Source organism: Lentzea aerocolonigenes (genome assembly GCF_000974445.1).
Taxonomy (GTDB): domain Bacteria; phylum Actinomycetota; class Actinomycetes; order Mycobacteriales; family Pseudonocardiaceae; genus Lentzea; species Lentzea aerocolonigenes.
On sequence record NZ_BBOJ01000019.1, the window covers coordinates 112611 to 170281 of the forward strand.

47 protein-coding genes and 1 tRNA gene (2 of these 48 cut by a window edge) are annotated in these 57671 nt (G+C 68.5%); 27 read left to right on the forward strand and 21 right to left on the reverse strand.

What is annotated here, in order from left to right:
• The 6 genes in view from AOM45_RS33650 to AOM45_RS33675 are tightly spaced (at most 14 nt apart) and all read right to left on the reverse strand, a layout consistent with a single transcriptional unit that may run on beyond the window.
• A protein-coding gene (locus AOM45_RS33650; protein WP_030470961.1) for an ABC transporter permease crosses the window boundary here: on the reverse strand, nt 1–177 show its 5' end (the start). 840 nt of this gene lie to the left of the window's left edge; the window shows 177 of its 1017 coding nt (coding positions 1–177); it begins with the start codon at nt 175–177; its stop codon lies off the left edge, out of view.
• Nucleotides 174–1661 carry a sugar ABC transporter ATP-binding protein gene (locus AOM45_RS33655; protein ID WP_030470962.1) on the reverse strand — a complete coding sequence of 496 codons (1488 nt, stop codon included), beginning with the start codon at nt 1659–1661 and terminating at the stop codon, nt 174–176. The genes AOM45_RS33650 and AOM45_RS33655 overlap by 4 nt, the downstream gene beginning before the upstream one ends.
• Nucleotides 1661–2695: a sugar ABC transporter substrate-binding protein gene (locus AOM45_RS33660; protein ID WP_030470963.1), complete on the reverse strand. Its 1035-nt coding sequence runs from the start codon at nt 2693–2695 to the stop codon at nt 1661–1663. Before AOM45_RS33660 ends, AOM45_RS33655 begins: the two co-directional genes overlap by 1 nt.
• Nucleotides 2696–2709: 14 nt before the next feature.
• The gene (locus AOM45_RS33665) at nt 2710–3462 is read right to left on the reverse strand and encodes an SDR family NAD(P)-dependent oxidoreductase (RefSeq protein ID WP_030470964.1); all 753 of its coding nucleotides are present in this window, start codon (nt 3460–3462) and stop codon (nt 2710–2712) included.
• The gene (locus AOM45_RS33670) at nt 3455–4765 is read right to left on the reverse strand and encodes an enolase C-terminal domain-like protein (RefSeq protein ID WP_030470965.1); all 1311 of its coding nucleotides are present in this window, start codon (nt 4763–4765) and stop codon (nt 3455–3457) included. Before AOM45_RS33670 ends, AOM45_RS33665 begins: the two co-directional genes overlap by 8 nt.
• A 2-nt stretch (nt 4766–4767) precedes the next feature.
• Nucleotides 4768–5622, reverse strand: coding sequence for a fumarylacetoacetate hydrolase family protein (locus AOM45_RS33675; RefSeq protein WP_030470966.1), 855 nt, complete (start codon nt 5620–5622; stop codon nt 4768–4770).
• 411 nt (nt 5623–6033) lie between these two features.
• On the opposite strand from AOM45_RS33675, the gene AOM45_RS33680 reads away from it, so the two are divergent.
• The 3 genes from AOM45_RS33680 to AOM45_RS33690 all read left to right on the forward strand — a co-directional run bounded on the left by AOM45_RS33680 (nt 6034) and on the right by AOM45_RS33690 (nt 9868).
• Nucleotides 6034–8553: a S8 family peptidase gene (locus AOM45_RS33680; RefSeq protein ID WP_051784275.1), complete on the forward strand. Its 2520-nt coding sequence runs from the start codon at nt 6034–6036 to the stop codon at nt 8551–8553.
• A 51-nt stretch (nt 8554–8604) separates the two neighbouring features.
• Nucleotides 8605–9522: an N-acetylglucosamine kinase gene (locus AOM45_RS33685; RefSeq protein WP_030470968.1), complete on the forward strand. Its 918-nt coding sequence runs from the start codon at nt 8605–8607 to the stop codon at nt 9520–9522.
• Between the two features lie 67 nt (nt 9523–9589).
• A complete protein-coding gene (locus AOM45_RS33690; RefSeq protein WP_030470969.1) occupies nt 9590–9868 on the forward strand; it encodes a hypothetical protein in 279 nt (92 codons plus the stop codon).
• 10 nt (nt 9869–9878) lie between these two features.
• Here the strand turns inward: AOM45_RS33690 and AOM45_RS33695 are convergent, their stop codons facing one another.
• Nucleotides 9879–10787: a LysR family transcriptional regulator gene (locus AOM45_RS33695; protein ID WP_059362837.1), complete on the reverse strand. Its 909-nt coding sequence runs from the start codon at nt 10785–10787 to the stop codon at nt 9879–9881.
• Between the two features lie 206 nt (nt 10788–10993).
• Here AOM45_RS33695 and AOM45_RS33700 point away from each other — a divergent pair, with 206 nt between their 5' ends.
• From AOM45_RS33700 to AOM45_RS33710, 3 genes are read left to right on the forward strand one after another with little or no spacing between them, the layout of a single operon-like run.
• Nucleotides 10994–11788, forward strand: a complete 795-nt coding sequence (locus AOM45_RS33700; RefSeq protein WP_051784276.1) for a 2-amino-3,7-dideoxy-D-threo-hept-6-ulosonate synthase — start codon at nt 10994–10996, stop codon at nt 11786–11788.
• A complete protein-coding gene (locus tag AOM45_RS33705; RefSeq protein ID WP_030470972.1) occupies nt 11785–12858 on the forward strand; it encodes a 3-dehydroquinate synthase II family protein in 1074 nt (357 codons plus the stop codon). The genes AOM45_RS33700 and AOM45_RS33705 overlap by 4 nt, the downstream gene beginning before the upstream one ends.
• Before the next feature lies 1 nt (nt 12859).
• Complete coding sequence (locus AOM45_RS33710; RefSeq protein ID WP_030470973.1) at nt 12860–14212, forward strand: class I adenylate-forming enzyme family protein; 1353 nt, start codon at nt 12860–12862, stop codon at nt 14210–14212.
• 6 nt (nt 14213–14218) lie between these two features.
• On the opposite strand, the gene AOM45_RS33715 is transcribed toward AOM45_RS33710, so the two are convergent.
• Genes AOM45_RS33715 through AOM45_RS33725 form a run of 3 tightly spaced genes read right to left on the reverse strand, consistent with a single transcriptional unit; the run spans nt 14219 to nt 19493 of the window.
• Nucleotides 14219–14905, reverse strand: coding sequence for an HNH endonuclease (locus AOM45_RS33715; RefSeq protein ID WP_156094174.1), 687 nt, complete (start codon nt 14903–14905; stop codon nt 14219–14221).
• 44 nt (nt 14906–14949) lie between these two features.
• A complete protein-coding gene (locus AOM45_RS33720) occupies nt 14950–16221 on the reverse strand; it encodes an AAA family ATPase (protein WP_030470975.1) in 1272 nt (423 codons plus the stop codon).
• A gap of 53 nt (nt 16222–16274) precedes the next feature.
• Nucleotides 16275–19493 carry a DEAD/DEAH box helicase gene (locus AOM45_RS33725; protein WP_030470976.1) on the reverse strand — a complete coding sequence of 1073 codons (3219 nt, stop codon included), beginning with the start codon at nt 19491–19493 and terminating at the stop codon, nt 16275–16277.
• A 61-nt stretch (nt 19494–19554) separates the two neighbouring features.
• Between AOM45_RS33725 and AOM45_RS33730 the strand changes: the two genes are divergently transcribed.
• The 4 genes from AOM45_RS33730 to AOM45_RS33745 are packed head-to-tail and all read left to right on the forward strand — an operon-like array spanning nt 19555 to nt 22402.
• Nucleotides 19555–20793: a hypothetical protein gene (locus AOM45_RS33730; protein ID WP_030470977.1), complete on the forward strand. Its 1239-nt coding sequence runs from the start codon at nt 19555–19557 to the stop codon at nt 20791–20793.
• Nucleotides 20794–20796: 3 nt separating this feature from the next.
• On the forward strand, nt 20797–21720 hold the full coding sequence (locus AOM45_RS33735) for a helix-turn-helix domain-containing protein (RefSeq protein WP_156094175.1): 924 nt from the start codon (nt 20797–20799) through the stop codon (nt 21718–21720).
• Complete coding sequence (locus tag AOM45_RS33740) at nt 21717–21908, forward strand: DUF397 domain-containing protein (RefSeq protein WP_030470979.1); 192 nt, start codon at nt 21717–21719, stop codon at nt 21906–21908. The genes AOM45_RS33735 and AOM45_RS33740 overlap by 4 nt, the downstream gene beginning before the upstream one ends.
• Nucleotides 21905–22402 carry a DUF3558 domain-containing protein gene (locus tag AOM45_RS33745; RefSeq protein ID WP_030470980.1) on the forward strand — a complete coding sequence of 166 codons (498 nt, stop codon included), beginning with the start codon at nt 21905–21907 and terminating at the stop codon, nt 22400–22402. Before AOM45_RS33740 ends, AOM45_RS33745 begins: the two co-directional genes overlap by 4 nt.
• On the opposite strand, the gene AOM45_RS33750 is transcribed toward AOM45_RS33745, so the two are convergent.
• Nucleotides 22399–23043, reverse strand: coding sequence for a DUF3159 domain-containing protein (locus AOM45_RS33750; protein WP_030470981.1), 645 nt, complete (start codon nt 23041–23043; stop codon nt 22399–22401). The two genes, AOM45_RS33745 and AOM45_RS33750, sit on opposite strands and share 4 nt — an antisense overlap.
• A 126-nt stretch (nt 23044–23169) precedes the next feature.
• Here AOM45_RS33750 and AOM45_RS33755 point away from each other — a divergent pair, with 126 nt between their 5' ends.
• From AOM45_RS33755 to AOM45_RS33790, 8 genes are all read left to right on the forward strand, one after another.
• A complete protein-coding gene (locus AOM45_RS33755) occupies nt 23170–24396 on the forward strand; it encodes an ROK family transcriptional regulator (RefSeq protein ID WP_051784277.1) in 1227 nt (408 codons plus the stop codon).
• Between the two features lie 16 nt (nt 24397–24412).
• On the forward strand, nt 24413–25738 hold the full coding sequence (locus AOM45_RS33760; RefSeq protein WP_030470983.1) for an ABC transporter substrate-binding protein: 1326 nt from the start codon (nt 24413–24415) through the stop codon (nt 25736–25738).
• 12 nt (nt 25739–25750) lie between these two features.
• Nucleotides 25751–26725, forward strand: a complete 975-nt coding sequence (locus AOM45_RS33765) for a carbohydrate ABC transporter permease (RefSeq protein WP_030470984.1) — start codon at nt 25751–25753, stop codon at nt 26723–26725.
• Nucleotides 26722–27615: a carbohydrate ABC transporter permease gene (locus AOM45_RS33770; protein ID WP_030470985.1), complete on the forward strand. Its 894-nt coding sequence runs from the start codon at nt 26722–26724 to the stop codon at nt 27613–27615. Before AOM45_RS33765 ends, AOM45_RS33770 begins: the two co-directional genes overlap by 4 nt.
• Nucleotides 27612–28880, forward strand: a complete 1269-nt coding sequence (locus tag AOM45_RS33775) for a 6-phospho-beta-glucosidase (RefSeq protein WP_030470986.1) — start codon at nt 27612–27614, stop codon at nt 28878–28880. Before AOM45_RS33770 ends, AOM45_RS33775 begins: the two co-directional genes overlap by 4 nt.
• Nucleotides 28881–28885: 5 nt before the next feature.
• Complete coding sequence (locus AOM45_RS33780; RefSeq protein ID WP_035912281.1) at nt 28886–29899, forward strand: N-acetylglucosamine kinase; 1014 nt, start codon at nt 28886–28888, stop codon at nt 29897–29899.
• A 340-nt stretch (nt 29900–30239) separates the two neighbouring features.
• Nucleotides 30240–34229: a DUF4082 domain-containing protein gene (locus AOM45_RS33785; RefSeq protein ID WP_236703918.1), complete on the forward strand. Its 3990-nt coding sequence runs from the start codon at nt 30240–30242 to the stop codon at nt 34227–34229.
• A 99-nt stretch (nt 34230–34328) separates the two neighbouring features.
• On the forward strand, nt 34329–35159 hold the full coding sequence (locus AOM45_RS33790; RefSeq protein WP_030470989.1) for an SDR family NAD(P)-dependent oxidoreductase: 831 nt from the start codon (nt 34329–34331) through the stop codon (nt 35157–35159).
• Here AOM45_RS33790 and AOM45_RS33795 read toward each other — a convergent pair.
• Nucleotides 35156–35470, reverse strand: a complete 315-nt coding sequence (locus AOM45_RS33795; protein ID WP_156249753.1) for a hypothetical protein — start codon at nt 35468–35470, stop codon at nt 35156–35158. The genes AOM45_RS33790 and AOM45_RS33795 overlap by 4 nt on opposite strands.
• A 305-nt stretch (nt 35471–35775) precedes the next feature.
• Here AOM45_RS33795 and AOM45_RS33800 point away from each other — a divergent pair, with 305 nt between their 5' ends.
• On the forward strand, nt 35776–36540 hold the full coding sequence (locus AOM45_RS33800) for an SGNH/GDSL hydrolase family protein (protein WP_308202640.1): 765 nt from the start codon (nt 35776–35778) through the stop codon (nt 36538–36540).
• Between the two features lie 141 nt (nt 36541–36681).
• On the opposite strand, the gene AOM45_RS33805 is transcribed toward AOM45_RS33800, so the two are convergent.
• Entirely contained in the window at nt 36682–39447 is a 2766-nt protein-coding gene (locus tag AOM45_RS33805) for an AfsR/SARP family transcriptional regulator (protein WP_030470992.1), read from the reverse strand.
• Nucleotides 39448–39549: 102 nt separating this feature from the next.
• Here AOM45_RS33805 and AOM45_RS33810 point away from each other — a divergent pair, with 102 nt between their 5' ends.
• Complete coding sequence (locus AOM45_RS33810; RefSeq protein ID WP_030470993.1) at nt 39550–40584, forward strand: ADP-ribosylglycohydrolase family protein; 1035 nt, start codon at nt 39550–39552, stop codon at nt 40582–40584.
• A 183-nt stretch (nt 40585–40767) separates the two neighbouring features.
• Complete coding sequence (locus AOM45_RS33815) at nt 40768–42279, forward strand: purine-cytosine permease family protein (RefSeq protein ID WP_030470994.1); 1512 nt, start codon at nt 40768–40770, stop codon at nt 42277–42279.
• Between the two features lie 170 nt (nt 42280–42449).
• Here the strand turns inward: AOM45_RS33815 and AOM45_RS33820 are convergent, their stop codons facing one another.
• The 3 genes from AOM45_RS33820 to AOM45_RS33830 are packed head-to-tail and all read right to left on the reverse strand — an operon-like array spanning nt 42450 to nt 45052.
• The gene (locus AOM45_RS33820) at nt 42450–43190 is read right to left on the reverse strand and encodes an FAD:protein FMN transferase (protein WP_236703919.1); all 741 of its coding nucleotides are present in this window, start codon (nt 43188–43190) and stop codon (nt 42450–42452) included.
• A gap of 2 nt (nt 43191–43192) precedes the next feature.
• Nucleotides 43193–43681 (reverse strand): FMN-binding protein, encoded by a 489-nt coding sequence (locus AOM45_RS33825; protein WP_030470996.1) that lies wholly within the window; start codon nt 43679–43681, stop codon nt 43193–43195.
• A 12-nt stretch (nt 43682–43693) separates the two neighbouring features.
• A complete protein-coding gene (locus tag AOM45_RS33830) occupies nt 43694–45052 on the reverse strand; it encodes a ferredoxin reductase family protein (RefSeq protein WP_030470997.1) in 1359 nt (452 codons plus the stop codon).
• A 133-nt stretch (nt 45053–45185) separates the two neighbouring features.
• Between AOM45_RS33830 and AOM45_RS33835 the strand changes: the two genes are divergently transcribed.
• Nucleotides 45186–45884 carry a response regulator transcription factor gene (locus AOM45_RS33835; protein ID WP_030470998.1) on the forward strand — a complete coding sequence of 233 codons (699 nt, stop codon included), beginning with the start codon at nt 45186–45188 and terminating at the stop codon, nt 45882–45884.
• Nucleotides 45881–47278 carry a sensor histidine kinase gene (locus tag AOM45_RS33840; protein ID WP_030470999.1) on the forward strand — a complete coding sequence of 466 codons (1398 nt, stop codon included), beginning with the start codon at nt 45881–45883 and terminating at the stop codon, nt 47276–47278. Before AOM45_RS33835 ends, AOM45_RS33840 begins: the two co-directional genes overlap by 4 nt.
• Nucleotides 47279–47406: 128 nt before the next feature.
• On the opposite strand, the gene mgrA is transcribed toward AOM45_RS33840, so the two are convergent.
• Entirely contained in the window at nt 47407–48435 is a 1029-nt protein-coding gene (mgrA, locus tag AOM45_RS33845; RefSeq protein ID WP_030471000.1) for an L-glyceraldehyde 3-phosphate reductase, read from the reverse strand.
• Nucleotides 48436–48475: 40 nt separating this feature from the next.
• Between mgrA and AOM45_RS33850 the strand changes: the two genes are divergently transcribed.
• Nucleotides 48476–50152 (forward strand): hypothetical protein, encoded by a 1677-nt coding sequence (locus AOM45_RS33850; protein WP_030471001.1) that lies wholly within the window; start codon nt 48476–48478, stop codon nt 50150–50152.
• A gap of 62 nt (nt 50153–50214) precedes the next feature.
• Here AOM45_RS33850 and AOM45_RS33855 read toward each other — a convergent pair.
• Nucleotides 50215–50287 (reverse strand) — tRNA-Thr (locus AOM45_RS33855).
• A 176-nt stretch (nt 50288–50463) separates the two neighbouring features.
• Between AOM45_RS33855 and AOM45_RS33860 the strand changes: the two genes are divergently transcribed.
• The 3 genes from AOM45_RS33860 (at nt 50464) to otsB (ending at nt 55975) form a co-directional block, all read left to right on the forward strand.
• Nucleotides 50464–51894: a threonine/serine exporter family protein gene (locus tag AOM45_RS33860; protein ID WP_051784289.1), complete on the forward strand. Its 1431-nt coding sequence runs from the start codon at nt 50464–50466 to the stop codon at nt 51892–51894.
• A 70-nt stretch (nt 51895–51964) separates the two neighbouring features.
• A complete protein-coding gene (locus tag AOM45_RS33865) occupies nt 51965–53398 on the forward strand; it encodes an alpha,alpha-trehalose-phosphate synthase (UDP-forming) (protein WP_030471003.1) in 1434 nt (477 codons plus the stop codon).
• A 45-nt stretch (nt 53399–53443) separates the two neighbouring features.
• Nucleotides 53444–55975, forward strand: a complete 2532-nt coding sequence (gene otsB, locus AOM45_RS33870) for a trehalose-phosphatase (protein ID WP_030471004.1) — start codon at nt 53444–53446, stop codon at nt 55973–55975.
• A 97-nt stretch (nt 55976–56072) separates the two neighbouring features.
• Here otsB and AOM45_RS51245 read toward each other — a convergent pair whose 3' ends face one another.
• The 3 genes from AOM45_RS51245 to radA form a co-directional block, all read right to left on the reverse strand.
• A complete protein-coding gene (locus tag AOM45_RS51245) occupies nt 56073–56609 on the reverse strand; it encodes a hypothetical protein (RefSeq protein ID WP_156094177.1) in 537 nt (178 codons plus the stop codon).
• Nucleotides 56582–57139 carry a hypothetical protein gene (locus AOM45_RS33880; protein WP_035912291.1) on the reverse strand — a complete coding sequence of 186 codons (558 nt, stop codon included), beginning with the start codon at nt 57137–57139 and terminating at the stop codon, nt 56582–56584. The genes AOM45_RS51245 and AOM45_RS33880 overlap by 28 nt, the downstream gene beginning before the upstream one ends.
• 262 nt (nt 57140–57401) lie before the next feature.
• Nucleotides 57402–57671, reverse strand: the end of a protein-coding gene (radA, locus tag AOM45_RS33885; RefSeq protein ID WP_030471007.1) for a DNA repair protein RadA. It continues 1116 nt past the right edge of the window; only the last 270 of its 1386 coding nucleotides appear in the window; the start codon falls outside the window, past its right edge; its stop codon occupies nt 57402–57404.

Consider the following 57671-nt stretch of genomic DNA (forward strand, 5'->3'; position numbering starts at 1 on the left):
GGTCAGCACCGCGATCAGGTTGCCGGGCGTCAGGAAGATCGGCGACAACACGGCGCCGATGACCAGCAGGATGATGATCACCGGCACCAGCGCGAGGTCCTGGTACCGCGCGAACTGGAACTTCTGCTTGGGAGGCGGCGCAGGCGCCGAGACTGGCGGTGTCATGGCCTTCGTCATTCCGAGCTCATTCCTTCAATGGCGGCGATGAGTTCCTGATCGCGCCAGCCGCGTGCGAACTCCCGCACGACCTGGCCGTGGAACAGCACCAGAACACGGTCGCAGACCCGCAGGTCGTCGAGCTCGTCGGACACGACGATCGCGGCCTTGCCCCGGCGCGCCTGCGCGTCGACGACCCCGAGCAGCGACTCCTTGGACTTCACGTCGACGCCCGCGGTCGGGTTGATCAGCACCAGCACGGACGGGTCGCCGGCGAGTGCCCGCGCCATCACGACCTTCTGCTGGTTGCCGCCGGACAGGTCGGACACCGGCTGGTCCGGCCCGGCGGCCTTCACGTCGTACGAGGCGATCGCGGTGGACCCCGCCGACCGTTGCGCCGACGGCCACACGAAGCGGCCGGCCGTGCTCATCGTCGCGTTCTCCGCGATCGACAGGTCCAGCACGAGCCCCTGGTGGTGACGATCCCGCGGCACACAGCCGATTCCGGCCTTCAGAGCAGCGGGAACGTCACCGCCGCGCACCGCGGAGCCGTCCACCGAGATCGTCCCGGCAGAAGGCTTGCGCAGCCCGTAGACGGTCTCGGCGAACTCGTGCTTGCCGGACGACGCGCTGCCGGCGAGCCCGATGACCTCACCGCGCGTCGCCGACAGCGAGATGTCCGAGAAGTGCTCACCGCTCAACGACGACACCGACAGAACGAGATCCGAGGAAGACGGCCTGTCGTCACCGCTGGGCACGTTCAGCCCACCGGCCTCACCGGTCATCGCCTCGATCAGGTCCGGCTTCGACATCTCCGCGACCGGCGCGGTGACGATGTGCCGCGCGTCGCGGTACACCGTCACCGTCTGGCAGACCTCGTAGACCTCCTGCAGGTGGTGGGAGATGAAGAGGAACGTCACTCCCTTGTCCTGCAACGACCTCATCCGGTCGAACAGCCGCTCGATCGCCGGGCCGTCGAGCTGCGCGGTCGGTTCGTCGAGGATCACGAACCGCGAACCGACCGACAACGCCCGTGCGATCTCGACGAGCTGACGCTGTTCGACGGTCAGCGCGGACACCAGCTCGTCCGGCCGCACCGCGACGTCGTAGGCCTCCAGCAACGCAGAGGCCTCGGCGCGAAGCTTCTTCCAGCTGATCAGGCCCCCGAAGGAGCCACTGCCGAGGTCCTGCCGGTTGATGAACAGGTTCTCGGCGACCGAGAGCTCGGGCACGACCGTCGACTTCTGGTACACGCACGCGACGTGACGCCGCCACGCCGCGCGGTCGGCGACGGACGGCGCGGGCTCGCCGAAGAAGCTGACCTCGCCCGCGTCCGGCACCTGCATGCCGGTGAGGACGGAGACCAGCGTCGACTTGCCCGCGCCGTTGCGGCCCACGAGCGCGTGCGACTCACCGGCCCGGATCTCGATGCCCACGTCGTCCAACGCGAGCGTCCGCCCGAACCTCTTCGTCACGCCACGCGCGACAGCAGCCAAATCACTCATCAGATCTGGTTGCCCCAGAACGCCTTGTCGTCCACGTTCTCCTTGGTGATCAGCGGCGCGGGCAGCTGGTCCTCCAAGCGGCCGTCGCCGACGTCGACGATGGTGGAGTCGTGGTCGGTCTTGCCAGGCGAGAACGTCTTGCCCTCGACCGCGGCCTTCGCGTAGAAGAGCGCCCACTGCGCGTAGAGGTCGGCCGGCTGCGAGACGGTCGCGTCGATCTCACCGTCGCGGATCGCCTTCAGCTCCGCCGGGATGCCGTCGTTGGAGACGATGAAGATGTGCTTCGGGTCGCTCGGCGGGACGATCAGGTTCTTCTGCTTCAACAGCTGCAGCGTCGGCGCGAGGAACGCACCGCCTGCCTGCATGTAGATGCCGTTGATGTCCGGGTGCTGGTTGAGCCGCGTCTGCAGCGCCGCGGAGGCCTTCGAGCCCTCCCACTCGGTCGGCTCCTCGAACACCGTGATGCCGGGGTAGTCCTTCTTCATGCAGGCGGCGAACGCCTCGGAGCGGTCACGGCCGTTGACCGACGACAGCGAACCCTGGAACTCGACGACCTTGCCCTTGCCCTGCAGCTTGTCACCGAGGAACTTGCAGGCCTTCTCGCCGTACGCCTTGTTGTCCGCGCGCACGACCATGTAGGTCTTGCCCTTGTCCGGACGGGTGTCGACGGTGACGACGGGGATCTTGGCCTTGTCGAGCCGGTCCAGCGTGCTGGCGATGGCGCCGGTGTCCTGCGGCGCCATGATGATCGCCTTGGCGCCCTGCGACTGCAGCGACTGGGCGTTGGCGACCAGGTTCTCCACCTTGTTCTGGGAGTTGGTGGGGTTCAGCAGGTTGACCCCGAGTTCCTTCGCCTTCTCGGGGAAGTACTTGATGTAGGAGTTCCAGAAGTCGGTGTCGGCGCGTGGGTGGTCGGCGCCGATCGGGCCGACGCCACTGGCGCCGGTGCCACTCGCACCACCGCCACACGCGGTCAGGGTGAGTGCACCGGCGAGCGCGAGGCACACCGCGGCGGTGAGGTTGCGACGCTTCATCGTTTAGTTGCCTTTCATGACTGCTTCGGACGCAAGCGCAGGCCATACATGCCACCGTCGACAGCGAGGATCGTGCCTGCGGTGGATCCCGACAGCGGGCTCGCCAGGTAGGCGATGGCTCCCGCGACCTCATCTGCGGAGACGAGCCGGCCGTGCGGCTGGCGTGCCTCCAACGCGGCTCGTTCGGCGGCCGGATCGGGTGCCGAGTCGAGCAGACGGCCCACCCACGGGGTGTCCGCCGTGCCGGGGGCGACCGCGTTGACGCGGATGCCTTCGCGCACGTGGTCGGCGGCCATGGCGAGCGTCAGCGAGTACACCGCGCCCTTGCTGGCCGAGTAGAGAGCGCGCTGCGGGAGCCCGGCCCAGGCAGCGATGGAACAGGTGTTGACGATCGCCGGGGACGGCGAGTTCCGCAGGTGCGGCAACGCGGCCCGCGACACGCGGACCATGCCCAGCACGTTGACGTCCAGCACTTTCAGCCACTGGGCGTCGTCGTTGGCCGTGACGTCGCCCTGGGCACCGATGCCCGCGTTGTTCACGACGACGTCGAGGCGGCCGAACCGCTGCACGACCTCGTCGATCGCGGCCTTGACGCTCTCGTCGTCGGACACGTCCGCGCGGATCCCGACCAGCGGGTCCTTCACGTCCGGGTTGAGGTCCAGCGCCACGGCGGTGGCACCCCGCGACGACAGCAAATTCGCCGTGGCGAGCCCGATGCCGGACGCACCACCCGTGACGACGGCGACGAGTCCTTCGAAGTCAGTCATCCCCACCCTCCAGCTCCGTCCACACAGGACCATCGGGGAACCGGTAGTCGGACAGCGTCTCTTCCTTGAGCTGAGCGGAGAAACCCGGCTCGGTCGGCGCCAGGTAACGACCGTTCTCGACGACGGCCGGGTCGAGGAAGTGCTCGTGCAGGTGGTCAACCCACTCGATCACGCGGCTGCCGATCTCGCCGGAGACCGCGGCGTAGTCGAAGAACGACAGGTGCCTGACCAGCTCGCACAGGCCGACACCGCCGGCGTGCGGGCACACCGGAATGCCGAACTTCTTGGCCAGCAACAGGATCGCGATGTTCTCGTTCACGCCCGCGACCCGGCACGCGTCGAGCTGCAGCACGTCGATCGCACCGGCCTGGAGGAGCTGCTTGAACACCACGCGGTTCTGCACGTGCTCGCCCGTGGCGATCCGGATCGGGGCCAGCGCGTCCGCGATAGCGCGGTGCGCCAGCACGTCGTCCGGCGAGGTGGGCTCCTCGATCCAGTACGGGTCGTACGGCGCGAGCTCACGCATCCAGCGGACCGCCGTGTCGACGTCCCAGCGCTGGTTCGCGTCCACCGCGACCCGCACGTCGTCGCCGACGACCTCGCGGGCGAGCTTCATCCTGCGGACGTCGTCGTCGAGGCTGCCACCGACCTTGAGCTTGATCATGTCGAAGCCGTCGGCGAGTGCCTGGCGCGCGAGGTTGGCGAGCTTCTCGTCGGAGTAGCCGAGCCAGCCGGGAGACGTCGTGTAGGCCGGGTAGCCGTCACGGGTGATGGTCTCGACGCGCTCGGCCTTGCCGTGCTCGACCGCGCGCAGGATCTGCAACGCGTCGTCGGGCGTGAGCGCGTCGGACAGGTACCGGAAGTCGACGAGGCTGACGATCTCCTCGGGCGTCATCTGCGCGAGGAACCGCCAGACCGGCAACCCGGCGCGGCGCGCGGCGAGGTCCCACGCGGCGTTCACGACGGCGCCGATCGCCATGTGCGCGACGCCCTTCTCGGGGCCGAGCCACCGCAGCTGCGAGTCGCCGATCAGCTCGAAGTACAGCTCTCCCAGCGCTTTCGCGGTCTCCGGCACGTCCTTGCCGACCACGTGCGGCGCCAGCGAGTTGATCGCGGCGGCCTGCACGTCGTTGCCGCGTCCGATGGTGAACGCGAGCCCGTGGCCCTCCGGCCCTTCGTCAGTCCGCAGCACCACGTACGCGGCGCTGTAGTCCGGGTCGGGGTTCATCGCGTCGGAGCCGTCGAGCTCGCGCGAGGTCGGGAACCTGATGTCCAGCACGTCGAGTGAAGTGATCTTGGGCATGGTCACGCCTGCCCGAGGGTCTGACGCTGCTTGCCGAGGCCTTCGATCTCCAGCTCGACGACGTCACCGGCGCGCAGGTACGGCTTGGGCTCCGACTGGCCGAGCGCCACCCCAGCGGGTGTACCTGTGTTGATGACGTCACCCGGTCGAAGTACGAGGAACTGGCTCAGGTAGCGCACGATCTCCGCGATCGGGAAGATCATGTTCTTGGTGGACGAGTTCTGCTTGATCTCGCCGTTCACCCAGAGCCGCATCTCGAGGCTCTGCGGGTCGGCGATCTCGTCGGCAGGCACGAGGAAGGGGCCGAGCGGGTTGAACGTCTCGCAGTTCTTGCCCTTGTCCCACGTCCCGCCGCGCTCGATCTGGAACTCGCGCTCGGAGACGTCGTGCGAGAGCACGTACGCGCCGACGCACGCCAGAGCGTCCTCTTCGGACTCGAGGTAGCGAGCGGTGCGCCCGATGACGACGCCGAGCTCGACCTCCCAGTCGGTCTTCACGGACCGGCGCGGGACGAGCACCTCGTCGTACGGGCCGACGATCGTGTCCGGCGTCTTGAGGAACATCACCGGCTCGCCCGGGATGTCCGCGCCGGTCTCCTCCGCGTGGTCGCGGTAGTTGAGGCCGATGCAGATCACCTTGCCGGGACGCGCGAGCGGCGGGCCGACGCGCACGCCCTCGGCGTCCAGCACTTCGAGCTCGCCGGCTTCGAGGGCGGCGCGGACGCGGTTGACGCCGTCGTTCGCGAGGAACGACCCGTCGATGTCCGGCGTGATCGGCAGGAGGTCGTACGTGGTCCCGTCGTCGGTCCTCACTGCAGGACGTTCATCGCCGACCGGCCCCAGGCGCAGAAGCTGCACGGCCGTTCCTCCTCTGGTCTCACACCGCATCAAGACATCGGATGTATAGCCCTGCGAGGGCAGGTACGTCTAGGGCCTTCCATCAAGTCGTCCGATGACTGAAAGGAGCTGAGCGTGAACCTGGTGGTCGCATCAGTCCTCACGGGTGCCCTGCTGGCACCGTCGAACGCGGCGGAGCCTGTAACCGTTTTCGTGGAGCTGACCTCGACAGCTGCTGTCGAAACGAATTCCGTTACACAGGCTCGTTCAGCGCGGGACAGGACGTCGCAGCAGGCGTCTCGCGTGGTCTCCCGGTCCGGTGGCCGGGAAGTTGCGCGAACGACCAACGCCGTGCCGGGCATCGTTCTGTCGACCCAGAAGTCCCAGTTGGCTTCTTTGTCTCGTATGCCCGAAGTGCGTGAAGTACATCGGATGTCCCCCAAGAAGCTCACCAACGCCTCGGCCGTCCGACTGACCCGGACGTCGGAGGCGTGGCGGTCGTTCGGACGCTTCGGCGACGGCGTGCGGATCGGTGTGATCGACACCGGCATCGACTACCGGCACGCGGACTTCGGTGGCGGCACGTTCCCCACCGCCAAGGTCGTCGGCGGGCACGACTTCGCGGGCGACGCCTACACCGGCAAACCGGGCTCGCTGCCGGAACCCGACGCCGACCCGCTGGACTGCGAGGGCCACGGCACGCACGTCGCCGGCACCGCGGCCGGGTTCGGCGTGAACCGCGACGGCTCCACCTTTCGCGGGTCGTATTCCGACGTCGACCTCGACTCGCTGAAGATCGGACCGGGGACCGCGCCTCGCGCGTTGCTCTACGCGTTGAAGGTGTTCGGCTGTGAGGGCAGCACGAACCTGACCGCGCAGGCCCTGGACTGGGCTCTCGACCCCAACGGCGACGGCGACTTCTCCGACCGGCTCGACGTGGTGAACCTGTCGCTGGGCAGCGACTTCGGTGCCGCGGACGACCCGGACGCGCTGTTCGTGCGCAAGCTCGTGGAGCACGGCGTGGTCGTGGTCGCGGCGGCCGGAAACGGTGGCGACTTCTACGACGTGGCCGGGTCGCCGGGCAACGCCGCGGACGCCATCTCCGTGGCGAACAGCCGGGACGCGTTCTCGATGCTGGACGGACTGGAGTCCGGCGACCGGCAGTGGCCCGGCCAGTACAGCCTGAACTACAAGGGGCCGTTGGACCTCACAGCGCCAGTGGTGAAGCTTTCATCCAATGTGGATGGTTGTCAGCCGATTTCCGAGTCGTTGAACGGGAAGATCGTCTGGCTGGAGTGGGACGACGACGATGCCACTCGCGCCTGCGGTTCCGGTGCCCGCACGGACAACGCGTGGAAGGCGGGAGCGGCCGGGGTGTTGCTGCCGTCGTCGTTGCCCGTGTTCGCGGCCAAGATCGCCGGGAACGCCCACATCCCGGTGTTCCAGCTGACTTCGAGCGCCTCCCGGACGTTGCGACCGGCCCTGGACGCCGGGACTCTGTCGGTGCACCTCACGTCGGCCCTGAAGGTCGCGGTGCCGTCGATCGAGCCCTCGATCACGGACACGATCACGCCGTCCTCGTCGCGGTCCCGTTCGTCGATCTCGCTGGCCGCGCCGGGTGACACGATCTTCTCCGCCGCTTCCGGGACGGCGTCGGACGGCGTGTCGATGGGCGGGACCTCGATGGCGTCGCCGCACGTGGCCGGGATCGCCGCCCTGCTGCGCGAGGTCCATCCGAAGTGGACGGTGGCGGAGATCAAGGCCGCGCTGGTGAACACGGCCTCCGGGGTGATCCGGTCCGCTGACGGTGTGCGGGAAGCTCCGATGCGGGTCGGTTCGGGCCGGGTGGACGGGCTCGCGGCGCTGTCCACCGACGTCCTGGCGCTGGGCGACGCGTCGTTCGGCACGGTCGAGGTGAGTGCTCCATTGTTGAACAATCGAACGATCCGATTGTTGAACAATGGGACGAAAACCGTCCGCCTGAAGGCGCGCTATGAGCCGATCACCGTGGTACCTGGGGTGTCGTTCCAGGTCACGGCACCGTACGTGGTGCTGCCGCCGGGCGGGTCGAGGTCCGTGACCGTGCAACTGCGGATCGCGATCCCCTCCGCGTTGCGCAAGACCCCCGACCCCACGGTCTCGCTCGACGAGGGACGCCAGTTCCTCGCGGAGGCGTCCGGACTGGTGGTGTTCTCGGGCGACCGCTCGCTGCAGGTGCCCGTGTACGCGGCCCCGAAGCCGGTCTCGCGCCTGACGGTGGTCGCCGGACGCGTCGCCGGACGGAGCCTCGACCAACCGGACTACCAGGCCCGCATGACCGTGCTGCAGCTCGGCGCGCGCTCGGACCGCCTGCCCGACTGCGGACCCGCCGTGCAGGACGACTGCGCGATCAACCGCACCGCCCGCGGCGGCGACCTGCGGTACGTGGGCGCGACGGCGACGCCCGACCTGCTGGCGTTCGGCGTCGCGACCTGGAGCACCTGGGCGAACATCGGCGGCAACACCCAGCCCGAGGTGCGGTTCTCGGTGGGCGGCAAGAACTTCGTGACGAAGGCGGTCAAGCAGACCAACGCCGACGATGAGGTGACCGCTGACATCTGGTTCGCCCGCACCGTCGTCGCCGGCACGGACGAGGTCGTGGACGAGCAACCGCTGAACGGCCACGACGGTTCCGTGGACACGAACCTCTTCGACAGCGACGTCGTCGTCCTGCCGGTTTCGCGTGCTTCGTTGCCGTCCGGCCCCGTGACCTACACCGTCGGCGTGCACAGCCGCTACACCGCGCCCGCGGACCCCGACGAGCTCGTCGACGTGGCCCCTCCGGCGGTGTTCGACTACGACCTGATCGTGCCTTCACTGTCCACAGTGGTACGTCCGGGTGATCAAGTTCCTTCTGGATCGTTGGTGTTCTTCCACCACAACGCAACGGGTAACCGTGCGATGACCAGGTGACACCCGGTTGGGCGTGCCTTCGGTGAGCATCACTCGGCATACTCGGCTTTTATGGATCTGGTCGTGGGACTCGACGCTGGCGGCACCTCAACCAGGGCTTTGGTGCTCGATCTGGACGGCGCCCGCCTCGGCCAGGGCCTGGCGGGCGGCGCGAACCCGAACGCACACCCGCCCACCGTCGCCGCGGCCCACATCGGCGAGGCGCTCGGGGAGGCGTTGGACGGCCTGGACTCCCGCAAGGTCCGCAGCGGGGTTCTCGGCATGGCCGGAGCCTCGAAGCTGGCGGACCCAGCCGTCTCCGCGCTCTTCCAGGACGCCTGGGAACGCGCGGGCCTGCACTGCCCGATGCGCGTGATCACCGACTGCGAGGCCGCCTTCGCCACCGGCACGTCGTCGCCCGACGGCACGGTTCTGGTGGCGGGCACCGGTTCCATCGCGGGCCGCATCGCCGGCCACCGCATGGTCGGCCAGTCCGGCGGCTACGGCTGGCTGATCGGCGACGACGGTTCGGCGTTCTGGCTGGGCCGCGAGGCCGTGCGGGCCACGTTGAAGTTGCTCGACCTGGACGCGCCGCTGGAAGGCCTGGCCACCGCAGTTCTCACCGCGGCCGGTGCCCGCAACCGCGGTCAGCTGATCAACGCGGTCAACGCTCAGCCACCGATCAGGCTGGCGCAGTTCGCGCCGCTGGTCAGTTCGGCCTACCACCACGGCGATCCCGAGGCGCTGACGATCGTCGCGTCCGCCGCCCGCCTGCTCGCGGACACGGCGTCCGCGGTGCGCGAGCCGTCCGACACGTCACCGATCGTGCTGGTGGGCAGCCTGATCAAGACGCCGGTGGGCACGCACCTCAAGCAGGAGCTGCTCACCCGGTGCAACGCTCAGGTGATCATGGCGACGGAAGGGGCGGCGGGCGCGGCCTGGCTGGCGGCGGTCGACGTGCTGGGACCGACGGCGCCGCGGCCGGCTTGAGCAAGGTCACAGCGCAGCGCGCACAGTTCGTCACGTTGCGCCACCGCGGCTGTGTCAGAGTGCGCGGGTGATCCACATCGTCGCGGCTGGTCCCGACCCCTTTTACGTGCTCGGCAGGCTGGTCGGGTTCGCCATCATCCCGATCATCGTGATCGCGGTGATCGTCTCCGCTCGCAACAGCCGGAAGAACCGCGAGCGGCAGCAACAGCAGTACTGGGCCCAGCAGCAGTACTACGCGCAGCAGCAACAGCAGCAGTACGGGCAGCCCCAGCAGTTCCAGCAGCCCTACCCGCCGCCGCAGCAGTACCCGTATCCGCCCCAGCAGCAGTACCCGCCTCAGAACTGACTCGGCTCGGTCACGACGCCAGCAGGCGGCCCGAGTCCGGCGTCCTCTCGTGGTACGCGCGCAGCAGCCCCGCGTGCACGGCCTCCACGTGCTGCGCCGCGTCGGCGTTCCACACCAGCGTGATCCGCCGGTGCAACGGGTTGCCGATGATCGGCTTGAGCAGCACGCCGGGCAGGTCGTGACCGGGGAAGAAGCCCGCCACGGCACCGGTCGACCGCACCAGGTCCGCCGCGACGACCGGGTCGACGCCGAAATGTGCGCAGCGCGGCGTGAAGCCGACGGCCTCGCAGGCCAGGTCCAGGTTGAGCCGTCCGCCGTTCCTCTCGTCGGGAACGACCCACTCCTCGCCGGCCAGCTCGGACAGCAGCACCTCGCTGCGGCCGGACAACCGGTGGCCCAGTGGCACGCCGATCAGCATCCGTTCGGTTGCCACGCGGCGAAAGCCGACTTCGTCCGGGAACCTCAACGGGCTGTGCGGGAACTCCACCACCAGCGCGAGGTCGAGCTCGCCCGTGCGCACCAGTTCGAGGACCGCCTGGCCGCCGTGCTCGACGTGCGTGGTCTGCGGCACGCCCGGCAACGTCTCCCTGACCACCTCGACGAGCAACGCGGTCGGTGAGCCCGCCACGCCTCCCAGCCGGATCCTCGAGTCGCCGCGGTCTGCCAGCTTGTGCGAGGTGACGAGCAGGTCGTCGAACCTGTCGACCAGGTCCTGGGCCCGCACCACGACGTGCCGGCCCAGTTCGGTCAGCTCGACGCCGTCGTTGCGGCGCAGGAACAACGGCCCGCCGAGACTCGCCTCGATCCGCCGCACCTGGGCGGTCAGCCCGGCTTGAGCGATCTTCATCCGGGAGGCGGCCCGGCTGATGCTGCCTGCTTGCGCCACGGTCAGCACCACGTGCAGATGTCTCAGCTCCATTCGCACCGAGGAAGCCTAGGGCAGTGAATGAGCCACAAATACGGCCACGCGGGTGTCACCAGGTGACGCTCCGTGGCGGTTGTAAGCGCGATTGCTCTGTCAGGCCGATAACCCGGGAATTATCGGCACCTCACACCTGCCGCCGGCCGAGTGGTCTGCACCACGCTGCTGGTTGACGTCAAACGACCTCAGGAGGTGTGAGTGCCATGAGGAAAGCGTTGCGGCTGCGACGGCTTTCCCGTCCGCACGACGAGAGGTATCTCTTCGTGCCGTTGGACCACAGCGTGTCGGACGGTCCGGTGGTGCCACAGGACCGGTGGCAGGACCTGATCAGCGCGGTCGTGCGGGGTGGCGCCGATGCCATTATCGTCCACAAAGGACGTGTGCGGACGCTCGACCCCGCCGTGCTCGGCGGATGCGCGTTGATCGTCCACCTGAGCGCCGGCACCGCGCACATGGCGGACATCAACGCCAAGGTGCTCGTCGGCGAGGTCGACGAGGCGCTGCGGCTCGGCGCCGACGCGGTGAGCGTGCACGTCAACATCGGTTCCGACACGGAGTCCCGCCAGCTGTCCGACCTCGGGACGGTCGCGGCCGCGTGCGACTCGTGGAACGTTCCGCTGGTCGCGATGGTCTACGCGCGCGGCCCCAGGGTCAGCGACCCGAAAGATCCCGCACTGGTCGCGCACGTCGTCAACATCGCGGCGGATCTCGGCGCGGACATCGTCAAAACCACCCTGACCCACCCGGCCGAGTCGATGGCAGAGGTGGTCGCGAGCTGCCCGATTCCCGTGGTCGTCGCGGGCGGTCCGGCGTCCGCGAACAGCCTTCCCGGCCAGGCTCGCGCCGCGATGAGCGCGGGCTGCGCCGGTCTGGCCGTGGGACGACGGGTCTTCACCTCGCCGACGCCGATGCAGCTGGTCGCGGAACTGACCTCGATCGTGCACGCCCCCACCGACGAAAGCCTCATCCGCGCACTGACCTGCTTGGAGAACCGGTGAAGTTCGCCTGGATCGACCTCAGAACCGTGCCGGAAGCGCACCGGACCGCCGTGATCGACGCGGCGGTGCACAGCCGGATCAGCGGAGTCGTGTCCGACGACCCCGCGCTGCTCGACGACCTGCCGCCGACGATCACCCGCGTGCTGCTCACCGAGGAGCACGTCGACAGCCCTCACCTGGTCACCGTGGCGGTGCACGACCAGGACCAGCTCGACCGGCTGCCGGCGAGCTCCGCCTTCGTCCAGGTGAGCGACGACCGCACGCTCAAACTGGCCTGCGCCGCGGCGGAACGGCTCGACCACACCGTCGTCGCGTTCACCGACCCGACGAAGATCCCGCTGGAGATCGTCATCGCCGCCGCCGACGGCGCACCCGGCGAGCTCGTCACCGTCGTGGCGGACCTCGTCGAGGCCGCGATCGTCCTGGAGGTGCTGGAACACGGCTCCGACGGCGTGCTGATGGCGCCGAAGGACGCGACCGACGTGTTCAAACTGGCCAGGCTGCTGGAAGTCACGTCCCCGCCGCTGACCCTGACCACGCTCACCGTCGAAGCCCTCACCCACAACGGTCTCGGCGACCGCGTGTGCGTCGACACCGCCTCGCACTTCCAGGAAGACGAAGGCATCCTCGTCGGGTCCTTCTCCTCCGGCTTCGTTCTTTGTTGCAGCGAAACGCATCCGTTGCCGTACATGCCGACACGGCCGTTCCGGGTCAACGCGGGCGCGCTGCACTCCTACATGCTCGGACCGGCGAACCGCACCAACTACCTCTCGGAACTGCGGTCGGGCAGCAAGGTGCTCGCAGTCCGCGCCGACGGCCACACCCGCGAGCTCACGGTCGGCAGGGCCAAGCTCGAGTCACGCCCGATGCTCACCATCACCGCGCGCTCGCCGGAAGGCGTCGAGGTGCACCTGATGGTGCAGGACGACTGGCACGTCCGCGTGCTCGGTCCCGGCGGCGAGGTCCTCAACGTGACCGAGCTGCGGCCCGGCGACGAGCTGCTCGGGTACCTCGCGCCGGAGCAACGGCATGTGGGCCTCCCGATCGGCGAGTTCTGCAAGGAGTCCTGACATGCGTTCGTTCATCAACGACCTGATGCACCGTCACGGTGACGAGGCGCCGATCTTCACGTACGAGAACACGGTGACGCACGGCGATCTGCGCGCCGACGTCGCCGCTCTGGCCGCGCAGTTCGCCGGTGTACGAGAAGGCAGCACGGTCGCGGTCCAGGTGCCACCGAGCTTCAGCCAGTTGGAAGCGGTGCCGGCGTTGTGGAGCCTCGGTGCCCAGGTGATCTCGATCGACCACCGGCTGCGGCCGGCTGAGGTCGACGTGCTGTGCGAGCTGACCCGTCCCGAGTTCTTCCTGCGCCAGAAAGGAAATCCCGCGACCGGCTTCCAGGAGCGGTACGAGCTGGAGATCGAACCGGCGGGCGGCGTCCCCGCACCGACCGCGCACCCGCTCGTCCAGTTCAGCTCCGGCTCTACCGGACGACCGAAGGTGATCGGACGCAGCACCACCTCCCTGATCGACGAGGTGGACCGGTTCGCCAAGTCCGACGGCGTGGTCGCGCCAGGCGAACGGTTGCTGCTGCTCAACTCCCCCGCCCACAGCTTCGGCCTGATCGGCGGCCTGCTGCACTCGCTCGCGGCCGGCGTGCACCTGGTGTTCGCGGAAAGTCCTGCCGCGGAAGCGATTCTGAGCCAGGCACGGACGCACGAGGTCGACTTCATCACCGGCCTGCCGTTCCACTTCGAGCTGCTGGCCTCCTCCCCCGACCGCGACGCGTTGCGCACCGTCCGCGGCGCGTTCGCGGGCGGCGAGCTGATGCCGCAGGAGGTGGCCGACAGGTTCGCCGCCGCCTACGCGTTCCCCGTAGGCGAATGCTTCGGCACCACCGAGACCGGCGCCCTGACCATGGCGGTGAACGGCACGGTCCGCCCGTCGGTCGGCCGGCTGATGCCCGGCGTCACGGCACGCGTGTCCGACGGACTGGTCGAGGTGGCGCTGCCGGAAACGCCCTACCTGTACGAGAACGACGCCTCGCGGTTCTCCGGCGGCTGGTTCCGCACCGGCGACCGCGGTGAGTTCACCGACGACGGCGAGCTCCGGCTGCTCGGCCGCACCGACTCGCTGGTCGTGGTGCGCGGCAACAAGGTCGACCTGACCGAGGTCGAACACGTCCTGCGCGCCCACCCGCTGGTGACCGAAGCCGTGGTCGTCGGTCCCGCAGAAATCCACGCGTACGTGGGCACTTCCAGCGACACGCTCACCGCTCAGGCGCTCTCGGAGTGGTGCGCGGAAAGGCTTGCCGAGTTCAAGCTCCCCGTTCGGATCCACGTCGTGGAAGCGCTGCCGAGGACGTCCAGCGGCAAGCTGATTCGCAACCCGAACGTGCTGGCCGGCACTCGACGCCTGGCTTGACCTGGGTCATCTCAGCAGCGCTGCGCGAAGGTCGTCTCTGCGCAGGAGCGCGAGGAGATCCGGAGCGTCGCTGAACACGAGATCGGCACCGGGACTGAACGCCTGCCGCAACATGGATTGACACACGTCCGCGAACGGCTGGTCCTGCACGGTTTGAACGTGCTTCTGCGTCTCATCCGAGCGGGCGTGTGCATGCGCCCGATCCCACGCGTGCAGAGCGAGCTCGACCACTTTGCGAGCGTGCATGCGCCCATTTGGCAACCCGCGCCTGTTCAGCCCGAGCACGTCAATGGTCGCCTGGCCCTTTGGTGTGAGCGGGCGGTAGACGCCGAGAGACAACGTCAGCAGCAGATGTTCGAACGGGTCCTCGGCTGTCGGATCGATCAGCAGTGGATGGCCGTCCGCGTCGAGAGGGAACTGCTCTCCTTTCTCATGACTGTTGCACGGCGTACAAGCAAGAAGGTGATTGAGCCAGTCGAAGGTGCGCAGTGGGTTTCGAGCGACAGGCTCGAAGTGGTCGACAGTCGCACCTCGGCTCTCGCCGCAGTACATGCACCTCTCAGGCCCTGCAGCCATCTCACCGAGTCGCGCCCGGACGGTCTTGCGGATCGTCAAGTTGCGCCAGGCGGCATGAGCCTTCTCATATCGCTCATCAAGTGGAGTCGAGCGGATCTTTTCAGTCGCCGCACTCATACGAGCGGCCACAGCGGGCGGGAGATCTGCTCGAACAATTCGGATCATGCGTCGCGCAACCGGGCGGCCACCTCGTCCACCCGCGCCGTCAGCGAACTCGTGAGCTTCTCTCTGAGTTCCCTGTACTGCCGAACTTCCTGCTCATCTGCCGTTCCGGCGAGCACTTTGACTTCGAGGTCGACAAGTCGCGTGCGCAGTTGCTCCGCTTGTTCCGAGTACGGCGAGTCGAGGCCGAACAGCTCAGTGAGAACGGCGTCGTCGCCACTGCCGTACACGACCCGCTCGTACAAATCCTGATCCACCACGTGTGGAGGTAGTTGCTCGTCCGGCCCGGGCAGCCGGATCAATCCACCAGGATCTGCGGCCTGGCAGATGTACGGGCTGTGCGTTGTGACGATGAACTGAATGTTGGGAAAGTGCGCCTTCAGCCAGCCACCGATGCGCTGCTGCCAGGAGACGTGAAGATGAGCGTCGACCTCATCGATGATCACCACACCAGGCGCGGTGACCGCGTTGCCTTCAACCTGGAGTTCCCCGTACGCATCATGAATCTGTTTGAGCAGATCCACCACAAGCGCGGTCACGGTCCTGTATCCGTCGCTTGTCTCTCGCAACGGAAACCTGTTACCGCCACAGGTGACCCAAAGCCCGTCCGAGGTGACGTCATCTACTTTGTGATCATCGGGGAGCAGGCCATCGCTCAGCAGGCGCAGCGCGGCTTTCTTCAGATCGTCCGCACCCGGTTCACGTTCAAGTGCCCGTAGATGCTGTTGAATCAACCAGCTGACACCTTCGGCCAGCGAAGCGTCCTCGTTGAACAAGCTTGAAATCTGCGCCGCTCGCCCAGCTGGATTCCGAACCGCTCCAGTAAGCCGACGAAATGGCCCGTATGCAGCACACAACCACCCACTTGGCTGAGTGCTCCACGGGCCTTTGAGCAAGTACCCGCTCGACCCCATGGTGGACAACTGCTCACGGTCCCACGAAAATGTAAAACGGTGAACCGTCTCCGTTATTTCCTTACCCGACTCAATGGAATCAAATTTTACGTCTTGCGTAACCTGAAGATCTGTCGCAGCACTGTCCACCCCGTGAGTCATCCAGTTCTCAAAACCTTGCATGAAGGCAAAGAAAACACGAGGGCCACTGAGCGTGAGAGCGATTGCCTGCAGCAGTGTGGACTTTCCTGAACCATTTCGGCCCGCGATGACGGTCCAGCCTGCATGTGACCCGTCCGGGCGAGTCAGAGTCAGGTCCACCTCGCGGGCGCCGTGGAACCCTTTGATGTTCCGCAGCTTCACCTGCGAGACGTACATGTCCACTCCGGTCGCCGAGCTGCAATAGGTTCCTTGCGTGACTCTAGTCGGCCTCAGGTGAACAGGCCGCGGATGTCGTCGGCGTCGAGGCTCGCGCCGAACACGTTGCCCTCGTCGATGACGTTCGCGAACAGCTCGGCCTTGCGCGCCTTGAGCGCCATGACCTTCTCCTCGATGGTGTCCTTGGCGACGAGGCGGTAGACCATGACGTTGCGGCTTTGTCCGATGCGGTGGGTCCGGTCGACCGCCTGGGCCTCGGTCGCCGGGTTCCACCACGGGTCGAGCAGGAAGCAGTAGTCCGCTTCGGTGAGGTTGAGCCCGAAGCCACCGGCCTTGAGGCTGATGAGGAACACCGGCGCGGTGCCTTCCTTGAACCTCTTCAGCACAGCGGCTCGCCCGCGCGTCTTGCCGTCCAGGTAGCAGTACTCGACTCCGGCCGCGTCGAGAGCGGTCCGCACCCTGTCCAGGAATCCGGTGAACTGGCTGAAGACCAGGGCGCGGTGTCCGCCGTCGATCACGTCGGTCAGCTGTTCGATCAGCGCGTCGATCTTGCTGCACGGCAGGGCGTCGTGCTTCTCGTCGACCAGCCCGGCGTGCAGGCTCAGCTGCCGCAACAGGGTCAGCGACTGCAGGATCGTGAACCTGTTCTTGTTCAGGTCGTCGACAAGTCCCAGCACCTTCTGCCGTTCCCGCTGGAGCTGGGTCTGGTAGAGCTTGCGGTGCTTCGGATGCAGTTCGACCTCCAGCACCTGTTCCTGCTTGGCAGGCAGGTCCGCGGCGACCTGTTCCTTGGTGCGCCGTTTGATCAGCGGCTTGATCCGGCGGCGCAACTGAGCCAGCCGGTCGGTGTCGCCGTGCTTCTCGATCGGCAACGCGTAGTACTCGCGGAACCTGGTCGGGCTCGGGAACAGCCCCGGCGCGGTGATCGACAGCAGCGACCACAGCTCCATGAGGTTGTTCTCCATCGGCGTACCGGTGATCGCGAGTTTGAACGGTGCCGGCAGCAGGCGCGCGCACTGGTGGACCTTCGACTGGTGGTTCTTGGCGAACTGTGCCTCGTCCAGCACGAGACCGGACCACGGCAGCGCCGAGCAGGCGTCGAAGTCGAGCCGGAACAACGCGTACGAGGTGACGACCACGTCCGCGCCCTCGACGACCTCGTCCAGCGTCAGGCCGAGTTTCTTCGTCGTCTCCGAGATCGCCCGGACGTTCAGCTCCGGCGCGAACCGCGCGGACTCGGTAGCCCAGTTCGACACGACGCTGGTGGGTGCGACGATGAGGAACGGCGCGCCGTCCGGAGTGGTTTCCCTGGCCCGGCAGATCAACGCGAGCGTCTGCACGGTCTTGCCGAGGCCCATGTCGTCGGCGAGGATGCCGCCGAGCTGGGCCTCCCAGAGGAACGAAAGCCAGCCGAAACCGTCCGTCTGGTACGGACGAAGCTGTGCATCGAGCATCGTGGGCACTTCGGTGTCGCGCAGTGCGTCCGCCGACAGCAGTCCCTCCACCTGCCGTTGCCACGCCTCAGCCTGGCTCTGCACCACGCCGAGCTCGGCGAGTTCCTCCCAGAGTCCCGCCTGGAACCGGCTGATCCGCAACGAGTCGCCCGACGACGTCTCCTGCAGTGCCCGCGCTTCCTCGATGAGCGCGGCCAACGACCGCAGCTGTGGCTTCTCCAGCGAGAAGTAGGCACCGTCCGGAAGCAGCAGATGCGTCTCTCCCCGGTTCAGCGACAGGAAAACGTCGAGGAACGGGACCGTCCTGCCGTCCGCGCTGATGGTGATCCCGAGATCGAACCAGTCGGTCTCCCCCGGCACCTCACCGGTGGACACACCGATCTCGACGGTGTCGCTGACCTCGCGGTAGGCGAGCTGTTCGCCGCTGTTCTCGACCTCCACCCCCGGCAGGTCCGCCAGCAACGGCAGCACCTCGGTGACGAACCGCATCGTGTCGGTGCCCGCGAGGCGTTTGGGCCCTGGCGACGGCACGTGCTGCTCGACCGACGCGAGCACCGCGCGTTCCGCGGCGGGATCGCGGTAGCCGTCGTCCGGGTCGAGTTCACCCAACGGCGCCCGGAACGAGGAGTCGCCGACCTGGTACTCCCATTCCCAGTCGACGCCCAGGGCGTGGCCCGCCTCGTGCGCCGCGCGCAGAACCAGGGTGGGCCCGGAGATCTCCGGGGGCGTGAAGGCGCCGTCCGACGAGGTCACCGGCGCGAGGTGCCGCAGTCGCGGGTAGAACTCGTCGCGGAACCTGGTGCGCCCGTTCTTCGGAATCTCCAGCCGCTTCTTGTCCAGCACCAACCGTTGCAGCTGGGCGGGTGCGGGTTTGGCCAGCCGCGCGAGCCGAAACTGCCAGCAGCGGCAGTCGTCGTCTGCCTGCACCTGCTCCCGATCGACGTACACCAGCCCGTGCCCGGCGGAGCCGATGAAGCAGAGCGGTTCGATCTCCTGCTCGAACTCGTCGACGGTGAGCACCGGGTCGACCACGTGCTTCGTGCCGCTTCCGGTGACATCCAGGTGCAGCCGTGCGACGGCGGGGCGAGCCACGTCTCCCAGGCCCTTACGCGCATGCACCAGACCGAGCCCGAGCTCGCGGGCCTCGTCGAGCAGCGGCCACAGCTTCTCGGACTCGAACGACAGCAGGTTGAGCGTCTTCTCGGCGTAGTAGCCGTAGCCGGTGCTGCCCGACTGGTACATCGCGTAGAACTCGCGCAGCAGCCGCAGGTGCGACGGCCGGTGGTCACGACCGTAGTAGCCCAGCTGATTCCAGTTGAGGCCGCTGCCGACCCAGCCGCCGTTCTTGCCGGGCCGCACCATCCGTGCGGTCAACGAGTAGCCGGGCCCGGTGCGGGCGTTCGCCTGGGCCAGCGTCAACTCGATCGCCAGCGGCACGCCGGCGTCGACCTCCTGCCCGCCGTCGAGCAGTGCCTCCAGCGACCGGTCCCACGTGACTTTCGACGGCTTCCTGCGTGGCTGCTCGGGCTGCGTGGCCGCGACCACCAACGCGGCCACGTGCTTGCAGTTGAGTCCTACCGGGCAGCTGCACTCACCGTGCGCGAACTGGAAGTAGTCGCGGAAGCGGTCGAAGTACACCGATGTCCGGTAGACATCACCCCGCCCGAGCACCGTCCCGTACAGCGCGGACTCCGCGCCATCCCACCCGAAACGCTGCACACGACCCTGCCGCGCATAGTCGGAACCGCGGTCGAAAGTGGTCCTGCCGACGGCGTACTCGACGTCCCGGACATCGAGCTGGACGGTGGTCACACCCATGCGGGCAAACGTAGCAGCGGGCACCGACAGTCCCGTCGACGCAACGGCGTAGGGTCGCCTGATGGACGACGAGTTCATGCTCCCACCGGATCCCGGCGAACTCGGCTTGCCCGACGAACTGCCACCGATCCGGCTACCGGACCTCGCGGTGCTGGCGTCGCAGGCGCGCACCAGCACCTTCCTCGCCAGGGTGCGCCGTGTGGCAACGTGGCTCGACGGTCGCGAAGTGGTCGTCGAGGACGGCGACCTCAGCACCGCCGACATCGCCGCCGCGGAGAAAGCGCTCGGCGTTTCCGGCAGCGAGTTCGACATGCTGTGGGATCTCGCCAACGATCTCGACTTCATCGAGCTGACCGACGACGAGGCGCGGCCTGCCGACGGGCTCGACGAATGGCCGGACGGCGGCGACGAGGACGTGCTCGCCTTGTGGGACGCAGCGTTCGAGTTCGTGCTCACCGAGTCGGTCTGGTTCGACGGCAACCTCGATCTCGACATCGATGTGAACCTCGGCCCCGTCGGCCCCGCCATGACGTTCGGACTGTTCCTGGCTGACGGAGAAGGCTTGTCCCGCAACGAGTTGAGCGAACTCGTCCAGGGCGCGCTGTCCGAGGAAGCCGACGAGGACCTCGTCAAGGCGGTCGGCGACCCGGTTCCCGCGCTCCTGGAACATCTGCGCGAACTCGGTGCCGTGGAGATCACCACGGACACCGTGAGACTCACCCCGCTCGCGCTGTGGTGCATGCGTGAACGGTATGTCGCGATGGGCGTCGACATCGGCGTGCTGCCGCCGGTCGAACAGATGACCGCAGCCGATCTTCTTGGCGCCGGTGCCTTCCTCAGTGAACAGCAGAGCGCCGACGAGTCCCGAGCCTGGCTCGCGCTGCGTGCTCCTGAGCAGGCAGCGCAGGAACTGGTCTCCGCGGCGGCGCACAGCAACGCCTTCGAGCGGATGTTCGCCGTCCATCTGATCAGGTCCAACGAACTGGGCACCGAGTCGCTGTGGCGGTCGGCGATGAACGTGCCCGAACTGCGGCCTTACGCGAAGACCGAACTGGGCGTTGAGGAGGTGGACCTCACCGACGCGGCGTGGCTGCTCACCGACCTGGTGGCGGCGTCGGGCGAGGTCGAGAACGCGTTCCCGCCGGGAGCACCGGACGAGTTCGTGCGGGACATGTTCGACGCGATGTGGCGCCTTCCGCACCCGGAGGTGTGGGAGGTGCTCACGATGATCGGCGAGGAGCACCCGGACAAGAAGATCGCGAAAGCGGCGCGGAAAGCGGCCTTCAAAGCAAGATCGTGAAACATGGAGCCGCTCCATGGCTCCCACCTTCAGGCAGATTTGGCCGGAAACGATGGAGCGCAAAGCCATATCAGGCCTAGCTTTCCGGACATGCCCAAAAGATCGTCCAGTGTGGTGGGCCGGGAGTTCGGTGCCGGTGTTCGCGCCGTCATCGCGCGCACCGGGCTCACCCATCGCAGGCTCGCCGAGCTGCTCGGCTGGCAGGAAGCCAAGATCTCCGACCTGACGCTCGGCAAGGGAGGTGTGAGCGAGCAGGAAGTGGTACTGCTGCTCGCTTATTGCCAGGCCACTACGGAAGAGCGCGAACACCTGCTGGGGCTGTTCCGGGAGTCCGGCAAGGCCTGGCTTCAGATCCCCGAGGACGGCGTGCCGGACCAGGTGCGCACCTTGATCGACCAGGAACGGGATGCCGAGGAGATCACCGACTGGTCGTTGACTCTTGTGCCTGGCCTCCTGCAGATACCCGAATATGCCTACGTCGTCACCGAGCACTCGACGTTGATCGAGGCCGAGAAGGTGCCGACAGTTGCCGCTGCGAGAGCAGCACGCGCGAACATCCTGCGGCCAGGACGGAAGTTCACCTTCCTCGTCCACGAGCACGCCCTCTGGCTCCAGGTCGGCAGCCTGGAGGTGTGGCGCGAGCAGTTGGCCCACCTGCTCAGGATGTCCGTGCGGAAGTACATCAGCCTGCGGATCGTTCCTCGTTCAGCGGGCATGCACGCGGGGACGGCCGGTGATTTCCGGATGATGAAGTTCCCGAAATACCCAACCGTCGTCTACGTCGAGAGCGTCAACTACTGCTTGTTCTTCGACGACGCCGACACCATCAAGGCCCACGACGACATCCTTGCGGCACTCGCCGCCGTCGCCCTGAGTGAGGAAGAATCGAGGGCGGTGATCGACAACATCTTGGAGGGTCTCCAATGACCGCCTGGCGCAAGAGCAGCTACAGCGGCAGTGGCAACAACTGCGTCGAAGTGGGCCGCAGCGTCGGCATCAGGGACAGCAAGGCACCAGCCACCCACCTCCCCGTGTCCGCGGAGGCGTGGTCGGCGTTCCTGTTTCGTCTGACGACGGAACCGCTGCCCTCCCGTGATCGTCTACGGGAACTGTGAAGCTCAACGCTCTGATCCTGCTGACGACCGCGGCTGTCGTTTCCGGCTGCTCCACCTCGTCCGACCTCGACCTGAGCAAGTTCGTGGACGATCCGTGCCGGCTGTTCACCGGCAACGAACTCAATCCCGCGGACGAGTTCCACGACCCCAAGCTGAAAGACACATCACAGGGCCCGCACTGCTTCTGGGGTCCGAAGGCGATGACGCGGCCGGGTTACAGCGTCACTCTCTCGACGAAGAAGACGTTCGAGGAACTGAAGGAGAAGGCCAGGAAGGGCCAGACGTTCAGGGAGACGACGGTCGCCGGATACCCGGCTTTCGTCAGCAATGTCGGCGATGGCCAGGGAACCTGCGACACCACCGTCGCCGCGTCGGACGGGGCTGCCGTCGAAGTGCAGATCACCACCAACTTCCGGGCAGAACCCGAATACCCGATCGCCTGCGAACTCAGCGAGAAGCTCGCCGGACGGGTCGTCGAGAAGCTGAAGGCCTAAGCCTGCTCCGGCACCTGCGGGTGCCGGAACCCCGGATGCCCGGAAGGCAGCGCACGCCGCAGCAGCCACCCCGACACCAGGATGCAGACGATCTGCAACGGCCACGACAGCAGAGCCCGCACCGTGAGCAGCCAGACGACCTGCGCGTCGAGCCACAACGGCGTGAACACCGCCACCCGCAGCACGTACTGCCCGACCCACGCCCACGACGCGACTGAGTACGCGCGCAAAAGGGCAGGATCGCGCCGCCACCGGGTCTTCTGCCCGAGGAGTGTTCCCACCACCACGCCGAGCAACGGCCAGCGCACCGCGATCGAGCCCGCCCACGCCAGGGCCGAGGCCACGTTGGACAGCAGCTGGATGAGGAAGAAGTCCTCCGCACGGCCGGTGTAGACCGCCACGAGAGCGGCAGCCACCACCAGCAGCACGGACAGCACGACCGCACGGGGTTTCTCTCCGCGTACGAAGCGCACGACGCCGATCACCACTCCGCACAGCACGGCGGCCATGGCGCCCGCGCCGATGGAGTGACCCCAGAGCAGCCAGCCTGCGACGAACGCCAGTGGAGGCAGGGAGGCGTCGAGGGCGCCGCCCCGGCCTCCGAGCAGTGATGCGAGCGACTCCTGACGCACGTCGGTCATGCTTCCAGACTGCCTTAGGTGAACCTAAGTCAGGTAACGGACCCGTATCGGGGATTGACCTCGGTGAACCAGGTCACTACCGTCTGCGGAAATCGTCTGGAAAGTTAACAGACAGGAGCGGACCTAATGCGTGCCGGAAGCCCACGACTGCTGCGGGAGATCAACGACCGCGCAGCCATCGAGGCTTTGCTGCGCAACGGGCCGCTGACCAGGTCGGAGTTGGAGGGCCTGATCGGTCTCTCCAAGCCGGCGACCGCACAGCTGCTCACCCGGCTGGAAACCGCCGACACCGTGGTCCGCAACGGACTGCGCGGCGGTGGACGCGGGCCTCGTGCCCAGCTGTGGTCGGTCAACGGAACCCTTGCGCACATCGCCGCTGTCGACCTCACCCCCGAGACCGTCGACATCGCGATCGCGGACATCTCCGGTGCCGTGCTCACCGAGCACAAGGCCCCGATGCCCGCGAAGCACGGCGTGCTCGAGGCGTTCGTGAGCGCGGTCGGCAAGGCGTGCGGGCAGGCAGGACTGACCGCCGACCAGTTGCTGCACGTCGTGGTGGGCTGTCCCGGAGCGGTGAACCCCGCGAACGGCGAGCTCGCCTACGCACCACATCTGCCCGGCTGGAGCGGCTTCGACGTTCCCGGCCGGTTGCGGGAGCAGCTCGCGACCTCGGTGAGCGTCGAGAACGACGTCAACCTGGTCGCGCTGGAGGAGATGGTCGCGGGACGGGCCACGCAGGTGCGCGACTTCGTCGTCATCTGGCCCGCTGACCTCGTCGGTGCCGCCGTCGTGATCAACGGAGTGCTGCTGAAGGGCGCTACCGGTGGTGCGGGCGAGATCGACGGGCTGATGATCCCCGACCGCGCGGCCGCCGACACCGACACGGACCGCTCCGGCGGCACGTTCGGTGAGCTGCTCAGCAGCGCGTCGATCTGCAAGCTCGCCAAGGCTCACGGACTCGCTGCGCGCAACGGCCACGGTGCCGTGCGCAAGGCGCTGGCCGCAGGCCCGGCGGGCAGGGAGTTCATGGTCGATCTCGCCAGGCGCATCGCCACGGGTGTGGCCAGCGTCGTCGCGGTGCTCGACCCGGAACTCATCCTCCTGTCCGGCGACATCGCCCAGGCAGGCGGAACCACGCTCAACGACCTCGTTGCCGCGGAACTGCGGCAACTGGTGGTGCCGAGAACGCCTCTCCAACTGGCCCTGGTGACCGGGAAGCCGGTGCGCAGCGGCGCACTGCACTCGGCCCTGGCCGTCGCACGCGAGCAGGTGTTCGGCCTGCCGGCTGCCACCACGGCTCCATTCCGCGGCGCTGGGACTTCGGTCTCAGCGGTCGCCGGGTCCCCACGTTGATCGAGAAGGAGTGCACATGCGCAAGCACACCCGTGCTGCCTTGCTCTGTGTCGCCGCAGCGCTGACCCTCACCGCATGTGCGGCGGGCAAGGGTGGCGGCGCCAATTCCGACGCCGCCGCTGCTCCTGGCAAGGACGACAAGCTCACCCTCACGGTCTGGAGCAACTACTCCGACCGCGAGTTGGAAGAGGTCACGAAGGCCCTCAAGACGTTCAACAAGAAGTTCCCGAACATCGAGATCAAGCACGAGGGCTCGCAGGACGACGACAAGATCACCGCGGGTATCCGGTCGGGCAACACGCCCGACGTCGCGCTGTCGTTCACCACCGACAACATCGGGCAGTTCTGCTCTTCCGGCGCGTTCCAGCCGCTGAAGGCCTACATCGAGCGGGACAAGGTCGATCTCAACCAGATCTCCCCCGCCGTGCGCGAGTACACCGAGTACAAGGGCAACCGCTGTGCGATGCCCATGCTCACCGACGTCTACGCGATGTACTACAACACCGGCATGTTCAGCGAGGCCGGCATCTCGGCCCCGCCGAAGTCGCTCGACGAGCTGTTCGAGGCCGCGAAGAAGCTGACCAAGAAAGCGCCGAACGGCGACATCGAGGTCGCGGGTTACCTGCCCACCATGGGTTTCTACGCCAACCGCCCGACCATCCTGGCTCCGTCGTTCGGCGCCGAGTGGGAGAAGGACGGCAAGTCGGCGCTCGCGTCCTCGCCCGGCTTCACCGAGATGATGACGTTCCAGAAGAAGCTCGTGGACTTCTACGGCTACGAGGCGCTGGAGCGCTTCCGCGCCGGGCTCGGCCAGGAGTACTCGGCCGACCACGCGTTCCACCAGGGCAAGGTCGCGATCATGATGGACGGCGAGTACCGCACCGCCTTCCTCAAGGCCCAGGCGCCGCAGATCAAGTTCGGCACGGCTCCGTTCCCGACCTGGAAGCCCGCCGACTACGGCACGGCGTTCACCACCGGCACGATCATGGGCATTCCCAAGGGCGCCAAGAACCCCGGCGCCGCGTGGGAGCTGATCAAGCACCTGTCGTTCGACACCGACACGATCGTCGACCTGTCCAACGCCATCAAGAACGTGCCGAGCACCAAGGCCGCGATGGAAAGCCCGAAGCTGGAAGTCGACGAGCAGTTCAAGACGTTCATCGACCTGGCCAAGAGCGACAAGCTCAAGGGCAACCCGGTCACCCCGATCGGTGACGCGCACATCAAGGCCGTCACGGACTTCGCGGTGTCGTACACCTCCGGCAAGGTCCCGGACCTCGCAGCCGGTCTCAAGGAAGTCGACAAGAACATCGACGACCAGATCGCCAAGAGCGGCAAGTAGGGAATCCCCGAGATGACCGCCACGCTCGGCGCCCGTCCCGCCCCCGGCAGGGGGCGGGCACGTGCCCGCCACCGTCTCGCCGTGCTCGGGTTCATGGCCCCGGCAATCATCGGCTTCGTCCTGTTCTTCGGCTACCCGCTGGTCGCCACGGTCGTCTTCTCGTTCACGAAGTACGACCTGATCAACGCGCCGGAGTTCAACGGCCTCGACAACTACACGTTCATGTTCAAGGATCCCTTGCTCATCAAGGCGATCACGAACACGCTGTGGTTCGTCGTGGTGCTCACGATCGCGCGAACGGTCTTCGCGCTGGGCGTGGCATCGGTCATCGCTCGTCTGAAGTCGGGCGTCGGGTTGATCCGCACGCTCTGCTACCTCCCGTCGCTGGCGCCGCCGGTGGCCGCGACCCTCGTGTTCTTCATGGTGTTGCGCCCCAACGGCGGCCCGGTGGACAGCATCCTCGGCTGGTTCGGCGTCGACTCGCCGCTGTGGTTCTCCGACCCGGCGTGGGCCAAGCCCGGCATCACCGCGATCATGCTGTGGATCTCCGGCGACCTGATGATCATCATCCTGGCCGCGATCCTCGACGTGCCGCAGGAGCAGTACGAGGCCGCCGAGCTCGACGGCGCCGGTCCGATCCGGCGCTGGTGGCACGTCACGTTGCCGACGATCTCCCCGGTGCTGCTCTTCGGCATCGTGAACTCGGTGATCCTCGCGTTGCAGCTGTTCACGCAGGCGGTCGTCGCGGGGTCGGCCGGCTCGGGAGCAGCGGACGCGACGGGATCGACCAAATATCTCGGATATCCGGACAACTCGACGCTGACGTTCCCGGTTTACCTGTACACGCAAGGCTTCCGCTACTTCGACATGGGCTACGCGGCCGCGATGGCCACGGTCCTGTTCATCATCTCGTTCGCCGTGACCATCGTGCTGGTCCAGCGGATGCGCAAGAACTCCAGCGCCGAGGAAGGGGGTCCGGGAGCATGACCGCCACGCTGGCCAAACCACCGGCCGACATCGCCTGGGAACCGGAACAGCCGCGCCGCAAGCGCAACGTCGGCGGGTTCCTCAACTGGGTCGCCACGCACGCCCTCGGCCTCGCGCTCGGCCTGATGTTCGCCACGCCCGTCGTGTTCGTCTTCCTCACCGCCGTGATGTCGGACGACCAGGCGTTCACCGCGGACCTGTGGCCGCGCGAGTGGCACTGGGAGAACTTCGTCGAGGTCTTCGACAAGGCCCCGCTCTTCCAGTACCTGGTCAACAGCCTCACGTACTCGCTGCTCGCCACCGCGGGCATGCTGATCTCGTCGATCCCCGCCGCCTACGCGTTGGCGAAACTGCAGTGGCGCGGCCGGAACGTGGCGTTCATCCTCGTCATCGGCGCGATGATGCTGCCGCCCCAGGTCGTGGCCGTGCCGCTGTACGACACGTGGTCGTCACTGGGCCTGACGGGCACGCTGTGGCCGTTGATCGTGCCGTACTTCCTGTTCGACGCGTTCAGCATCTTCCTCCTGCGCCAGTTCATGCTCACGATTCCGCAGTCCTACGTGGACGCTGCGCGCGTCGACGGCTGCTCGGAGTTCCAGGCGCTGGTGCGGATCATCGTGCCGATGGCCAAGCCGGGCATCGCGGCCACCGCGCTGTTCTGCTTCCTCTTCACCTGGAACGACTACTTCGGGCCGTTGCTCTACACGGGCGAGGTGAAGGACCAGTGGACGTTGTCGCTGGCGCTGGCGACGTTCAAGGGCATGCACATCGTCCAGTGGAACTCTTCGATGGCGGTGACGTTCCTGACGATGATCCCGGCCGTCGTCCTCTTCGTCTTCGCCCAGAAGTCGTTCGTAAAGGGAATCACGTTCACAGGAGTCAAGGGATGAAACTCACCGTCGTCGGTGGCGGGTCCACCTACACGCCGGAGCTGATCGACGGCATCGCCGGCCGTCGCACCAGCCTGGCGGTGGACGAGATCGTCCTGGTCGACCCGGACGAGCACCGCCTCTCTCTCGTCGGTCCGTTCAGCCAGCGCCTGCTCCAGCACGCGGGCCACCCGGCGAAGGTGCGCACCACCACGTCGCTCGAAGACGGTGTCGAGGGCGCGTCCGCGGTGCTGCTGCAGTTGCGCGTGGGTGGTCAGAAGGCCCGCGCTTCGGACGAGACGTTCCCGCTGACCTGCGGGTGCGTCGGCCAGGAGACCACCGGCGCGGGAGGCCTCGCGAAGGCTCTGCGGACCGTGCCGGTGGTCCTGGACATCGCCGCGAAGGTTCGGAAGCTCGCCGGTCCGGACACGTGGATCGTGAACTTCACGAACCCGGTCGGCATCGTGACGCGGGCGTTGCTCCAGGCGGGCCACAAGGCGATCGGCCTGTGCAACGTGGCGATCACGTTCCAGCGCTGGACATCTGGCCTGCTCGGCGTCGATCCGTCCACTGTGGAGCTGGAGCACGTCGGCCTGAACCACCTGACGTGGGAACGCGGCGTCTACGTCGACGGCGTGAACCGGCTGCCGGAGCTGCTCTCGCAGCACCTCGAGGGCCTGGCCAAGCACGTCGGCATCGACGCGTCGCTGATCCAGCGCCTGAACATGGTGCCGTCGTACTACCTGAACTACTTCTACAACCACGATGCCGTCGTGCAGAAGCAGCTGAACGAGCCGCCGCGCGCCGAGGTCGTCGCGGCGGTCGAGAAGGAGCTGCTCGACATCTACGGCGACCTGTCGGTCGTGACGAAGCCCGAACAGCTCTCGCAGCGCGGTGGTGCGTACTACTCGGAGGCGGCCGTGCAGCTCGTGCACGCGCTGACCGGTGGCGCCGGTGCCGAGAAGCACGTGGTGAACGTGCAGAACAACGGCTCGCTGCCGTTCCTGCCCGACGACGCCGTGATCGAGGTTTCATCCACTGTGGACTCCAAGGGCGGTGTCGCACTGCCGGTGCGCCCGGTGGAGCCGACCATCTCCGGGCTGATCTCGCACGTCACCGCGTACGAGTACCTGGCGCTGGAAGCCGCGATCCACGGTGGTCGCGACCGAGTGGCGAACGCACTGCTCGCCCACCCGCTGATCGGCCAGCACGCCATCGCGGACCAGCTGGCCGACGAGCTGATCGCGCAGAACCGCGATCTGCTGCCGTGGGTGAAGGGAGCCTGACAACAATGACGGACCGGGTCCTCGCCATCGACGGCGGGAACAGCAAGACCGCGGTGCTCCTGGTCGACGCGGACGGCAAGGTGCTCGCGCAGGTGCGCGGGCCCGGTGCCCCGCCGCAGACCGTGGGCATGAAGCGCGGGCTCGACGTGTTCGAGGCACTGGCACGCGAGGCCGCAGCGCAGGCGGGGCTGTCCCCCGACGAGCCGATCGCCTCGCACACGGCCGCTTTCCTCGCGGGGGCCGACCTGCCCCGCGAGGAGGAGGACCTGACGCGGGCGATCATCGAGCGGAACTGGTCCACGACGACGTTCGTCGGCAACGACACGTTCGCGTTGCTGCGCGCCGGAACGACCTCCGGCGTGGGTGTGGCCGTGGTGTGCGGCGCCGGCATCAACGCCGTCGGTGTGGCCCACGACGGCCGCACGCACCGCTTTCCCGCTCTGGGCGCCATCTCCGGCGACTGGGGCGGCGGCGGCCAGCTCGGCAACGATGCCCTGTGGCACGCGGTGCGCGCCGAGGACGGCCGCGGCCAGCCGACCGAGCTGCTGGGTGCCCTGCTGGAGCACTACGGCGAGACGTCCATCTCCAAGGTGGTCGAGAAGATCCACTTCGAGGAGATCGCGCTCGACCCGCACGCCCTCTGCCCGCTGGTCTTCGACGTCGCCGCCCGCGGTGATGCCGTTGCCCTGGCCCAGATCGACCGTCTGGTCGAGGAGATCGTGCTGCTTTCGACGGTCTCGTTGCGCAAGCTCGACCTGATGGACGAGCCGGTGGACGTGGTCCTCGGCGGCGGCGTGCTGACCAACACTGGCGAGGTCGTGGTGGGACCGGTCCGCGAGAAGGTGCTGGCAGCCGCACCGCTCGCCCAGGTCCGCGTGGTCGACGTGCCTCCCGTGGTGGGTGCCGCGCTGGCCGGACTCGACTTCATCGGAGCCACGCCGGGCGCAGAGCTGAGGCTGCGTTCGGCCTACGACGACCACCTGCCGGCCGCCGCCCTCGACGTGGCGGCCAGCGGGTGAGGTGAAAGCCCCGTCTCAGGGGGTAGATCGGCGGCGGCGCCCCCTGAGACGGTCCCAACCCCACTGCTCGGGGGCAGATCGGCGGCGGCGTCCCCGGGCAGTGGTCCCAACCCCTTTCCGAGGGGGAGCTGATCGGCGGCGGCGCTCTCCCTCGGAAAGGGTCCCACCGGCCCCCGCAGCGACCTCACGCGCCGAGGTCGCTGCGGGGGTTTCCCGTTTGACGAACGAGCTTCCGCGGATAACGTTCGGGTAATGCCCTGCCTCCGGTGTGAGCCGCGGGTCGCCGTGCTTCGTAGACCGGAGCATGGGTGAGAGCGTGAGCACTACTAAGGTCCGTAGTGTGTTGAGACGGTTGTCCCGCGCGATGTTGTCCTTCGCGGTCGGTGCGGGTGTGGTCCTTCCGTTCGTTCTCACCCCCGCACCCGCCGCGGCCGACGCGGCTCCGTGCGACGCACCGGTGACCAACGCGGTCCTGTGCGAGAACACCAAACCCGGTACGCCCGGCTGGCTGGTGCCCTCGCGGGACAACTCGATCGTCGGCTTCACCACCGACATCAGCACCACACCGGGCGGTCGCGTCGACTTCAAGGTGCTGACCTCCGCGCCGGCGTACACGATCGACATCTACCGGATGGGCTGGTACGGCGGCCTCGGTGCGCGGCGGGTCGGCCAGGTCGGCCGCGACACGCCCCAGACCCAGCCGTCCTGTCTGCGGGACACGCCGACCGCGCTCATCGACTGCGGCAACTGGGCGATCTCGGTGAGCTGGGACGTGCCGTCCGACGCGGTGTCCGGCATCTACTACGCCCGTGTCCGGCGCACCGACACCGGCGCCCAGAACGAGATCGTGTTCGTCGTGCGGGACGACGCCTCCCGGTCCAAGATCCTCTTCCAGACCGCCGACGCGACGTGGGTGGCCTACAACCGTTACGGCGGCAACAGCCTGTACTTCGGTGACGGTCCCGGCCAGGGCGGTTCGGCGTACAAGGTGAGCTACAACCGCCCGATCACCGGCGGTGGCGGCGAGGAGAACTTCGTCTTCAACGCCGAGTACCCCATGCTGCGCTTCCTGGAGGCGAACGGGTACGACGTGAGCTACACGACCGACGCCGACACGGCGCGCCGCGGCCAGCTCATCAAGAACCACCGGGTGTTCATGCCGGTCGGGCACCCCGAGTACTGGTCGAACGAACAGCGCGCCAACATCGAGGCCGCCCGTGACGCCGGGGTGCACATGGCGTTCCTCACCGGCAACGAGTTCTTCTGGAAGACCCGCTGGGAACCCAGCACCGACTCCTCGCGGACCGACTGGCGCACGGTCGCCTGCTTCAAGGAGACCAAGGGCACCCAAAGCGACGGGCTGAGCGACTGGACCGGCACGTGGCGCGACCCGCGGTACAGCCCGCCGCAGGACGGTGGCCGACCCGAGAACGCCTTGCTGGGCAACCTCTTCACCGTCAACGGTCGCCGCGACGACGCGCTGCAGGTGCCGGCCGCGTACGGGAAGATGCGGCTCTGGCGGCACACCGACCTGCAGTCGCTGGCGTCCGGTGCCACGTACTCCTTCAAGCCCGGCACGCTGGGCTACGAGTGGAACAGCGTGGAGGACAACGGTTTCCAGCCCGCGGGCGTCGCGCAGCTCTCGCGCACGACGGTCGACATGCAGGGCTACTTCGTGCTGAAGAACCACGGCGACGAGTACGGCTCCGGAACCAAGACGCACGCGATCACCTACTACCGGCACTCCAGCGGATCGCTCGTGTTCGCCGCCGGGACGGTGCAGTGGGCGTGGGGCGTCGACGACGAGCACGCGTACCGCACCACCACGCCGACGTCCGACGTCCGGATGAAGCAGGCCACCGTCAACTTCCTGGCGGACATGGGTGTTCTCCCCGGCTCGCTGCAACCGGGCCTGACCGCGGCGACCCCGAGCGCCGACACCGCGCCGCCCGGCGTGTCGATGACGTCGGTGCCGGGACAGTCGACCGTCGGCCAGCCGTACACGTTCTCCGGCACGGTGACCGACGCCGCCGGCCAGGTCGCGGGGGTCGAGGTGTCCACCGACGGCGGGACCCGCTGGCACCCGGCGACGTGGCAGGCCGGGCAGACGACGTGGAGCTACACCTACACGCCCGCGCAGTCGGGCCAGGCGCGTCTGCGGGTCCGCGCCGTCGACGACTCGGCCAACCTCTCCGCACCGATCGGCGCGGATCCCGGCGTGGCCTCTCGGGTGTGCCCGTGCGGTGTCTTCAGCTCCACCGACACACCCGCGGTCGCCTCGGCGGCCGACAACTCCGCGCTGGAACTCGGCATGAAGTTCCGCGCCACCACGTCCGGCTACGTGCGGGGAGTGCGGTTCCACAAAGGCGACGGCAACACCGGGACGCACACGGGTTCGCTCTGGTCGAGCAGCGGGGAGCAGCTGGCCACCGGCACGTTCACCGGCGAGACGGCGAACGGCTGGCAGACGATGCTGTTCGCGGCCCCCGTGGCGGTGCGGGCGAACACCACCTACGTCGTCTCGTACTTCACCCCGGCCGGGCGGTTCTCCTACGACTCCGAGTACTTCTTCCGCAGGAACAAGGTGCTGGAACCGCTGACCGGCCTGGCGTCCGATGTGGACGGACCGAACGGCGTCTTCCGCTACGGCACCGGCTTCCCGAACAACTCGTTCAACCAGACCAACTACTGGGTCGACGTGGTTTGGGCGCCGGATCCCGGCTCGGACACCCGCGCACCGGTCAGAACGACCAGCTCACCGCTCCCGGACGCCGGTTCGGTCGCACTGACCACGACCGTCTCGGGCACGTTCGACGAGGCGGTGACACCGAACTCCGTGCAGTTCACCGTCACCGGCCCGAACGGCGCGGTGTCCGGCACGACCTCGTTGTCCGCAGACGCGCACACGGTCACGTTCACACCGACGGCTCCGTTGGCCGCGGCGACGACCTACACCGCGTCGGTGCGAGCCGCGGACGCCGCCGGCAACCTGTCCGCGGCGAGCACCTGGAAGTTCACCACCGGTTCGCCGCGCCCGGCGGCGTGCCCGTGCACGATCTGGGACGACTTCACCACACCGGCCGTCGCGGACTCCGGTGACACCAACCAGGTCGAGGTCGGCACGAAGGTCCGCTTCGACGCCAGGGGCCAGGTCCACGGCGTCCGGTTCTACAAGGGCGCGGGCAACACCGGCACCCACACCGGAACCCTGTGGTCCTCGACCGGCCAGCAGCTCGCGACCGGCACGTTCACCGCGGAGACCTCGTCCGGCTGGCAGAAGCTGCTGTTCGCCTCACCGGTCACGGTGCAGCCGAACACCACCTACGTCGTGTCGTACTACGCCCCGAACGGCAGGTACTCGGTCAGCTCCGGCTACTTCAACGGCCAGGGCGCGGGCTACAAGTCGTTGTACGCCTTGCCGAACGGCACGGACGGAGGCAACGGCGTCTACCGCTACGGCGGCGGCTTCCCTGCTTCGTCGTACAACGCCACGAACTACTGGGTCGACGTCATCTACCGCAGCGCCACCGACGGGGACGGCGAAGCCCCGCCACCGCCGCCGACGCTGACGAACCGCTCACCGGGCGCCGACGCGACCAACACGAGCCTGGCGGCGCCGCTGACGGCGACGTTCAGCGGGCCGGTCTCCGCCGACTCCGCCCAGATCTGGCTGACCGACCCCAGAGGCGACCGGCTGACCGGCACGGTGTCGCTGTCGGCCGACCGGAGAACCGTGACCTGGCAACCGGCCGGTCCGCTCGCACCGGGCACGCGCTACCAGGCGCACCTGGACCTGGGCGTCGCGAGCGGCGACCCACCGCTCGACTGGGCCTTCACCACCACGGCGACGCCGGCCTGCCCGTGCTCCTTGTTCAGCACGGCGACCGTGCCCGCCAAGACGTCCGCGGACGACGGCAACGCCTACGAGCTCGGCATCCGGTTCTCGCCGACGCGTTCCGGCCAGATCACCGGCGTGCGGTTCTACAAGGGCGCGGGCAACACCGGCACCCACACGGGGTCGCTGTGGAACTCCTCCGGCCAGCGTCTCGCGACCGGCACGTTCACCGGCGAGACCGCCACGGGCTGGCAGACGTTGACTTTCGCCCAGCCGGTGACCGTCAACCCGGGCCAGACCTACACCGCGTCCTACACGACCACAACGGGCCACTACGCCGTGAACGTCGGGTATTTCGCAGCCGGTCCGGTCAGCTCACCGGTGCTGATCGCGCCGTCCGAGCAGAACGGCGTGTTCGCCTACGGGTCCGGCTTCCCCGCGAACACCTACGCGAACGCCAACTACTGGGTGGACGTCGTCTTCGAACCGAGCTAGCGCCGACTTGGTGACGTGCGTCACGAGACCGCGTTGTCACAGGGCTCGTGGGGCCGGCGTCTTCATGGTCGTCAGAAGGCGAGAAGAACGGAAGAGATCATGAGCAAGGTCTGGTTCGTCACCGGTTCGTCCCGCGGTCTCGGCCGCAACTTCGTCGAGGCCGCCCTGTCGCGCGGCGACGAGGTGGCCGCGGCCGCCCGGTCCACCGCCAGCCTCGACGAGCTGGTCGACACCTACGGCGGGGCGGTGCTGCCGCTCGAGCTGGACGTCACCGACAGGGACGCCGTCTTCGCGAGCGTCCTGCGGGCGAAGGAGCACTTCGGCCGTCTGGACGTCGTCGTCAACAACGCCGGCTACGCCCAGGTGGGCGCGGTCGAGGAGCTGACCGAACAGCAGCTGCGCGACCAGCTGGAGACCAACCTGTTCGGCGCGATGTGGGTGATCCAGGCCGCGCTGCCGCACCTGCGGGAGCAGGGTGCGGGGCACATCATCCAGCTGTCCTCCGCGGCCGGGCTCGTGGCGATGCCGCTCAGCGGTGCCTACAGCGCGTCCAAGTGGGCGCTGGAGGCCCTGAACGAGTCTCTCGCCCAGGAGGTCGCCGACTTCGGCATCAAGGTGACCGTGATCGAGCCCGGTGGTTTCGCCACCCGGTCCGGCAAGAACCCCGATCCCCTCAACAACGGTCATCTGGCCGAGCCCAACCCGGCCTACGACTCCTTCCGCGAGCGCATCGCGGCGTTCGCCGGCAAGCAGCCCGCCGGCGACCCGGCCGCCGCGGCCCAGGCCCTCCTCGAGATCGTCGACTCGGACAACCCGCCGCTGCGGGTGCTCTTCGGGCTGGGCTTCTACCCGATGCTCCAGCAGGTCTACGCGGACCGGCTCAAGACCTGGGCCGACTGGCAGGACCTGTCGGCACGCGCGCACGGCTAGGGAACGGGCACGCTCGACTCAGCGGAGGGCGCGACCGACGACGAGAGCGACGGCAGCGACACGGAAGGCACCACCGTCGTGCCCGCCGTGCTCGCCGGGGCCTGCACGGCCTCCGGTGTCACCACGGGGTTCGAGTGCGGTGGCGGCGTCACCACCGGCCGGGTGGAGGACGGGCGCACGGGCGCGACCTTCACCGCGGACGGCACCGGCGTGAACTCCATCGGCGGCTGATCGCCGCCGATGTTCGCCACCTCCGGCTCGCTCGGCGAGGCGTCGGAAGGGCCGGGACCGGGGACCACACCGGTGCTCATGGCCACGCCGGCCAGCACCCCGATTGTGACAAGCGCGACACCCAGAGAAAGGGAGGGAAGCGGCAAACCAGAACGCACCCGGCAGAAGTTAGCGACCGGGTGGGACAAATCCCCTGGAACGTCTTCAAGCTTCGCTCGATCGAGTGGTAAAAGAATCGTCACCCACAGCGACAAAACCTACGATGCCGTAACCGACGGTGGCGTAACCAGCGCTTGGTTGTGCATGCTGACCAGTCGCCTGCGAACGGGAGCCGCGGGCACGTGGGAGTGAGGGGGATGTTGTGCTGCTGCGATGGAACAGTCTCGTGTCCCTGGGGGACAGCTTCACTGAAGGCATGGACGATCCGGGGCCTGGCGACACCTACGTGGGCTGGGCGGACCGGCTGGCGGGGATGATCGCGCAGAAGGCGCCTGACTTCATGTACGCCAACCTGGCGGTCAGGGGCAAGATGCTCCAGGAGATCATCGACGACCAGGTGCCGCTCGCGATCTCGCTGAAGCCGGACCTGGTGACGTTCTGCGGGGGCGGCAACGACATCATGCTGCCGAACAGCGACCCGGACGCGGTGGCCGAGGTCTACGAGGTCGCGGTCGCCGATCTCCGCGCCGCCGGGGCCGACGTCGTCATCTTCACCGGCTTCGACACCCGGTCCACGCCGCTGCTGCGGAGCCTGCGGGGCAAGATCGCCATCTACAACAGCCACCTGTGGTCGATCGCCGAGCGCTACCACTGCCGGATGGTCGACCTGTGGTCCATGCACGTGCTGCACGACCGTCGCGCGTGGAGCGAGGACAGGCTGCACCTGTCGCCGGAGGGGCACCAGCGGGTCGCACTCAAGGCCTACGAGGTGCTCGGGCTCGGCGACGACCACTCGTGGAACGAGCCGTGGCCGGCGTTGGAGCAGACGGACTGGGTCACCCAGCGCAAGGCCGACCTCAAGTGGGCGCGCGAGCACGTGGTGCCGTGGATCGGACGCACGCTGCGGGGTGAGTCGATGGGCGACGGGATGGCGCCGAAGAGGCCGGAGCTGCTGCCGATCGCGCGCTGCACCGAGGAGAACTTCGGATGAGGTGAAGGGTCCGACCGGCACTCTCCCCCGAATGCCGGTCGGACCCTCCGAACGCAGTCGCCTTACCCCCTCGGTAATCCCCCACTCGGCGGCTGCTAGTTCCACGTTCCCATGTTTTGGGACCAGACGACTAAACGGCCGCTAAACCTCGGACGACAGCGAGTCCAGTGCCGCGCGCACCTCGACCGCACGGGCCGAGTTGACCTGCGCGTACAGCCGCAGCGCCTCGGTCAATTCCGCTGCCGCAGCAACCCATTCCGCCCGCCGGAGCAACACTCCGCCGAGCACCTGGCGGCCAAAACCTTCCAGGTAGGTCATCTCGGCCGCGGCGGCCTGGTCCACGACCTGCCGTGCGAGCGACTCCGCCTGGTCCAGCGAACCGGCCTGCAGGTGCAGCTCGGCCAGGTTGACGAGACCGCGGACGAGCGCGGCCTGGTCACCTGAGCGCCGGTACACCTCGACGGCGCGAGTTTGGTGCTGCAGCGCCACTTCCACGCGGCCGCGGGCCTGTTCGACCTGCGCCACGTTGTTCAGCCCGTGACCTTCGCCGACGGTGTCGCCGGACTGCTGCGCGAGCTGCACCGACTCCCAGAAGTGCAGCAGCGCCTCGTCGTGGTGCTCCAGCCGGAACAGGACGTCCGCGAGCTGGGCGAGCGTCAGCACCAGGTACTGGCGCTCACCCAGTTCGGTCGCGAGCCGGTGCGCGCGGCGAGCGTCGGGCAGCAGGACGGGGAGTCCCAGCCTGGCGTTCGTCGTGTAGGTCGTGTCCAGCATCAGGATCTGGCCGAGGCGGCTCCCCGTCACCTCGGCCGCGGCCAGGCCGAACCCGACCAGCGCGACCCACTCCCCGGTGAGCGCGCGCACGGTCGCGTAGGGGTGCAGCAGTCTCACGAGCTGCCACACCTGGTCGTGCAGGCCCGCTTCGGCGGCCGCGTGCACGATCGCGACGACGTTGGGCCACTCCTCGTCGAACCAGGCCACCGGGTCGCCGAACGGCGGCAGCGACGTGGAACCGTTGTCCCCCAACGCGAAGTCCAGTCCGTCGCGCGCCGGTCGGATGGCGCGGCGGACGTGGTCGCACGCGACGAGGTAGTAGTTCACCAGGCGCCGCAACGAGTCCCGGTCCGCCCGGCCCGCTCCCCGCACGTACAGGCGCACCAGCTCGTGCATCGTGAACCCGTCCGGCCACGGCTCGACGAGCAGGTTCACCTCGACGAGCTGCGCCAGGCGGTCGCGGGCCGACTCGACGTGCGTGCGGGTCAGGGCGGCGACGGCGTGCGACGACATCCACCGGCCGGGCGCCATGCCGACGGACTGGAAGACCTCGCCGAGGTCGGACGGCAGGTCGCGGGTCGACAGGTCCAGCGCCCGCGACACCCCCACGCCTGCCTCAGGTAGGTCCAGGCCACGCATCCGCTGCCCGTCGTCGGCCAGCTCGCCCACGAGCTCCTCGACCGTCCACTCCGGACTGATCACCAGCTTCGCCGCGGCCACCCTCAGCGCCAGCGGCAGGCCACCGCACAGCTCGGCGAGCTTTCTCGCCGCCACCGGGTCCTCCTCGGACAACGGCTTGCCCAGCACGTCGTCGAGCAGCTCGCGCGCGGCGTCCTCGTCCAACGGGCCGAGCTTGCGCACGCGGCCGCTGTTGGTGACGACGAGACGTTCCAGCTGGCTGCGCGACGTCACGAGCACCACCGACCCGGACCCCGGCGGCAGCAACGGCTGCACCTGCTCGAAGCCCGTCGCGTCGTCGAGCACCACGAGCACGCGGCGGCGGTTGAGCAACGACCGGTACAGCCCGACGCGGTCGTCCAGCGCGACCGGCACACCGTCCGCGGGAACGCCCAGCGCCACCAGGAACCTGGTCAGCACCTCACCGGGCTCGGTGTCGCCGAGCGACGCGAACAGCACGCCGTGCTGGAACATCTCGGAGTGCTCGTGCCCCCACGTGATCGCGAGGGCGCTCTTGCCGACGCCGGGCGCACCGGTCAGCACGGCCACCGTCGTCGCGAGCAGGTTCCTGGCCGCGCAGACGCCGTCGAGCCAAGACAGGTCGTCGTCCCGGCCGAACAGACGGGTGGCGGAGGCGGGCAGCAGCGCCGGCGCCACGATCCCCGCACGCGGTGCGACGGGACGGGCTTCGACGGAACCGATCACGCTCAGCGCCGGGTCGTCGCGCAGCACCTGTTCGTGCAGCAACCGCAGCTGTGGACCGGGATCGATGCCCAGCTCGTCCGCCGCGCGGCGCTGGAACCGTTGGTAGGCCTCGAGAGCGTCGGCGCGCTGACCCGACCGGTACAGCGCGCGCATGCTGTGCGCGACGAGCCGTTCGCGGAACGGGTACTCGGTGCAGAGCCCGCGCAGCTCGCCCACGAGCTCCAGGTGCCGGCCCAGCTCCAGCTCGGCGTCGATGCGCTCCTCCAGCGCCGACAGCCGCAGCTCCTCCAGGTCGGAGGTCATCGGGTCACCCGGCACGTCGGCGAGCACCGGCCCGCGCCACAGCCCCAGCGCCTCGCGCAGCAAGCCCGCCCGGATGGCGGCGGGCTTGCCGCGAGAAGACGTCACGAGCTGCCGCGCGCGGTGCAGGTCGAGACGCCACGGATCGACGGCCAGCTGGTACCCGGTCGGTGTCGTGCGGATCGTCGCCGAGCCGGTCGGGTCGGCCTCCTCCAGCACCTTGCGCAACCGCGAGACGTACCCGTGCACGATCGTCCGCGCGGTGGCGGGCGGCGCGTCCGTCCACAGCGCGTCGACGATCTGGTCGATCGAGACCGGCCGGTTCGCCTCGACGACCAGCATGGCGAGCAGTCCGCGCATGCCGCGGCGGCCGAGCTGGATCAGCCTGCCGTCCGCGAGCACCTGGAGTGGACCGAGCACGCCGAACTCGAGTCCGGTTTTGCTCCGCATGCCCCTCCCTCTCCTGCGCTGACCTCGTCACTTCAACAGGTGCGGGAGGGGCCGTCTCAGATACAAGTGCGGTTCAAGTTCGCGGGACGCTACTGTTCACGCGTGCCGCGAGATCGTGACTCCGTGGTTGACCGCGGCGCCGGGTGCCTCCTCGGCGGCGCTCTCGGTGATGCGCTCGGCGCTCCTGTGCAGTACCTCGGCTGGGCCGACATCCAGCGCGAACACGGCCCCGAGGGCGTTGTCGCACCACCGAAGCCCGCGCTGTTCACCGACGACACCCAGCTGACGCTCTTCACCGCCGACGGCTACCTGCGCGCGTACGTGCGCGGAAAGCGGACCGGTGAGTGGGAGCCGTCGGAGATGGTGTGGCACAGCTACCGGCGCTGGTTGGTCACCCAGCAGCAGCCGGCCCCGGAACGGGGCGCGGTGGGCCTGCTCGCAGACGAACGGCTGTACGAGAGCCGTTCGCCGGGTTTGACGTGCCTGCGCGCGCTGGCGGCAGACACCATGTCCACACCGCAGGAACCGCACAACGAGTCGTCGGGCTGCAACGGCGTGACGCGCACCGCACCGGCGGGCTTCGCACCGTCCGCGGCGATCGCGTACGACCTGGGCTGCCGCTTCGCCGCGTTGACGCACGGCGGCACGGGCGGCTGGGTCTCCGGCGGCGCGCTGGCGTTGCTGATCCACCTGCTCGCGGTGAAGGGCAGGCCGGTGCGCGAGGCCATCGACCAGGTCATCGGCCGAGTGCTGCGCGACGACACGTACACGGCGACGGTGCTGACGCGGGCCGTGGTGCTGGCCGAGGAGCACGACGGCGAGTCGTCCGTGCGCGTCGACCGGCTCGGCAGCGGCTGGACCGGCCCGGAGGCGCTGGCGATCGCGGTCTACACCGTGCTGACGCACCCGAAGCCGTCGCAGTTCGTGGACGCGATGCGCGCTGCCGCCAACCACTCCGGCGGCAGTGACGCCACGGCGGCGTTGACCGGCAACGTCCTCGGCGCGTTGCACGGCACCGAGGCGCTGCCCCGCGACTGGCTGAGCGGGCTCGAACTGGTGGACGTGCTCGACGAGATGGGCCGCGACCTGGGCCGCTCCGCGGTGAACCTGGAATTCGACGAAACCCGCTACGCCTGACCGCTGCTTTTCGCACGCGGGGCCCTTTCGCGCGCTCAGAGCGAACGAAAGCTCCCCGCGTGCACTCCGCAGCGGGATGATTTGCACAACGTGAGGCTGCCGGTTGGACGAAACGTCCAGTGGCCTGGGTCACCTGCGGGTTTGTAGCGTCGGCGCACCACCGCTGACCTGCAAGGAGATCCCATGGTCGAGCAACCGCCGCCGCTCACCCAGGTCGAGACCAACGGCATCGAACGGATCCCCGACGCGGAACGCACCGCAACCCCGTTCGACCTGTTCCGGCTGGCCTTCGGTGGCGCCAACACGTTCTCCACCTGCGTGCTGGGCGCGTTCCCGATCCTGTTCGGACTGTCCTTCTGGCAGGGCCTGGCCGCGACGCTGCTCGGAGTGCTCGCCGGGGCGCTGATCCTCTGCCCGATGGCGATCTTCGGTCCGATCAACGGCACGAACAACGCGGTGTCGTCGTCGGCGCACCTGGGCGTGCACGGCCGGATCGTCGGCTCGTTCCTCTCGCTGCTGACCGCGGTGGCGTTCTTCTCGCTCGCGGTGTGGAGCTCCGGCGACGCTCTGGTCGGCGGTGCGCACCGGTTGTTCGGGGTGCCGCGCAGCACGCTCTCCTACGCGATCGCGTACGCAGTGTTCGCCGGTCTGGTGCTCGTGGTCTGCACCTACGGGTTCAGGTTCATGCTCTTCGTCAACAAGATCGCAGTCGTCTCGGCGACGGTCCTCTTCGCGCTCGGCGTCGTGGCCTTCGCGGGCGTCTTCGACCCGTCGTACGCCGGCACGATCAACCAGGACACGTTCTGGCCGGCGTTCATCGGGTCCGCGCTGATCGTGCTGGCCAACCCGGTGTCGTTCGGCGCATTCCTCGGTGACTGGTCGCGGTACGTCCCGGCGAGCACCCCGCACCGCCGGGTCATCGCCGCAGCGTTCCTGTCCCAGGTCGCGACACTCGTGCCGTTCGTGTTCGGCCTGGCCACCGCCAGCATCATCGCCTCCGCCGCACCGTCCTATGTGGATACCCAGGACTTCGTCGGCGGGCTGCTGGCGATCGCGCCGCAGTGGTTCTTCCTGCCGGTCTGCCTGCTCGCGCTGATCGGCGGGATGTCCACCGGGACGACCGCGCTCTACGGCACCGGCCTGGACTTCTCCTCGGTGTTCCCACGACTGTCCCGCGTGCAGGCGACGGTGCTCGTCGGCGCGCTCGCCGTGGTGTTCATCTTCGTCGGCCGCTTCGGGTTCGACCTGGTGCGCAGCATCTCGACGTTCGCCACGCTGATCATCACGTGCACCACGCCGTGGATGGTCGTGATGATGCTCGGCCTGTTCACCCGGCGCGGCTGGTACGACCCGGAGGCGTTGCAGGTGTTCAACCGGCGTCAGCGCGGTGGCCGGTACTGGTTCGCGCACGGCTGGAACTGGCGCGGCATGACGGCGTGGTGGGTCGCGGCGGTCGTGGGCGTGCTGTTCACCAACATCCCCGGCCAGTTCGTCGGACCGCTGGGCGGTTTCGCCGGCGGTGTGGACGTCAGCCTGCCGCTGTCGATCGCCGTCGCCGCCGTGTTGTTCCTGGCGCTGCTCTTCGTCTTCCCGGAGCCTCGCGCGGTTTACGGCCCCGACGGGCCACGGCTGGTGCGCGCGGCGAACGTCCCGGTCCCGCCGATCACCAGCCCGGCTGTACCGGTTCCGGCGTAGAGAACAGAAAGAGCCTGTCGGCGCGCGCTCCCGAATTCGCGCACCGACAGGCTCTCTCGCACGAGTAGTTGGTCGACAGCAGGCCGGGACTTGCCCCGAGCGCGAGCTCCGATCCAGCTCTTGATCAACGAAAAACGTGCCGCGGAGTCAAGCTCCGTTGGGCGGGCATGCTAACAGATGTGTACCGGAAGTCCAGGGCTCGAAAAGACTTTGCGATCTTCGTCGACGATGAAGACCTCGCAGTCCTCTTGCGACGCGGCCCACTCGATCCCGTCCCTGCCCAGCGCGAATGCCGCTGTGGCAGTGGTGTCCGCGATCGCGAGGTCGTCGGAGAAAACCGTGACGGACAGGATTCCCGTCACCGGCTGACCGGTACGGCCGTCCAGGATGTGCTGTCCGCGTTCGTACAACGCTGACGTGGCAACGGCTCCGTCCCGCACGCCGAGCACGACGCAGACCTGGTCGGCGAAGTCGGGATGCCGAACGCCCACACGCCAAGGCTTTCCGGGTTCGGGCTCACCGGCCGTGACGACGTCGCCACCGGCGTTGAGGCAGTACGACGACGCGCCACCCTCCCGCAGGATGTCCGCGGCGCGTTGCACGGCCCAGCCCTTCACCACCGCGCACGGGTCGAGCCCGCGGCCCGGCACTCGCGCCGTGAACGCGCCGCCCGTCGAGTCCTCGTACCAGTCGCACAGCGAGAGCACCTCGACCAGGTCCGGGGTGAGCTCTTCCCTGGTGAGCTCACCCCGGTCCAGTCTGGACACCTCGCTGTCCGGCTTGAACGGCGAGAACTGGGAGTCCGCCTGCCTCAGCGACGCGAACGCCCGCTCGGCCAGTTCGGCGTCCCCGTCACGCAGGTCCAGCGAGATCGGCAGGCCCATGATGTGCTCGACGCGCCGCACCGGCACGGCTACTTCGCTCCGTCGAGCGCGGCCTGCAGCGACTGCTTGTAGCCCTCGGAGGTCGCGGTCGCACCGGACACCGTGTCGATGTCCGCGCTCTGCGCCTTCAACGCCGACTCCCGCAGCAGCGGCAGCGCCATCCTGGTCGGGTTGCTGTTCGGTGCCCGCAACGCCTTCACGTCGGTGATCTTGGTGCCCTGGAGCGTCACCTGCACCTGCACCGTGCCTTCGGACGTGTTCACCGCGGGACCGGACACGTTCCTGGTCTGGGTCTGCTGCTGTTGCTGCTGTTGGGTCGTCGGCGCGGTTCCGTTCGCCTTCGGAGCCGGGCTGGTCGTCTTCGGCGCGGCCGGGGCCGGGGTTTGCTTCTGCTGCTGGGTTTCCGGCGCGGCGGCGGCCTCGTTGATCTCGCCCTCGTGCGCCGCGCCCGGCGAGTACAGCCACACCGGCACCAGGCCGGCGACGCTCAGCGCCAGAACGGGAATTGCCCTCTTCACGTCGTCGCCCTCTCAGTTGGCCAGCGCGAAGCGCTCGGCGTGGATCTGGTTGCTGGGCACTCCCAGTTCGGACAGGCTCTGCACCACGGCGTCGGTCATGCCGTTCGGGCCGCAGATGAAGACGTCGCGGTCCTCCACGTCCGGCACGAGCGCGGCGATGTTGTCCGGACCGAGCAACGGCCCGTTCGCGGTGATGGTCTTCGAGGAACCGGTGACCAGCCGCAGCACCGCGCCCTTGGCCTGGGCGAGGCCTTCGAGCTCGCGCAGCAGCACTGCCTCCTTCGGGTCGCTCACCCGGTACAGCACCACGACGTGACCCTTGATCTCCTCCAGCAGCGCGCGGATCGGCGTGACGCCGACACCACCCGCGACGAGGAGCGCGTTCGGCCTGGTCTGGTGCATGGTCGTGAAGGCGCCGTACGGGCCCTCGGCGAACACTCGGGTGCCGACCTTGATGTTGCGGACGTCCGCGCTGCCCTCGCCGAGCGCCTTCGCGGTGAGCCGCAGGTACTTGCCGTTCGGGGCCGCGGACAGCGAGAACGGGTTGGCCTGCCACCAGCGGTCCTTGGTCAGGAAGCGCCACAGGAAGAACTGACCGGCCTTGGCGCCGAGCTGGTCCAGGTCCTTGCCCTCGATGTAGACGGAGACGACGTTGTGCGCCTCCGGCACGACCGCGGCGACCCGGAACTGGTGGCGCCAGTTCCGCCAGAACGGGAGCACCAGCCGTCCGATCACGACGGATCCGATCGCGAACGCCCAGAGACCCCACCAGTAGCCGGTCGCGAGCGCGGACTTGCGGAACGTGCTGCCCACGACGATCTGGTGCGTGAACGCGAGGAAGATCGCGATGTAGGTGTAGAGGTGGATGAAGTGCCAGGTCTCGTAGGCCATGCGACGCCGCGCGAAACGGGCGGAGACCACACCGACGACCATGATGATCACCCACGCCACCAGTGCGCGGAGGATGCCCTCCAGCTCGGTCGCCTGCCTGATGACCTCGGCGATCGGGCCGTCGTCGCCCGCGTTGCCGAACGCGATCAGGACCAGGTGCCCGACCAGCATCCAGAAGATCGTGAAGCCGACCCAGCGGTGCCACGACGTCAGCTTGTCCATGCCGAGCCGGCGGTCGAGCCACGGCAGGCGCGCGACCAGCAGCAGCTGGAACGCCATCGCGAGCGCGCCGTAGAGACCGGCGAGCCTGCCGAAGTTCACGAGCTTGTTCGACCCGACGCCCGCCGCGTTGAAGAGGTAGGTCACGAAAGCCGCGTTGGCCAGGAGGAACGCGTAGAGGCCGGCTTTGGCCAGCACCTTGTGCGGCGTCGCGCGACCGGCTGCGGCCGGCCGCACGGTCTGCTGCAGGGTGGTCGTCACGGCGGGCTCCTCGGTCCGGGGCGGTCTCGGTCGTTCTCGATCCTTGGCGCCAGAGCTGTGGCTCCGCTTTGGACGGGCTGTCGACTTCCTGTCGATCGAGCGGGCGGAGCACCAGGTGACGCACCATGAGCACGTGGACAAGGGGAACTCGGTTCGATTGCTCGTCGTGGACGATGAGCCGCACATCGCTGACCTGGTCGCGACGGTCGCCCGGTACGAGGGCTGGCAGGCCGCCACGGCCCTCAGCGGCGAGGACGCGCTCAGAGAAGCCGCCGAGTTCCAGCCGGACATCGTCGTGCTCGACCTCATGCTGCCTGACCTGGACGGATTCACCGTTCTTGATCGAATGCGCGCGGCCGGGGCGATGGTGCCCGTGGTGTTCCTGACGGCTCGTGACGGCACCGCGGACCGTGTGGCGGGTCTCACGCGGGGCGGCGACGACTACCTCGTGAAACCGTTCTCCGTCGAAGAGCTGATGGCGCGCCTTCGGGCCGTGTTGCGCCGCTCGACGGGTCCGTCGTGGAAGCGTTCCGTGCTGAAGGTGTCCGACCTGGTGATGGACGAGGACACGCGCGAGGTCCGGCGCGGCGGCAAGCTCGTCACCCTCACCCCGACCGAGTACGAGCTGCTGCGCTACCTGATGCGCCGCTCACCGGCCGTGCTCACGAAGGCGCAGATCCTCGACCACGTGTGGGAGTACGACTTCGGCGGCCGGTCCAACGTGGTCGAGCTCGTCATCTCCCACCTGCGCCGCAAGCTCGACGACGGCCACGAGCCGTTGATCCACACCGTGCGCGGTGTGGGGTACGTGCTCCGCCGAGCAGCGGAATGAGGAAGCAGCTCCGCCTCGGCACGAGGCTCACCCTCGGCCTCGGCGCACTGGTGCTCGCCGTCTTCGCGATCGTCGGCGCGGTCACCTTCACGTCGATGAAGACATTTCTCGACAACCGGCTCGACGACCAGATGGCGATCAGCCAGACCGGCGCGGCGCACGACGTCGAGTACTACGACAAGGTCACCAAGCTCCCGCCGACCTGGTTCGCCGTCGTCTACAAGATGGAGGACGGTGCTCTGCGCGCCCAGCCGGGCGAGCAGCCGCAGCCGGAGGACCGCGAGGAGTTCGACGCCATCGCGAAGAGGGCGTTGGTCACCGAGCAGTTCGAGACCGAGTACCTGCGCGGCGAGGGCAAGTTCCGGCTCCGCGCGTGCCCGATCAAGACGAACGAGATCGTGCTGGTCAGCGCGGCTCCGATGGCCGACAGGGACAGCACGCTCTCGCAGCTGATCACGGTCGGGGTGATCGCGATCCTGGCCGCGCTGGTGGTCCTGGTCGTCGGCGGCCAGGCGCTGATCCGCAAGGGCCTCCAGCCGTTGTCGAACATGGCCGACACAGCACACGGCATCTCGTCGCACGACCTGACCGACTCCGCCCATCTCGCCGTGCGCGTGGACGGCAAGGGCGGCGGCGTCGAGGTCGAGGAGCTGCGTGAAGCGTTCAACACGATGCTCGCGCACATCGACTCTTCTTTGGCCGCACGCACAGCAGCAGAGCAACGCCTCCGGCGGTTCATCGCCGACGCCTCACACGAGCTGCGCACGCCGTTGACGTCGTTGCGCGGTTACGCCGACCTGTTCCGGTACGCGGCGGCCAACGAGCCGGGCGAACGCGAGAAGCACCTGGAGAAGCTGCGGTCGGAGGCGTCACGGATGAGCGTGCTGCTCGACGACCTGTTGTTGCTGGCACGCCTGGACTCGGCCGAGTCCGAACCACCGCTGCGCCCCGAGGAGCTCGACCTGGCGGTGATCGCGGAGGCGGCAGCGGACGCGTTCCGCGCGGCCAGGCCCTCGCACTCGCTGGAGGTCGACGCCGACACGGTGACCATGACCGCGGACCCGACCAGGCTGCGGCAGGTGCTCGACAACCTGCTGACCAACGCCGCCGTGCACACCCCGGCGGGCACCGCGGTGTCGGTGCAGGTGACGGCGTCCGGCGACTGGGCGGTCGTGAAGGTGAGCGACACCGGGCCCGGCATCCCGGAGGCGGACCAGGCCCGGATCTTCGACAGGTTCTACCGCGTGGACGACTCGCGGACCCGGCAGCGCGGCGGCAGCGGCCTCGGGCTCGCGGTGGTGCAGTCACTGGTCGAAGCACACGGCGGCACGATCACCGTGGCCAGCCGCCCCGGCTCGACCACCTTCACGATCCGCCTCCCCCGTCAGCCCTAGCTTGACCGCACGCGGGGCCCTCGCGTCCTCCAGGAGAGTACGAAAGCTCCCCGCGTACTTTCCGGCTGACGGCACGCGGGGCCCTTGCGTGCGCTCAGTGCGCACGAAAGCTCCCCGCGTGCACTTCGCTACTCGGCCTGCGAGCTCGTCGCCCACAGGTCGATGCCCGACTCGACGGCGTACTTGTCGATCTCGGCGAGCTCGTCGTCGGTCAACGGCGACGCCTGCAACGCCGCGAGGTTCTGCTCCAGCTGCCCCACCGACGACGCGCCGATCAAGGCCGACGTGACGCGCGGGTCGCGGATGGTCCACGTCAACGCGAGCTGGGCCAGCGACTGCCCGCGGGACTTCGCGATCTCGTTCAGCGCCCGGATGCGGCCGAGGTTCTCCTCGGTCAGCAGGTCCGTCGACAGCGACTTGCCCTGCGAGGCGCGCGAGCCCTCCGGAATGCCGTTGAGGTACCGGTCGGTCAGCATGCCCTGCGCGAGCGGCGAGAACGCGATGCAGCCCGCGCCGACCTCCTCCAGCGTGTCCAGCAGCTCCGGCTCGATCCAGCGGTTCAGCATCGAGTACGACGGCTGGTGGATCAGCAACGGCACGCCCGCGGACCGCAGCAGCTCGGCCGCCTCACGCGTCTTGGCGGGCGAGTACGACGAGATGCCGACGTAGAGCGCCTTGCCCTGCTGCACCGCGCTGACCAGCGCGCCCATCGTCTCCTCGAGCGGCGTCTCGGGGTCGAACCGGTGCGAGTAGAAGATGTCGACGTAGTCGAGCCCCATCCGCGTCAGCGACTGGTCGAGCGAGCTCAGCAGGTACTTGCGGCTGCCCCACTCCCCGTACGGTCCCGGCCACATGTCGTAGCCCGCCTTCGTCGAAATCACCAGCTCGTCGCGGTACGGCCTGAGATCATCGGAGAGGATCTGCCCGAACGTGACTTCCGCCGAGCCGTACGGCGGACCGTAGTTGTTGGCGAGGTCGAAGTGCGTGACACCGAGGTCGAACGCCCTGCGCGCGATCCCGCGACCCAGCTCGTACGGCCGGTCGCCGCCGAAGTTGTGCCACAGACCGAGCGAGATGGCCGGCAGCTTGAGACCGCTGCGACCCGTCCGCCGGTACGTCATCTGGTCGTAGCGCACGCTATCCGCGAGGTAGGACATGGTGCACACGATGTCACGTCCTAGTGAGACAGAGCAGGACATGAAACGCGCTGCTGAGGCGGGCGAAGTGCTCGACCTCTCACGTCGTGGGAACAACGTGCTGCGCGCTCAGGCGATCCACGACCTGCTGTACGCGGGAGACGTCGGCCCGGTCGGGCTCCAGGTGAGCGGCGCCCGGATCACCGGCCAGCTGGCTCTCGACTTCTTCCAGTCGTCATCGCCGTTGTTGCTGGACAACTGCTTCTTCGAAGAGCCGCTGTCGCTCTTCCACACGGACCTGCCTGGGCTGTCGCTCGACGACTCGACGTTGCCCGGCATCAACGCAGAAGGCCTGCGCACGAACTATTTCGGCATGCGGGACGCCCGCTGCACCGGTGTCCTGGACCTGGACAACGCGAGGATCGACGGCCCGCTACTGCTCACGAGGAGCAGACTGCACGGTCTCGACGCCGGAGGGATGCACGTCAGCCGCGACGTGTGGATGGACGACGTGTTCGTCACCTCCGAGAACATCGGGTGCTGGTTCGACAGCTGCGACATCGGCATGGATCTCATGCTCAACAGGGCCGTCGTCGACGCCGCCAACGACGGGATCTACCTCGACGGTTCCCGGATCGGCGGCATGGTCAGGCTGCACAACGCCTTCGTGCGGTCGGGCGGGAACGGCGACGCGGTGACCTTCACCGACGCGACGGCACGCGGACTCCGCCTCGGCGGCGCGGTGCTGCGCAGCGACACCGGTGCCGCACTGCGCGGCAACGGCGCGCACATCCGCTCCGGCATCACCCTCGACCGCGGCTTCAACGCTCTGAGCAACAGCGCCGGTCCCACCGTCGAACTCATCAACGCGAGACTCGGCGGGGACCTCTGGATCGGCGGGTTCATCCGCAACCGGACCGGCGAGGCCGTGACGGTGCACAGAGCGACCATCGAGGGCAGCCTGGTGGTGTTCCGCTCGCGCATCGAGGCGAAGTCGTTCGGCGCCGCGCTGGAGATCAGCGACACCGACGTCGGAGGCGAGATCACCATCAGCCCCCGCAAGATCATCAATCACGGCGGCGGACTCGCGGTCGACCTGTTCACGACACGAGCAGGGCGGGCGCTCCTGCTCGACGTCGCGGAGCTCACCGACGCCGGCGGGTTCACCACGTCGCTGAACGGCCTGACCTACCCGGAACCACCTGAGGACACCGGCGCGTGGCTCACGATGCTGCGTGACCACACGCCGGAGTACGAAGCCCAGCCGTACCAACAACTTGCGGCCGTCCACCGAGCCGCCGGCCACGAGCACACGGCCCGCAAGGTCCTGATCGCGCAGCAGAAAGACCTCCGCCACCGCGGCGACCCCGGCAACAAGCTGTGGCACTGGTTCCTCGGCGTCACCCTCGGCTACGGCTACAAGCCGTCCAGGGCCGTGGCGGGTCTGCTGATCACGTTCCTGCTCTCGCTCTGTCTGGTGTGGACAGCCGGGGAGAACAACGGCCTGACCCCGGCCAAGGACCGCCCAGCGGACTCCTGTTCATCTGTGAACAGAATCAGTCTTGCGGCGGACCTCGCGATCCCGCTCGTGAAGCTCGGCGGCACACCGAGATGCGAACTGGCGAACGGACCAGCCGGGCAGTGGGCGACCGGAGCAGGGTGGGTCGTGCAGATCCTGGGGTGGTCGTTCGCCACGTTGAGCGTCGCGGGCTTCACCGGACTCGTTCGCAAAACATGACGAACTGTCACACCGAATAACGACGAGGGCCCGCCCACCTGGGCGAACCCTCGTTGTTGAAGAGCCGGCGAGGGGAATCGAACCCCTAACCTTTCGCTTACAAGGCGAGTGCTCTGCCAATTGAGCTACGCCGGCCTGGCTCGTGTTCGCGAACATGGTAAGCGCCCGTTGCGGGTGCTACCTGCGGCGAACGGTCTGCTCTCAGTGTGATCGGATTGCTCCGACCGGAGTCGGACCAACCAACTGAGTGGCTCAAAGCGCCCAGCAGGCCGCCTTGACCAGGTCAGGAGGGTAACCAACAGACAGTGATCATGTCCTCCTTTTCGGGTCGCCCGATCGGAGGTGGTCGACGACACAGCAACAGTCGAAGGACTCCTCACGATCACACGACGGAGGTGCACGAGATTTCCACGAACAACCTGCACGGCCCCGCGCTGCCCGACGACACCACTGTTCACCTGGTACTCGATCTCGCACTGAAGATCGGTGAGGTCCAAATGGCCAGTGGGGCCGGTGCGGCCGATGTGACAGCGACGATTCTTTCCGTTACCGAGAGCTATGGACTTCCGCACACGGAAGTCGACGTGATCTACACCTCTATCAGCGTTTCCTGTCACAGAGGAACGGACGCGCCGCCGATCACCGCAGTCCGGGTCGTCCGGCAACGCAGTCTCGACTACACGCGGCTGGCCGCCGTCGAGCACCTCGTGCGGAACCTCGGGCCGATCGAGGACGCGCACGCCGAGCTCGAGAACATCACCACCGCCAAGCACCCGTACCCGCGCTGGGTCGCCACCGTCGCCTGGGCCGGCATGGCCGCGGCCGTCGCGTTCCTCGTCGGCGGCGGGCTGGAGCTCGCGATCACCGCCGGGGTCGTCACCGCCGTGATCGACCGCGTCGGCCGGATTCTCAACCGCCGTGCGCTGCCCTTCTTCTTCCAGCAGGTCGTCGGCGGTGCGCTCGCCACGGGCGCGGCGCTCACCGTGTTCGCCACCGGGCTGCTGCCCGACGTCCGGCCGAGCCTGCTGGTCGCCGTCGGCATCGTCGTGCTGCTCTCCGGGCTCGCCCTGGTCAGCACGGTGCAGGACGCGATCTCCGGCTACAACGTCACGGCCGCCGGCCGCACCGTCGAGACCGTGCTGCTCAGCGCCGGTCTGATCGCGGGTGTCGCGCTCGCCATCCGTACGGCCGTCCACTTCGGACTCCAGATCAAGCTGACCGACCCGCTGCCGCCGTTGATCTCCGCGGTCCCGATGCAGTTCGCGGCCGGTGCGGCGACCAGCGCGTTCTTCGCGCTCGCCTGCTACGCCCGGCCCCGCGCGCTCGTCGCCGCCGCCATCTCCGGCGCGATCGGCACCGCCGCCTACGGCCTGGTCACCTCGTTCGGCCTCGACGCGCTGCTCGGGTCCGCCGTCGCCGCCGCGATCACCGGGTTCGGCGGCGCGACCATGACCCGCCGGTTGCGCATCCCGACGCTGGTCGTCGTGCAGGCAGGAGTCGTGCCGCTGCTGCCCGGCTGGACCACGTACCGGGGGCTGTTCCAGCTCACCGCGGAGGGCGATCCGGCCGGTTTGAGCACTTTGGTGTTCGCGAGTGGTATTGCTCTCGCTCTCGCCGGAGGGGTGGTGTTCGGCGAGTACCTGGCCCAGCCGGTGCGCACCGGACTGGGTCGTCTGGAGCGGAAGTTCGCTGGTCCACGCATGTCCGGGCCGCTCAAACCCACCAAGCGTCGGTTGGAGTGAACCTCGCTGTGACGGGGGTTACACGACACGCCCCGGACACGCGTCCGCACTAGCCTCGGTGTTTGTGAGCATGGACATTGGCGAGAACGGGGCGGAATTCGTAGTCGTGGCCAACCGGCTGCCGGTTGACCTGGAGCGCTTGCCCGACGGGACAGAACGGTGGAAGCACAGCCCCGGTGGGTTGGTGAGCGCGCTCGAACCGTTCCTCCGCTCACACAGCGGCGCGTGGGTCGGCTGGCCGGGTGTGGCCGACGCCGAGGTCGCTCCGTTCGAGGACGACGGCCTGCTGCTGCACCCGGTCGAGCTGTCCGCCAAAGAGGTCGAGGACTACTACGAGGGCTTCTCCAACGGCACGCTGTGGCCGCTCTACCACGACGTCGTCGCGCAGCCCGCGTTCCACCGGCACTGGTGGAACTCCTACGTGCGGGTCAACCAGCGGTTCGCCGACGCGACCGCGAAGGTCGCCGCCCAGGGCGCGACCGTGTGGGTGCAGGACTACCAGCTGCAGCTCGTCCCGGCGATGCTGCGCGAGCAGCGGCCCGACCTCAAGATCGGCTTCTTCCTGCACATCCCGTTCCCGCCGGTCGAGCTGTTCATGCAGCTCCCGTGGCGCACGGAGATCATCCGCGGCCTGCTCGGCGCCGACCTGGTGGGCTTCCACCGGCCCGGTGGCGCGCAGAACTTCCTCTGGCTGGCCAGGCGCCTGGTCGGCCTGGAGCCGAGCCGCGGCACCGTCGGCGTCCGGACCCGGCCCGGTGTCGTGCAGGTCGGTGACCGCACGGTGCGCGTCGGCGCGTTCCCGATCTCGATCGACAGCGCGGGCCTCGACGCGGTGGCGCGGCGCAAGGAGACGCAGGCCCGCGCGAAGCAGATTCGAGCGGATCTGGGCAACCCGAAGCGCATCCTGCTGGGCGTGGACCGTCTCGACTACACGAAGGGCATCGACGTCCGGATCCGCGCTCTGTACGAGCTGATCGCGGACGGACGCGTGAACCCGGAGGACGTCACGATGGTCCAGCTCGCCACGCCCAGCCGTGAGCGCGTCGACCACTACAAGACGATGCGCCAGGACATCGAGCAGTCCGTCGGCCGGATCAACGGCGAGTTCGGCCGGGTCGGCAAACCCGTCGTGCACTACCTGCACCAGTCGGTGAACCGCGAGGAGCTCGTCGCGTTCATGAGCGCGGCGGACGTCATGGTCGTCACGCCTGTTCGGGACGGAATGAACCTCGTGTGCAAGGAGTACGTGGCCTGCCGATATGATCTTGGTGGAGCTCTGGTGCTCAGCGAGTTCGCCGGCGCTGCCGCAGAACTGACCAGTGCGTTCCTGGTGAACCCCCATGATCTGGACGGTGTCAAGAACGCTCTGCAGGCCGCCCTCGACATCGATCCTGCTGAAGGCCGCCGTAGGATGCGCGCGCTGCGCCGCCAAGTCCTCACCCACGACGTTGACCGCTGGGCGAGGTCGTTCCTGGAGGCGTTGGGCACGCAGACCTCGGTCTGAATCCTTTCAGATCCCATTGACCCGACGAGTGCTCCAGGAGGGGCGTTGACCGCCGAGGCCCTCCCCGCCGAACTGCGCAGAGCCATCTGCCAGATCGCCCGCACCCCGCGACTGCTGGTCGCCAGCGACTACGACGGAACACTCGCGCCGATCGTGAGCGACCCGGAGCAGGCCCGCCCGCTGCCGGAGTCGGTGAACGCGCTGCGTTCGCTCGCGAGCCTGCACGAGACCACCTCAGCCGTGATCTCCGGCCGGGCGCTGCGCGATCTGGCCACCCTTTCCCGACTGCCGGGCGAGGTCCACCTGGTGGGCTCGCACGGCTCCGAGTTCGACGTCGGTTTCGTCCACGCGCTCGACGCAGGCGCCAAGGCGTTGCTGCGGCGCATCGAAGCCGAGCTCGAAGATATCGTCGACGGCCGCGAGGGCGTGCACCTCGAGGTCAAGCCCGCCTCCGTCGCCGTGCACGTGCGCCGTGCCGCGAGCGAGGCCATCGGCGAAGCGGTGCTCGACGCCGTCCGCTCCGGCCCGTGCACCTGGGAAGGTGTGCAGGTCACCGAGGGCAAGGCCGTCATCGAGCTCGCCGTCGTCGAGACCGACAAGGGCCACGCCCTCGACATCCTGCGTCACCAGGTCGGCGCCACCGCGGCGATCTTCCTGGGCGACGACGTGACGGACGAGAAGGCGTTCGCCCGCCTGTCCGGCCCCGACCTGGGCATCCGCGTCGGTGCCGGCGAGTCGCTCGCCGAGCACTACGTGAGCGACCCGGCCGACGTCGCCACCGTGCTGGCGTTCCTCCTGGAGGAGCGCCGGGCGTGGCTGCACGGCGACCAGGCCATGCCGATCGAGCGGCTGACCATGCTCGCGAACGAGCGTTCGGTCGCGCTGGTCACGCCGGACGCCAAGATCAACTGGCTGTGCCACCCGGAACCGGACTCGGCCGCGATCTTCGCCGACCTCCTGGGCGGCCCGGCCGCGGGCCACTTCTCGATCAAGCCGGAGCACGGTTCGCTGCCGCTGGGCCAGCGCTACCTGCCGGGCACGATGATCGTCGAGACCCGCTGGTCGCGGCTCCTGGTCACCGACTACCTGGAGCACGACCTCGCGTCGCACCGCACGGACCTGGTGCGCCGGATCTCCGGCTCGACCAACGCGGTGATCACGTTCGCGCCGCGGCCGGAGTTCGGCCAGGTGCCGGTGCGCTTCATCCGCGAGCGCGACGGCCTGCGCGTCGTCGGCACCTCGGACCCGATGGTGCTGCGGTCGCCGGGCGTCGACTGGGAGATCACCTCCGACGGCGTGCAGGAGACCGCGCGCGCCGTGGTCCGCCCGCGCGAGGGCGCGCCGGTGTTGCTGGAGCTGCGTTGCGGCACCGACGACATCTCCGAGCACGCCTCACCGGAGTCGGTGCGCCGTGACCGCGCGGCCGGCTACTGGTCGGACTGGGCGGCGGGCCTCCGGTTGCCGACGGTCCAGACGGACCTGGTGCTGCGCTCGGCGCTGACGCTGCGCGGCCTGGTGCACAAGGACTCCGGCTCGATCATGGCCGCGGCCACCACGTCGCTGCCGGAAGAGCTCGGCGGCGTCCGCAACTGGGACTACCGCTACTGCTGGCTGCGCGACGGCGCGATGACCGCCGCCGCCCTGGTGTCCGTGGGCTCGTACGCGGAGGCCGACGGCTTCCTGGCGTGGCTGCACGGCGTCCTGGAGACCATCCCGGGCCCGGAGCGCCTGCACCCGCTGTACACGCTGCACGGCACCCAGCTCGGCGCCGAGGCAGTGATCGACACGCTGCCGGGTTACGCGGGTTCGCGTCCGGTCCGCGTCGGCAACCTCGCGAACCAGCAGGTGCAGCTCGACGTGTTCGGCCCGGTCGTCGACCTGGTCGTGCAGCTGGCGTCCGCGCGCGGCTCGTTGTCGGACCACGACTGGGCGATGGTCCAGGCGATGGCCGAGGCCGTCTCGCGGCGCTGGCACGAGCCCGACCACGGCATTTGGGAGGAGCGGCACGCGCCGCGCCACCACGTGTACTCGAAGGTCATGTGCTGGCTGACCATCGACCGCGCGATCAAGCTCGGCGAGCAGTTCGGCCGCGCGCTGGACCCGTCGTGGGTGCCGTTGCGCGACACGATCGCCACAGACGTGCTGAAGAACGGCTGGAACGACGAGGTCCAGTCGTTCACGACGGCCTACGACGGCGACGACCTGGACGCGGCGTCCCTGTTCGTCGGCCTGTCGGGTCTGATCGACCCGACCGACGAGCGCTTCCAGTCGACGGTGACCGCCATCGAGGCGGAGCTGCGGTCCGGCTCGACCGTGTACCGCTACCACCGCGACGACGGCCTGCCGGGCGACGAGGGCGGCTTCCACCTGTGCGCGGCGTGGATGATCGAGGCCTACCTGCTGACCGGCCGCCGCACCGAGGCCGAGGAGCTGTTCGGCCAGATCGTCGCGGCCGCGGGCCCCACCGGCCTGCTGCCCGAGGAGTACGACCCGGTGGCGGAGCGCTCGCTGGGCAACCACCCGCAGGCGTACTCGCACCTGGGCCTGATCCGGTGCGCGCAGCTGCTCTCGCAGTGATCTGACCGCACGCGGGGCGCTTCCGTACTCCAGGAGAGTGCGAAAGCGCCCCGCGTGCGTTTCAGGCGGTGCTTCTTCAGCGGTCGTGGATGTGGCCTCACGGCCGTGACGGCGGCACCTTCTCGATGATCCGCGCGGTGCCCGGCGAACTGCCCTCCAACGCGATCACGTCGCCTTTGAAGAGGTGCACCCACGCCGGAGGCACGAACGGCCGCAACCGTGCCGTAGCGCGCTCACCAGGCCCCAGCACGGGCTTGGACTCGATCCACAGCGCGGCCACCCTCCGGTCGTTGCCCGTGAGGTCCCACGTGGGCCGCTCTCCCCTGGCCTGCAACGGTTCCGCGTCGCGCGACAGCACCAGCTCGACCCGCAGCAGCCCTTGGATCGACTCCACGCACCGCCACTGGAACCAGGCCTCGTCCGCCTCCATCTGAACCGCCGCCTCGGCCAGCAGGGCCCAGTAACGCGGTGTCTGCCAGGTGTTGCCGCCGAACTCGCCCAGCAGCTCGAGCACGAGCTCCCACTCCTCGTGGTCGAGGTGGTCGAGCACGTCCTCGCTCTGCACCTCCGCCGGCACCATGCGCGCGGCGAACCGCAACAACTCGCCTATCTCGCGGTCGTGTCTCCCCAACACCCGTGATATTGGATCACGGTCGCCTCACCGGCCACAGGCGGCGCCTCGTGCATGGTGATCACGTCCCCTTCGGCGAGGTGGCGCCACGCCTCAGGCGACAGCGGCAGAAGCCTCACCACCGCACGACCACCGGGCTCGAGCTCAGGCTTCGACTCGACCCACATCCTGGCCGTCCGCAGGTCACCGCCACCGACGTCCCACAGCGGCCGCAGCACACCCGCGCCGGAGATCGGCGTCTTCCGGGCGCCGGGCACCAGCTGGAGGTCGACGCGGATCAGACCGTTCCGCGTCTCGGCCCCGCGCCAGTGGAACCACGCGGAGGGTAGGTACATCTCCTCGGCGGCGGCCGCCAGCAGCTTCCAGTACTCCGGGGTCTGCCAGGCGATGCCGTCGAAGTCGCCGAGGAGGTCGAGCGCGAACTCCCACTCGTCCTGGTCGAGGTACTCGAGGACATCCGCGGCGGAGCACCCGGCATCGCTGCGCGCGTCGGCGGGCACGAGGGCGGCGGCGCGGCGCAGCAGCTCAGTCATCGGTGGTCACGCGCATCCGCCGGTGCAGGCCCCACGCCTCCACCGCCCAGCACACGGCACCTGGCACCAGCGCGACCGCATGGCGCGACAGCTCGTTCAACCTCGCTCTCGACCACGCGCACTCGCCGATTCAGGCCCAGCACCCAGCACCCCGCGCACGCCGCCGCACGGGAGAGCAACTCAGCCCATCCGTTCCCTCACGGCCCGCATCCGGCGCGGCCCAACGCCTCCCCTGCCGAACCCTCCGCGTCAGCGCGGCCGCTCACTCGTCCTCGTTCTTGACCGCCCGCATCCGCCGGTTCAGCCCCAGCACCTCCAACGCCGACACCAGGTCGTTCGCCACCAGCGCCCGCACCCCGTCCGGCAGCGGGCCGTGGTCCGGTGGCACCAGTGCCTTCTTGAAGCCCAGCCGGGCCGCCTCGGTGAGCCGCTTGCCGACGCCGTTGACCCGGCGGATCTCGCCGGCGAGTCCCACCTCGCCGAGCACCACCAGGTCGGCGGGCAGGGCGATCTCCCGTTCCGCGGAGGCCAC

Bases quoted from the DNA above. Each gene is read 5' to 3' on its own strand.
- AOM45_RS33655 (WP_030470962.1), bottom strand. From the start codon at position 1,661: ATGAGTGATTTGGCTGCTGTCGCGCGTGGCGTGACGAAGAGGTTCGGG.
- AOM45_RS33660 (WP_030470963.1), bottom strand. From the start codon at position 2,695: ATGAAGCGTCGCAACCTCACCGCCGCGGTGTGCCTCGCGCTCGCCGGT.
- AOM45_RS33665 (WP_030470964.1), bottom strand. From the start codon at position 3,462: ATGACTGACTTCGAAGGACTCGTCGCCGTCGTCACGGGTGGTGCGTCC.
- AOM45_RS33670 (WP_030470965.1), bottom strand. From the start codon at position 4,765: ATGCCCAAGATCACTTCACTCGACGTGCTGGACATCAGGTTCCCGACC.
- AOM45_RS33680 (WP_051784275.1), top strand. From the start codon at position 6,034: ATGTCCCCCAAGAAGCTCACCAACGCCTCGGCCGTCCGACTGACCCGG.
- AOM45_RS33685 (WP_030470968.1), top strand. From the start codon at position 8,605: ATGGATCTGGTCGTGGGACTCGACGCTGGCGGCACCTCAACCAGGGCT.
- AOM45_RS33695 (WP_059362837.1), bottom strand. From the start codon at position 10,787: ATGGAGCTGAGACATCTGCACGTGGTGCTGACCGTGGCGCAAGCAGGC.
- AOM45_RS33700 (WP_051784276.1), top strand. From the start codon at position 10,994: ATGAGGAAAGCGTTGCGGCTGCGACGGCTTTCCCGTCCGCACGACGAG.
- AOM45_RS33710 (WP_030470973.1), top strand. From the start codon at position 12,860: ATGCGTTCGTTCATCAACGACCTGATGCACCGTCACGGTGACGAGGCG.
- AOM45_RS33715 (WP_156094174.1), bottom strand. From the start codon at position 14,905: ATGAGTGCGGCGACTGAAAAGATCCGCTCGACTCCACTTGATGAGCGA.
- AOM45_RS33720 (WP_030470975.1), bottom strand. From the start codon at position 16,221: ATGTACGTCTCGCAGGTGAAGCTGCGGAACATCAAAGGGTTCCACGGC.
- AOM45_RS33725 (WP_030470976.1), bottom strand. From the start codon at position 19,493: ATGGGTGTGACCACCGTCCAGCTCGATGTCCGGGACGTCGAGTACGCC.
- AOM45_RS33730 (WP_030470977.1), top strand. From the start codon at position 19,555: ATGGACGACGAGTTCATGCTCCCACCGGATCCCGGCGAACTCGGCTTG.
- AOM45_RS33735 (WP_156094175.1), top strand. From the start codon at position 20,797: ATGGAGCCGCTCCATGGCTCCCACCTTCAGGCAGATTTGGCCGGAAAC.
- AOM45_RS33740 (WP_030470979.1), top strand. From the start codon at position 21,717: ATGACCGCCTGGCGCAAGAGCAGCTACAGCGGCAGTGGCAACAACTGC.
- AOM45_RS33750 (WP_030470981.1), bottom strand. From the start codon at position 23,043: ATGACCGACGTGCGTCAGGAGTCGCTCGCATCACTGCTCGGAGGCCGG.
- AOM45_RS33755 (WP_051784277.1), top strand. From the start codon at position 23,170: ATGCGTGCCGGAAGCCCACGACTGCTGCGGGAGATCAACGACCGCGCA.
- AOM45_RS33760 (WP_030470983.1), top strand. From the start codon at position 24,413: ATGCGCAAGCACACCCGTGCTGCCTTGCTCTGTGTCGCCGCAGCGCTG.
- AOM45_RS33765 (WP_030470984.1), top strand. From the start codon at position 25,751: ATGACCGCCACGCTCGGCGCCCGTCCCGCCCCCGGCAGGGGGCGGGCA.
- AOM45_RS33770 (WP_030470985.1), top strand. From the start codon at position 26,722: ATGACCGCCACGCTGGCCAAACCACCGGCCGACATCGCCTGGGAACCG.
- AOM45_RS33775 (WP_030470986.1), top strand. From the start codon at position 27,612: ATGAAACTCACCGTCGTCGGTGGCGGGTCCACCTACACGCCGGAGCTG.
- AOM45_RS33780 (WP_035912281.1), top strand. From the start codon at position 28,886: ATGACGGACCGGGTCCTCGCCATCGACGGCGGGAACAGCAAGACCGCG.
- AOM45_RS33790 (WP_030470989.1), top strand. From the start codon at position 34,329: ATGAGCAAGGTCTGGTTCGTCACCGGTTCGTCCCGCGGTCTCGGCCGC.
- AOM45_RS33795 (WP_156249753.1), bottom strand. From the start codon at position 35,470: ATGAGCACCGGTGTGGTCCCCGGTCCCGGCCCTTCCGACGCCTCGCCG.
- AOM45_RS33805 (WP_030470992.1), bottom strand. From the start codon at position 39,447: ATGCGGAGCAAAACCGGACTCGAGTTCGGCGTGCTCGGTCCACTCCAG.
- AOM45_RS33815 (WP_030470994.1), top strand. From the start codon at position 40,768: ATGGTCGAGCAACCGCCGCCGCTCACCCAGGTCGAGACCAACGGCATC.
- AOM45_RS33840 (WP_030470999.1), top strand. From the start codon at position 45,881: ATGAGGAAGCAGCTCCGCCTCGGCACGAGGCTCACCCTCGGCCTCGGC.
- mgrA (WP_030471000.1), bottom strand. From the start codon at position 48,435: ATGTCCTACCTCGCGGATAGCGTGCGCTACGACCAGATGACGTACCGG.
- AOM45_RS33850 (WP_030471001.1), top strand. From the start codon at position 48,476: ATGAAACGCGCTGCTGAGGCGGGCGAAGTGCTCGACCTCTCACGTCGT.
- AOM45_RS33860 (WP_051784289.1), top strand. From the start codon at position 50,464: ATGTCCTCCTTTTCGGGTCGCCCGATCGGAGGTGGTCGACGACACAGC.
- AOM45_RS33865 (WP_030471003.1), top strand. From the start codon at position 51,965: ATGGACATTGGCGAGAACGGGGCGGAATTCGTAGTCGTGGCCAACCGG.
- AOM45_RS33880 (WP_035912291.1), bottom strand. From the start codon at position 57,139: ATGACTGAGCTGCTGCGCCGCGCCGCCGCCCTCGTGCCCGCCGACGCG.